Raw genomic sequence first — 55,713 nt, 5'->3', positions numbered from 1 at the left:
TCACGGTGCTGCTCCACGCGACCCACCACGCCGGCGTCGAAGCCTAGCCCCGCGTTGAAGGTGAACCAGCGGGACGGCACCGACTCGTCCTCGGTGCCCGGTGTGCCCGAGGTCAGACCCAGGCCGACGGTCCGCTCGCTGCCGTCGCGCAGGGCGTCCAGCAGGGCGCCGGTGGCTTCCACGGCGTCGTTGGGCAGCCCCAGGGCGCGGGCGAAGACGTTGGTGGAGCCGCCCGGGACCACCGCGAGGCCCGGCAGATGCCCCGGAGCGGGGCCGGCGTGCAGGAGGCCGTTGACCACTTCGTTGACCGTGCCGTCGCCGCCGAGGGCCACCACCAGGTCGATGTCGTCGCTGTCCGCCGCGTGCCGGCCGAGGTCGCGCGCGTGACCGCGGTACTCGGTCGTGACCGCCTCGAGCTTCATCTCGCTGGCGAGCGCATGGATCAGTACGTCGCGTGTGCGCGCACTTGTGGTGGTTGCCGCCGGATTGACCACGAGGAGTGCACGCATGACTGGCAGCGTACCTACTGGGGGGTACCGGGCCCATACCGAGGTAGGGATCAGGTAAGAAGGCGGAGGTGAACCTGGCCGCGAGGGGCGCGTACGACGAGGGCTACCCTTCAGGGGTGAGCAGTGAGCAGACCCCCACGACCGAGGAAACCACCGGCCCCCGCCCCCGGCGTCTGACGTACGCCGCGCTGCTGGCCGCGCTGGAGGGCCTCGCACTGGTCGTCGGCGGCGTCTGGATCCTCGTCCTCGGCCTCACGGGGCACCCCGACGACCGGCAGCAGGCCGTGACCGGGGGTATCACGCTGGTCGTGCTCGCGCTGCTGCCGCTGTTCGCGGCCCGCGGGCTGCTCGCCCTGCGCAGCTGGAGCCGCGGCCCGGCCGTGATCACCCAGCTCATGGCGCTGCCGGTGGCCTACAACCTGCTGCAGGCCGACAGCATGGCCATCCCCGGCGGGATCGCCCTCGCGGTCGTGGCCGTCGCGTCGCTCGTACTGCTGGTGAATCCCGAGGCGACCCGGGCCCTCGGGATCCGCGGGCCCGGCCATTCCGGCGACCTTCAGAAGTAGCCGTCACTCCTCGACGAGGAGCTTCTCCCGCAGCTGTGCGAGCGTGCGCGCCAGCAGCCGGGAGACGTGCATCTGGGAGATGCCGACCTCCTGGGCGATCTGCGACTGCGTCATGTTGCCGAAGAACCGAAGCAGCAGGATCCGCTTCTCGCGCGGCGGGAGATCCTCCAGCAGGGGCTTGAGGGACTCCCGGTACTCCACGCCCTCCAGCGCCTCGTCCTCGGCGCCGAGGGTGTCCGCGACCGCCGGGGACTCGTCGTCGGTGTCGGGAACGTCCAGGGACAGCGTGGAGTACGCGTTGGCGGACTCCAGGCCCTCCAGGACCTCCTCCTCCGAGATCGCCAGCTTCTCGGCGAGCTCGTGGACCGTGGGGGAGCGGCCGTGCAGCTGCGAGAGCTCGGCCGTGGCCGTGGTCAGCGCCAGGCGCAGCTCCTGCAGCCGGCGCGGGACGCGCACCGCCCAGCCCTTGTCGCGGAAGTGCCGCTTGATCTCGCCGACGACCGTGGGGGTCGCGTACGTCGAGAATTCCACACCGCGGTCCGGGTCGAAGCGGTCGACCGACTTGATCAGCCCGATCGTGGCGACCTGGGTGAGGTCGTCCAGCGGCTCGCCCCGGTTGCGGAAGCGGCGCGCGAGATGCTCCACGAGCGGCAGATGCATCCGGACCAGCTGGTTGCGCAGCTCCGCGTACTCGGGGCTGCCGCTGCTCAGTGTGCGCAGCTTGAGGAACATCTCGCGTGCCCCGCTGCGGTCCGGAGCGCCGTGCTGCGCACTCTGTGCGTGGTGTGCACGCGGCGCCTGATCCTCGGAGTCTCGCTCGTGCTCGCTCATCGTCCCGCCCGTCGCCCTTCCCCGAGCCCTCGCCTCCTCCGCCACTCTCGACTTCTCGCGAGTGGGGGGACCCCCCTGGGCCGGGGATGCTCCGATGCCCCCGCCCGGAGGCGCGCTCCGCACGGCACCGTCCCGGCCGGGCCGCCCGCCGCCCGGGAGGACGACCCCCGCGGAGTCGTCCTCGGGATGCGGGCGGGCCTGCTCGGGGATGCCGTCGATGCCGTCCGCCATGCGCCGGGCACCCTTCGGGCCACTCGTGCCCGTGTCCTCGGCCGGCAGCTCTCGTGTGCCGCGCTCTTCGTCCCGCACCGGCCCGTCCTCGCTCCTCACGCCGGCCCGGGTCCCGCGCCGCGCTGTTTGTAGAGGCTGATCGAAACGGTCTTGTCCTTGTCCACGGCGGAAGAGACCTTGCCCGCGAGAGCGGACAGGACGGTCCAGGCGAAGGTGTCCCGCGAGGGGGCATGACCGTCCGTGGTCGGCGCCGAGACGGTGACCTCGAGTGAGTCGTCGACGAGGCGGAAGACGCAACTGAGCACCGAGCCGGGCACGGCCTGCTGAAGCAGGATCGCGCAGGCCTCGTCCACTGCGATGCGCAGGTCCTCGATCTCGTCGAGGGTGAAGTCCAAACGGGCCGCGAGACCGGCCGTGGCCGTACGCAGCACCGACAGGTAGGCCCCCGCGGCCGGCAGCCGGACTTCCACGAAGTCCTGGGTCGCGGGCTCGCCTGCGATCTGGGACACCCTCACCTCCATGGTGGTACAAGCGTTTCAGGGCCGAGGGTCGTCCCCCGGGATAACGCGATACGTGGTTCAGCGGTGACGCTACCGCGCTCTCGACGGTCCTGTCCCCGGGACCCCAACCCCTTGTCGTCACTCACAGTAAACCTGTGGATACGCTCCGTGTCTAGGGGTTGGGCGGGCCCAAAAGGGAAGAGCGCGCGCCGGGTTGACGTACCCAGACGTCAGACGGTCGAACCGTCCGCCGCCGGGGTCCTGTCGCGTCACACCAGGACATGGTCGACGAAGCACCAACGCCAGGTCTCCCCGGGCTCGTGTGTCCGCATCACGGGGTGACCGGACTCCTTGTGATGCTCCGACGCGTGCCGTCCCGGCGAGGAGTCGCAGCAGCCGACGTGACCGCAGCTGAGACACAGCCGCAGCTGCACAGGATCCATGCCTTCGGCCAGACACTCCGGACACGTCTCGCTGAGCGGGCCGGGTTCGGGGTGCGGCAGCGCCTCGGCGTGCGTGCACTGTTTCATGATTGCCAGGTTACGACGGTCGGGCGGAAGACCGCGTCGAAAAATGAGGGTGGGAACGATGGACGTGATGCCACTGCTGCTGCTCGTGGCGGGCAGCGCCGCGATCGCAGCGGCCGCGCGGCGCACCCCGGTGCCGGCGCCGCTGCTGCTGGTGGCCGTGGCGCTGGGGGTCAGCTATGTCCCGGGGGTGCCCGAGTACACGCTCGACCCGCACGTCGTCCTGCCGCTGATCCTGCCGCCGCTGCTGCACACGGCAGCGACCGAAAGCTCCTATCTCGACCTGCGGGCGCAGCTGCGGCCGGTCGCGATGCTGTCCGTCGGGTACGTGCTCTTCGCGACCTTCGTCGTCGGCTGGGCCCTGTACGTGATCGTGCCGGGGATGCCGCTGACCGCGGCCCTGGTCTTCGGCGCGGTGGTGGCGCCCCCGGACGCGGTCGCGGCGACGGCGGTCGCCCGCCGGGTGGGGCTTCCGTCGCGGATCACCACGATCCTCCAGGGCGAGTCCCTGCTCAACGACGCCACCGCGATCACCGCCTACCGGGTGGCCCTGGCCGCCGCCGTCGGCGAGGGCGCGACCTGGGCCGAGGGGATCGGCGAGTTCCTCCTCGCGGCGGTCGGCGGCGTCGTGGTGGGCCTGCTGCTGATGGCACCGATCCACTGGCTGCGCACCCACGTGAAGGAAGCGCTGCTGCAGAACACGCTGTCCCTGCTGATCCCCTTCGTCGCGTACGCCGTCGCCGAGCAGCTGCACGCCTCCGGTGTCCTCGCGGTCGTGGTCGTCGCGCTCTACCTGGGGCACCGCGCGTGGGAGGTCGATTTCGCCACCCGCCTGCAGGAGGAGGCGGTCTGGAAGATGGTCGCCTTCGTCCTGGAGTCGGCGGTCTTCGCGCTGATCGGCCTGCAGCTGCCGGTGGTGCTGAGGGGGCTCGGGGAGTACGAGGGCGTCGACGCCGCCTGGTACGCGGTCGCCGTGTTCCTGGTCGTCGTCGCGGCCCGGTTCGTCTGGGTGTACCCCGCCACCTTCCTGCCGCGGCTGCTGTCGGCCCGGGTGCGGGAACGGGAGGAGAACCCCACGTGGAAGGGGCCCTTCGTCATCGCGTGGGCCGGGATGCGGGGTGTGGTCTCGCTGGCGATCGCCTTCTCCATCCCGCTCACCATGCACGACGGCGAGGAGCCCTTCCCACAGCGCAATCTCATCCTGTTCCTGACCTTCACGACGGTCATCGGGACCCTGGTCGTGCAGGGCCTGACCCTGCCGCCGCTCATCCGGGTGCTGAGGTTCCCCGGGCGGGACGCGCAGACCGAGACGCTCGCCGAGGCCAACGCCCAGGCGCAGGCCTCCCGGGCCGCCGAGCGGCGCCTGGACGAGCTCCTCACCGACGAGCGCAACGCCCTGCCCGCCCCGCTCGCCGACCGGCTGCGCATCGTGCTGGAGCGCCGCCGCAACGCCGTCTGGGAGCGGCTCGGCCAGGCCAACCCGATCACCGGGGAGTCCGTGGACGACACCTACCGGCGACTGTCGAGGGAGATGATCAGCGCCGAGCGCGAGGTGTTCGTCAGACTCCGGGACGGCCGTTACATCGACGACGAGATGCTGCGGACCCTGCTGCGCAGGCTGGACCTGGAGGAGGCGGCGGCGTTCCGCGAGGCTGCGTGACGGCGGAGCGACACCTCAGGGAAGAACCAGCGGCGCCAAGGATCAGCGGCGCCAAGGATCAGTGTCGCCAAAGAACGAGCAGGGGCTCCTCAGAGGAAAGGGCGGCCGGTGACCACGGCCGCGACCGCCGTCCCACGTGGGAAGGCCCCCTCACCCGCCAGCGTGACGAGTCCGTACAGCAGTTTGGCGACGTACAGACGCTCCACCGGCAGGCCGTGCCGTTGTTCGAAGTCCGCCGCGAAGGCGTCGAGCTCGGGGGGCACGCGCGCGTAGCCACCGAAATGGAAACGCTCGTCCAGGCTCCAGGTGCCGCGCCGGCCGCCGAACGCCGCACGCTGCAGGGCCTCCGTCTCGGCGGTCAGGAAGCCGCCCTTGAGCACCGGCACACCGAGGGCGCGCGCGCCGGGCCCGAGACCGGCGGCCATCCCCGCGAGCGTGCCACCGGTGCCGCAGGCCACGGCGGCGACGTCGGCGCGGCCGCTCAGTTCGGCGCCGAGTGCGCGGCAGCTGCGCACGGCCTCGGCGTTGCTGCCGCCCTCGGGGACGACGTATGCGTCCTCGGCGTCCGCCGCGTGCAGGATGCCGGCCAGGTCCCGCGGCGCGGCCTTGCGGCGGTAGGTCCCCCGGTCGACGAAGTGCAGCCGCATGCCGTCGGCCGCGCAACGGGCCAGCGACGGATTGAGGGGCCGCCCGGCCAGCTCGTCGCCGCGTACGACACCGACCGTGGGGATGCCGAGCAGCCGGCCGGCCGCGGCCATGGCGCGCAGGTGGTTGGACCAGGCGCCGCCGAAGGTGACGACGGGACGGCCGGCGGCGGCTGCCAGGTTCGGCGCGAGCTTGCGCCACTTGTTGCCGATCAACTCGGGGTGGATCAGATCGTCCCGCTTCAGCAGCAGCCGCACTCCCCTGCGCTCGAACCGGTCGTCCACGACTTCCTGCACCGGTGACGGCAGCCGGGGACGCAGCGCGGCGAGTCCTGGGGTGTCGGGGCTGGTCATCGGGCCATTGTCACCCGGACGTGGGGGAGAGGGGCGCCCGTGCTGACGCCGCCGCCGTGCCCCGCCACGCGGTCCGGACCCCTGCACTCGGTCCGCGTCCCGGACACGGGCGCTCTGGCATGCCGCGAGGGGCCCCCTTTGCCCAACACTGCGAAGATCCATTCCCCCTCTTTCGGGTAATAGCACCACGACGGCGCGTGCGGAAGGCTTGCCGGTGCACATCGATGCCCGAGGCATGTGGGCGTCGGTCACAACCGGGAGGGCAGTTCTCTATGTCGGTAGGCGAAGAGGTCCGCGCGGAGCAGACCAAGCCGCAGCAGAGTCTCGGTACGGCGGCCGCGCGGAACCTGGCCACCACGACCAAGTCCGTGCCGCAGATGCAAGAGATCAGCTCGCGCTGGCTGCTGCGGATGCTGCCCTGGGTCGACATCCAAGGCGGCACGTACCGGGTGAACCGACGGCTGACGTTCGCCGTGGGCGACGGCCGGGTGACGTTCGTGAAGACCGGCGACCGCGTCGAGGTCATCCCCGCCGAGCTGGGGGAGCTGCCGGCGCTGCGGTCGTACGACGACGAGGAGGTGCTCTACGAGATCTCCCGCCGCTGCGAGCAGAGGGAGATCCCGGCGGGTGAGGTGATCGCCTCCTTCGGCAGCCCGTCCGACGCTGTGTACCTCCTGGCCCACGGCAGGGTGGAGAAGGTCGGCACGGGCCCCTACGGGGAGGACGAGTCCCTCGGGGTCCTCGCCGACGGCGCCTACTTCGGCGACGAGGCGCTGCTCGACGAGGACGCCATCTGGGAGTTCACGGCCCGCGCCCTCACCGCCTGCACCGTGCTCGTGCTGCCCCGCCAGGAGTTCCAGCAGATCGCGGAGCGCTCGGACACCCTGCGCGAACACCTCCGGCAGCGCCGGTCGATCCCCTCCCAGCGCTCCAACAAGTACGGCGAGAAGGAGATCGACCTCTCCTCCGGCCACTCCGGCGAGCCGGACATCCCGCACACCTTCGTCGACTACGAGGCCCGGCCCCGTGAGTACGAACTGAGCGTCGCCCAGACCGTGTTGCGCATCCACACCCGCGTGGCCGACCTCTACAACCAGCCCATGAACCAGACCGAGCAGCAGATCCGGCTGACGGTCGAGGCGCTCAAGGAGCGCCAGGAGCACGAGCTCATCAACAACCGCGACTTCGGACTCCTGCACAACTGCGAGTACGACCAGCGGATCCAGCCGCACGACGGTGTGCCCGGCCCGGACGACATGGACGAGCTGCTCAGCAGGCGCCGCGGCACCAAGTTGCTCCTCGCCCACCCGCGTGCCATCTCCGCGTTCGGCCGCGAGCTCAACAAGCGCGGGCTGGTGCCCGAGACCATCGACATGGCCGGCAACCGCATCCCGACCTGGCGCGGTGTACCGATCTTCCCGTGCAACAAGATCCCGGTCTCGGACGCCCGCACGACGTCGATCATCGCCCTGCGTACCGGCGAGGCCGACCAGGGCGTCATCGGTCTGCGTGCCTCCGGCATCCCGGACGAGATCGAGCCCAGCCTGTCGGTGCGCTTCATGGGCATCAACGAACAGGCCATCATCAAGTACCTGGTCACGGCCTACTACTCGGCCGCGGTCCTGGTACCGGACGCGCTCGGCGTCCTGGAGAACGTCGAGATCGGCCGCTGGCGGTGACGCTTGCGGCACGTCGGCCGTGTCCCCGCCCGTCAGGGCGGGTACATCCTCGGGGTACGCGCCCAGTGACAGCGGAAGCGCCACTCTCCGCTCATTCTCCGAGGCGGTCCCATGGGTGAGTCCCTCACGGAGTCCGGGACGGAGACGACGCTGCCCGCCCCGGGCGGGCAGCGCCACGCCGAGCACCGGCGGACGGCCGGGACACCGGAGGGGCGAGGGACCATCGGGGCACAGCGCGACGGCCGGTCGGCGCCGGCCGAGGGGCACGAGGCGGTCGTGCTGCTGGAACGGGCCCGGGCGGAGGTCGATCCGGTGCTGCGGGCCGCGCTCGGCTCCCTGCCCGGGCCGATGCGCCGGATCGCGCTCTGCCACTTCGGCTGGGAACGGGCCGACGGCACGGCGGCGGAGGGGGGCTCCGGCAAGGCGATCCGGCCCGCGCTGGTCCTCGCCGCTGCGGCGGCCCGCGGCGGGCCCGAGGCGCGGGCGGGGGCGGCTCGGGCGGCTGCGGCGGTGGAACTGATCCACCACGTCACACTGCTGCGCGACGACGCGATGGACCGGGACACCACCCGTCGGAATCGCCCCACCGCGTGGACCGGGTTCGGCGACCCCGACGCCATCCTCGCCGGGGACGCTCAGCAGGCGCTGGCACTGCGGCTGCTCGCGCAGGATCCGCACCCGGCCGCACCGGCCGCCACCCTCCGGCTCGCGGACTGCGTGGTCGAACTGTGCGTGGGGCAGCACGCGGACACGGCCCTGGAGCGGTGCGCCCCCACGGAGGTCACGCTCGACGAGGTGCTCGCCATGGCGGAGGCCAAGACGGGTGCCCTGATCGGAAGCGCCTGCGCGATCGGCGGACTGTACGCGGGCGCCTCGGAGGGGGAAGTGGCCGCGCTGGACGCGTTCGGACGGGAAGCCGGGCTCGCCTTCCGGCTCATCGACGACGTCATCGGCATATGGGGCGATTCAGGCCGCATCGGCGAGCCCGTCGGGGCCGACCTGGCCACCCGCAAGAAGTCCCTGCCGGTGGCAGCTGCCTTCGCCTCCGGCCACCCGGCTGCGGCGGAACTCGCCGAACTGTACGCAGGTCACGGCGAGATGGGGGACCGGGAGCGCATCGCCCTGGCGGTGGAGCGAGCGGGTGGCCGTGACTGGGCCCAGGATCAGGCGGCCGACCGGATGGCCCGGGCGATGCAGCAACTGGCCCGGGCGGTGCCGGACCCGGAGGCGGCGGGCGGCCTGCTGGCGCTCGCCGAGTTCGCGACACGGCGGGCCGGTTGAGGGCCCACGGAGGCCGGCGACCGCAGTGGTCGGCGACCCACGGCAGCCGGTGGCCCACAGCGGTCGGAAGGTCCCTCCCGCCGCTGCGAGTGACACCACCGGCGACACCCCTTCGGGTCACCGAAGGCAGGACTCCGGAGTGCCGGGGCCGTGCGGCACCTGACCCCGCACGGCCACCGGCCTCCGGTCGGCGGGCCCCGCACTGCCCCACGGTGTGCGGGGCCCGGCCCCTTCTCGCGACACTCCCGGACCAACTCCCGGACGGGTTCCCGGATCCACTCCCGTACCGGCTCCCGCGCGGCTCGTGCACCGCTCCCGTACCGGTCGGGATTGGGCAAACGTTCGACTGAATCCCGCCAAGATCCTGCTCGCAGCGTCCTGCCGGAGCCGGCCCCCCTACGATCAACGCCCGTCGGGGCGAGCGAAGGGGCGGGGCATGGGTGTGGCCATCCGGACGGCGGGCGCGGGGGACAGGGAGCTGATCGTCCGGCTCCTGGACGAGGCGTTCCAGGACGACCCCGTGAGCGGCTGGGTCTTCCCCGGTGCGGAGGAGCGCCGCGCCAAGCACCCCGGACTCATGGCCGCCTTCACCGACATCGTGCTCGCGGCCGGCCGCATAGACGTCACGGAGGACGGCTCGGCCTGCGCCCTGTGGCTCTCCATGCCCGCGGACGAAGGCCACGACGGCGCCGAGGGCCACGACGGCGCCCCGGACGACGAAGGGCCGGCCCAGGTGCGGGAGGCCGTCGACCCCGGCAACGAGCGCATCGAGGCGATCGGCCGGCTGACGGCGGCCATCCATCCCACCGGGCGGGCCCACGAGTACCTGTGGATGATCGGCGTGTCGCCCGGCCGGCAGGGCGAGGGTCTCGGCACTGCGCTCATCGAGGCCGTCCTCGACCGCTGCGACCGTGAGGGCCTGCCCGCCTACCTGGAGGCCAGCAGCGCCCGCAGCCGCAAGCTGTACGAGCGCCTGGGCTTCGCGCCCGCCGGCCCGGTCCTCGACCTCCCCGACGGCCCCGCGATGTGGCCCATGTGGAGGGAGCCCAGGCCGCGGCGGCGGCCCGCCTAGACCCACCGGAGAGCGCGAGCGCCTCCAACGGGCTGCCGACCATCCGGAGTCCCCTCTCTCACTTTCGGCGACGCATCGCCATTCCCTTGCCACCACTACAAGTGAAGTACTACAGCTGGAGCTGTTGCAGCGACTGCCTACGGAATGAGACCGGCTTGCGAAAGCTCACGTACTACATCGCCTGTTCCCTCGACGGCTTCATCGGGGACCCGAGCGGAGACGGAACAGCGATGATGCGACTCCTCGACGAGGAGTTCCTCGACTTCCTGAGGACGGAATACCCGGACACCGTGCCCACCCAGGCGCGCCGTGCCCTCGGCTTCGACGACCTGCCGAACAAGCGGTTCGACACCATGCAGGGACGGGGCAGTTACGACCTCGCCCTGAAGGAGGGCATCACCAGCCCCTACGCCCATCTGCGGGAGTACGTCGCCTCCAGGACCCTGGAGAAGTCGCCCGACCCGAACGTCGGGATCATCGCGGGCGACCTGGTCGAAAAGGTCCGTGAACTGAAGGCCGAAGACAGCGAGTTCGGCATCTACCTGTGCGGTGGCTCCCAGGTCGCGGGGGAACTGTTCGACGAGATCGACGAACTCGTCATCAAGACCTACCCGCTCGTCTACGGGGCGGGCATGCCGATGTTCGGTTCCGGGTTCGCGATCTCGGAGTTCACCCTGGGGCCGGTGCGCACGTTCGGCAACGGCGCTCTGGTGCGCACGTACGGCAGGAAGCGCTGAACCCACGACCGGCCTACTCTGGGGACATGGGCAGCGACGAACACGTCTGTCCCAGCTGCGGACAGCCAGTGGAGACGGTCGTCCGGCGTCACAAGACGCTGGGCACCTGGGTTCCCCGATGGGTGGCGGGCCCATGCGGCAACCCGAAGTGCCGGGCCTACGACCCGGACGCCGTGGGCAGCGGCCACACCGTCGAGGGCGCTCGCCCCGGGGAGCCCCACCCGGCCACCGAGGAAACCGCCCCGCCCGCGACGACGCCCCGGCCCGAAGCCGGCTCCGGCCCGGTCGGCGGGGCTTAGGGCCTGGAACAGGCCCCGGTCAAACCGCCGCGATCCATCCCTCAGCCCGTGTCGAGATACACCGCCCGGCTCCGACGTCCCCTGTGAAGAGCCGCCCGACGGGGCGGTGCGAGCGAAGGAGCGGACCGATGAAGTACCTGGTCATGGTGCAGGGCACACAGGCGGACTACGAAGCCATGCGGGGCAGGGCGTCGGCGGACTCCCCGGCCTGGAGCGAGGAGGAGCTGCGGACCATGTTCGCCTACATGGGCGCCATCAACGACGACCTCTCCGAGAGCGGTGAGCTCGTCGGAGCCGGCACAGACCCGTCACGTCACCCTCGGTGACGACGGCAAGGCTGTGATCACGAACGGGCCGTACGGCGAGACCAAGGAGCTGCTGGCCGGCTACTGGGTCCTGGAGTGCGAAAGTCTGGAGCGGGTCACGGAGATCGCCGACCGGGTCGCACGCTGCCCCCAGCCGGCCGGTGCCCCCGATCACCCGGTCGTGATCCGTCCGATCATGGACGGTTCCGGGGACATCTGACGGACGACCGGCACCGACGGACACGCCCGTGCGGGACACACCCGAGATCGAGGACCTGCTGCGCAGCAACGCGCCGCAGGTCCTCGGTGCGCTGGTCAGACGGTACGGGCACTTCGACGCCGCCGAGGACGCCGTACAGGAGGCACTGCTCGCGGCGGCCGGGCAATGGCCCTCCGCGGGCGTGCCCGGCAATCCGCGCGGCTGGCTGATCAAGGTCGCTGCGCGGCGGCTCACCGACGCCCTGCGCAGCGACCAGGCCCGGCGGCGGCGTGAGGAGCGGGCCGCCGCGCTCACGCCCCGGGACGCCTTCACGGCACCGCCGCCCGGGGAGCGGGCGCCCCGCGAGGACGACACGCTGTCGCTGCTGTTCCTGTGCTGCCATCCGGATCTGTCGCCGTCCGCGCAGATCGCGCTGACCCTGCGGGCCGTGGGCGGTCTGACCACCGCGGAGATCGCCCGGGCGTATCTGGTCCCCGAGGCGACGATGGCGCAGCGGGTCAGCCGGGCCAAGCAGAAGGTGCGGGGCGTGCGCTTCGGCCGCCCGGACCGCTGGGAGCAGCGGCTGCCGTCCGTCCTGCAGACCCTCTACCTGATCTTCAACGAGGGCTATACGGCCACTTCGGGCGCCGCGCTGCAACGCCGCGACCTCGCGGGCGAGGCCATACGGCTGACCCGCACGGTCCACCGGCTGCTGCCCGGCGACCGCGAGGTGGCCGGTCTGCTCGCGCTGATGCTGCTCACCGACGCCCGGCGCGACGCGCGCAGCGGTCCGCACGGCGAGTTGACCCCCCTCGACGAGCAGGATCGCGGCCGCTGGGACCGGGCGGCCATCGAGGAGGGCGTCGCACTGGTCACCGGGGCCCTGTCCCGGGGCCGCCCGGGGCCGTTCCAACTGCGCGCAGCGATCGCCGCCGTGCACGACGAGGCGCCGTCGGCCGAGGCGACGGACTGGGCGCAGATCCTTGGTCTGTACGACGTGCTGGTCGGCCTGGTGCCCGGCCCGGTCGAACGTCTCAACCGCGCGGTCGCCGTCGCCATGGTCCACGGCCCGCACGCCGGCCTGGCCGAACTCGATTCCCTGGCCGGCGAGTCGAAGGGTCACCGCCTGGACGCCGTACGCGGCCACCTCCTGGAGCGCGCGGGTCGGCCCGAAGCGGCCCGGGCCGCCTACGAGTCGGCGGCGGCGCAGACCCTCAGCCTCCCCGAGCAGCACTATCTCCGGGCCCGGGCGGCGCGGTTGGCCGACTAGTGCCGCGGCAGGCGACGTTCGCCCCGTTCGCGACGCCCGGCTCGCACTCTCGCCGCACCGGCCGAAAGCCCGAGTGCGTCCAGTACGAGGGCTTCCGGCCGGCACGCCGAGAGCACGCACCGGACGCCGCTCCGACACGGGCAATCGTTGCCCGCCGCGGCACTAGCCTGTGAGGCATGGGTGCACCGGGGGAGCGGCGCCGCACGGTGTGGCGCCGGGTGGTGATCGGATGGGCGCTGCTCGTGGCCGCCGCGGGCGGCCTGACGCTGTGGATGCAGGACTCCACGGAGCCGCGGGGGCCGTACGTCTGGCAGCAGGCGGATCCCGACGAGCCACCGGACCTGCCGCCCTGCCCGACGACCGGAGACGGCGGGGCTGTCGCCTGCGCCTACGTCGACACGCCCTGACCGCGCGAACCGCCCGTCACCGGATCCCGGTTCGTCAGGCAGTACGTTCCGCCCGACGGGTCGCGCAGCACCGTCCTGCCGGAGAAGTCGGCCACGAAGGTGGCCCCGAGGTGCTCGTGCCGGGTCCGGGTCGCCGTGACGTCGGCGCAGGCGAGGTCGAGGTGGGCCGAGGTCGTGCCCTCCTCCTCGAGGCGTTGCAGGAGCAGACGGACCGGGAGGCCGGGCGGCGGCTCGACCACGTGGAACTCCGGCAGGGTGCCCGGGCGCGACTCCCAGCCGTCGAGCAGCGCGCTCCAGAAGGCGACCTCGGCGTCGTAGGCCGAGGGCGGGACGTCCACGCACACCTGGTCGAGACGGCTGCCCCGCACCACGCCCGGCCGCGCCGACTGACCGCGCCAGGGGTCCGCGCAGAACAACTGCCCACCGGGCGAGCGCAGCACGACGAGCGACCCCAGGCCGGTCACCACGCTCGCGCCGAGCCGCACCGCCGCGGCAGCGAACTCCGGTACGTCGTCCACGCAGAAGTCGAGGTGCGCACCTCCGGAACCCGGGCCGACCGCCTGCACCTTCACGCACGCGTCGGCGCCCTCGGGGAGCAACGTGACGAACTCGTCGTGCTCCCCGCGCGGTTCGGACAGGCGGGTGTCCGTGACCGCCGTCCAGAAGTCACAGGCGGCGCCGAAGGTCTCACGCGGGCGGTCGATGAAGGCGTACGTCCAGCCGATCCTCATGGGCGTGATCGTAGAGGCACGCGCCCCCGCCACCTGCGTGAACCTCGACCGGCCCGCGCCGCATCGGTGCCGATCCACCGGTCCGCGCTGTTTGCATGCAGGAATGGACCACATCACGTTCCTCGTGGCGGCCGTCATCGTCACGGCCCTGGCCTTCGACTTCACCAACGGTTTCCACGACACGGCGAACGCGATGGCCACGTCCATCGCCACCGGCGCGCTCGCGCCCCGTAGGGCGGTCCTGATCAGCGGTGTCCTCAACGTCGCCGGCGCGTTCCTGTCCACGGAGGTCGCCAGGACCGTCTCGGAGGGCATCGTGGACGACACCCTCGTCTCCCCGGGCATGATCTTCGCGGGGCTGGTCGGCGCGATCCTGTGGAACCTGCTGACCTGGCTGATCGGTCTGCCCTCGAGTTCCTCGCACGCCCTGTTCGGCGGGCTGATCGGGGCCGTGTGGGCCGGGGCGGGCAGCCACGGCGTCGACTTCGCCAAGGTCGTGGAGAAGGTGCTGGTGCCCGCGGTCGCCTCTCCTGTCGTGGCCGGTGCCGCCGCGCTGCTCGCCACCCACCTCGCCTACCGGCTCACCCGCCGGGCCGGCGGGGACCGCGTCACCAAGGGCTTCCGCGTCGGTCAGATCGCCTCCGCCTCGCTGGTCTCCCTCGCGCACGGAACGAACGACGCGCAGAAGACCATGGGGGTCATCACCCTCACGCTGATCTCGGCCGGTGCGCTCGGCCACCACGCCGGTCCGCCCCTGTGGGTCGTCGCCTCCGCGGCCCTCGCCATCGGCCTCGGTACCTACCTCGGCGGCTGGCGCATCATCCGCACCATGGGCAAGGGCCTGACCGAGATCCAGTCGCCGCAGGGCTTCGCCGCCGAGACCGCTTCCACGACCGTCATCCTGGCCTCCGCCCACCTCGGCTTCGCCCTGTCCACCACACAGGTGGCCGCGGGCGGCATCCTCGGGGCGGGCCTCGGACGCAGGCTCGCGGAGGTCCGCTGGGGTGTCGCGGGCCGGATGGCGGTCGCCTGGGCGGTCACCCTGCCTGCCGCCGGGCTGGTCGGCGCACTGGCCGCCGCGGCCGTGCACCACGGCGGTGACCTCGGCTCGGCCGCCGTCGCCCTGGTGGGCGCGGCCCTCGCGGCCGGCGCCGTCCTCGTCTCGCGCCGCGACCCGGTGCACGCGCGCAACGTCAACGGCACCCGCGAAGCCACCCTCGACAGCGAGCAGCCCACCGAGGTCGGCGCGGCAGCCTGACCGATGTCGACCGGTCATGGATCCGGGCCGGCCCGCCGACGGCGAAACGAAGAGGGCCGGCGTTCACTACCCCGAGACCCTCACGTCGGCGACCGACACCAAAGTCAGCACAAGCGTGGAGAACCTTGATCTGGCCGCGGGAGGCGGCAGCGGCTTCTGGCCCACCGGCGTGGTGATGCTCGTCGTCATCAGCGTCATCGCGGTGCTGACCGGCATCCGGCGAAGCCACAACGCCAAGAAGGGAACCGGGGGACCGGGCGAGTAGGCGTTCCGAACACCCCTGGCCGCAACGAGCTTTGCCGGCCTTCTGGTGACGGGCCGGGCGGTGACATGTGGGGATCTTTCCCGTGGGGCGCTGCCCCGGCCCTTTGCCGGTGGCCGGCGAGGGAGCATGACGGTTGAGCTCGGGCGCCCTGACGGTGGAGGGAGAACCGCTCCGCCACCGCTCTCGTCGCCGGCGGACCGCGCGAAGAAGACCGCACCCGGACCGTCATGGACGCCGTGCTCGGCGGACAACGGACCGGGTGCGGACCGGTAGACCTGGCAACCAAGGAAGATTGCAGGTCAAACGGCATGATCCAAGATCAGGCCTTCTTGGTCTCCCAGAAGATCTTGTCGATCTGGGCGATGTAGTCCAGCGCCTTCTGGCCGGTGGCCGGGTCGGTCGAACCCTTGGCGGCCGAGAGGGCCTTCAGGGCGTCGTTGACCAGCTGGTGCAGCTCCGGGTACTTCTCGAAGTGCGGGGGCTTGAAGTAGTCGCTCCAGAGCACCGACACGTGGTGCTTGGCGAGCTCGGCGCGCTGCTCCTTGATGACGGTGGCACGCGCCTGGAAGTGCGGGTCGTCGTTGCCGGCCATCTTCTCCTGGACAGCCTTGACCGACTCCGCCTCGATGCGGGCCTGGGCAGGGTCGTACACACCGCAGGGAAGGTCGCAGTGCGCACTGACCTTGACCTTGGGGGCAAACAGGCGGGAAAGCATGGAGCATTCCTTCCTCGTGATCGTCTTCTCACAGGGGACATTACTCCGTGGGGGACGGCTTTTCGCGGGTGCCCCCATGGGCTTAGGACAAAAGTCCGGGGTGAGACTGAGACTGGTGGAGGAAGAACCGGGGAGGTGCCGGGTGATGCCGGAGCTGTCGCAGGAGTCCGAGCGGGGGAGGCCGGCCCCGCCCTTCGGGGTGGCCGAGGTCACCGGGCCGTCCATGGTGCCCACGCTGTACCACGGGGACCGGCTCCTGGTGCACTACGGAGCCCGGGTCAGGCCCGGGGACGTCGTCGTGCTGCGGCACCCCTTCCAGCAGGACCTGCTGGTCGTCAAGCGGATCGTTGAGCGGCGCGAGAGCGGCTGGTGGGTGCTCGGGGACAACGCGTACGCCGGCGGCGACAGCACCGACTACGGCGTCGTGCCCGACGACCTGGTGCTGGGGCGGGTCCGGTTCCGCTACCGGCCGCGCAGGTCCGGCCGGCGGTCGCCCTGGGCGCTGCTGGGCTGGGCGCTGTCGGCGGCCAGGCCCGTCCTCTCGGGCACGTCGGGCCGGGTGGCCTCCAGGCGTTTGCGGGCGCGGTAGGCCGCCACGTTGGCGCGGGTGGCGCAGCGGTCGGAGCAGTAGCGCCGCGAGCGGTTGGTCGAGGTGTCGAGGTAGGCGTTACGGCAGGGCGCGGCCTCGCACAGGCCGAGGCGGTCCGCGCCGTGCTCGGTCAGGTGGAACGCCAGGCCCATCGCCGCGATGGCCGCGTAGCCCGCGGTCGCGTTCGACGGGTGGTCCGCCAGGTGCATGTGCCACAGGGGGCGGCCGTCGTCGTCGCGGAAGTCGTGCCCGGAGATCTGCGGGCTCACCGGGAACTCCAGCAGCAGCGAGTTCAGCAGGTCGACGGCGAGCCTCTCGTCACCGGTGTCGGCCGCCTCGAAGACCGCGCGCAGCCGGGCCCGGACCGAGCGGAAGCGGGTCACGTCCGCGTCGGTGGCGCGGCGAGCCGCCGACTGGCTGGGCCCGAACAGGTCGCGGACGGCCTCGACCGACGTCAGGGCGTCCTTGCCCCGGACCGGTTCCTCGGTGTTGACGAGGCGCACCGCGTAGTCCGAGTAATAGGCCAGTTCCACTTGTAGTCCTTACGGAGGGGCTTTATGGTCGTGATCGCGCACTTGTAACAGCTGATGGTGCTTCCAGGGTATTACGAGGGAGGGGCTCGATGACGGACGCGGACACCACCACGGCCACCACCGACTGGCAGGCCTGGCAGGAGAGCTGGGACCGGCAGCAGGAGTGGTACATGCCCGACCGCGAGGAGCGGTTCCGGATCATGCTCGACATGGTGGAGGCCCTTGTGGGCACCGCCCCCCGCGTCCTCGACCTCGCCTGCGGCACGGGCAGCATCACCGCCCGGCTGCTCGCCCGGTTCCCTGACGCCACCAGCACCGGCGTCGACCTCGACCCGGCGCTCCTCGCCATCGCCGAGGGCACCTTCGCGGGTGACGAGCGGGTCGGTCTGGTCACCGCCGACCTCAAGGACCCGGACTGGCCGTCGAAGCTGCCGTACGACTCCTACGACGCCGTTCTGACCGCGACGGCCCTGCACTGGCTGCACAAGGAACCCCTCGCGGACCTCTACGGCCGGGTCGCGGGACTCGTCCGTGCCGGCGGTGTCTTCATGAACGCGGACCACATGATCGACGAGACGACGCCCCGGATCAACGCGGCGGAGCGCGCGCAACGCCACGCCCGTATGGATCAGGCCAAGCGGGACGGCACGCCCGACTGGGCCGAGTGGTGGCAGCTCGCTGCGAAGGACCCGGTCCTCGCCGGGCCCACCGCCCGGCGCTACGAGATCTACGGCGAACACGCCGACGGCGACACGCCGTCCGCGGCCTGGCACGCGCGCGTGCTGCGCGAGAAGGGGTTCGGCGAGGCCAGGCCCGTGTGGTGCTCGCCCTCGGACACCCTGCTGCTGGCCGTGAAGTAGCGCGCGCGAAGGGGGCGGTACGGAGATCCCGTACCGCCCCCTCGCTGTGCGTACCGTCAGAGCACCTTGGACAGGAACGACTTCGTCCGCTCGTGCTGCGGGTTCGTCAGCACCTCGCGCGGGTGACCGGATTCGACCACCACACCGCCGTCCATGAAGACGAGGCTGTCGCCCACCTCGCGGGCGAAGCCCATCTCGTGGGTGACGACGATCATCGTCATGCCGGACTCGGCCAGGTCGCGCATGACGTCCAGGACGTCACCCACCAGCTCCGGGTCGAGCGCCGAGGTCGGCTCGTCGAACAGCATCAGCTTCGGGTCCATGGCCAGGGCCCGGGCGATGGCGACGCGCTGCTGCTGACCACCGGAGAGCTGGGAGGGGTAGTTGCCCGCCTTGTCGGCCAGGCCCACCCGGTCCAGCAGCTCCAGGGCACGCTCACGGGCCTTGCCCCTGTTCACGCCCTTGACCTGGACCGGCGCCTCCATGACGTTCTCCACGGCCGTCATGTGCGGGAACAGGTTGAATCGCTGGAAGACCATGCCGATGTCCCGGCGCTTGACCGCGACCTCGCTGTCCTTCAGCTCGTAGAGCTTGTCGCCCTTCTGCCGGTAGCCGACCAGCTCGCCGTCGACGTACAGACGGCCCGCGTTGATCTTCTCCAGGTGGTTGATGCACCTCAGAAAGGTCGACTTGCCGGAACCGGAGGGGCCGATGAGGCAGAACACCTCGCCGGTCTTCACCTCCAGGTCGATGCCCGTGAGGACTTCTACGGGGCCGAAGGACTTGTGGACGCCCTCGGCCTTGACCATGACGGTCATGCGGTGCCTCCCTTCGGCTTGGAGCGGCTGGACAGGGAGAGCACGTTCGCCCTGATCTTCTGGAACGGGGTGGCCGGCAGCGACCGGCTCGAACCGCGCGCGTAGTGCCGTTCCAGGTAGTACTGGCCGACGCTGAAGATCGACGTCATCAGCAGGTACCAGGCCGCCGCCAGGAACAGCATCTCTGCCGGGGCGCCGGAGGTCTGGCCGATGTCCTGAGCGGCACGGAGCAGCTCCGGATACTGGACGACCGAGACCAGCGAGGTCGTCTTCAGCATGTTGATGACCTCGTTGCCCGTCGGCGGCACGATCACGCGCATCGCCTGCGGGATGACGATCCGGCGCAGCGTCTTGGAGTGGCTCATGCCCAGGGCGTGCGACGCCTCGGTCTGGCCCTCGTCGACCGAGAGCAGACCGGCACGGCAGATCTCCGCCATGTAGGCGGCCTCGTTCAGTCCGAGGCCCAGCAGCGCCGTCAGGAACGGGGTCATGAAGTCCGACCACTCGTCCTTGTAGAACGGCCCGAGGTTGATGTACTCGAAGACCAGGCCCAGGTTGAACCAGACGATCAGCTGCACCAGGACCGGGGTGCCGCGGAAGAACCAGATGTAGAACCACGCGATCGACGAGGTCACCGGGTTCTTCGACAGGCGCATCACGGCGAGCATGACGCCGCCGACGATGCCGATCACCATGGACAGCACGGTCAGCAGGAGCGTCTTGCCGACGCCGTCCAGGATGCGGTCGTCGAAGAAGTAGTCCGGGATCGCGCCCCAGTTGATCTTGCCCTGGGAGAACGCGTAGACGACCCCGACCAGCAGGGCGATGGCGACGACGGCGGAGACGTACCGCCCGTAGTGCCGGACCGGGATGGCCTTGATGGCCTCCGGTCCGGCCGGGGGCGTGTCGGCCGGCGTCTTGTCGATGTCAACAGTCACGGGTGTTGCCTTTCAGTGCCGCTGCGCTGCGGTCACTTGCCGCCGTTGATGGTGGCCGCGTCGATGGAACCGTCCGTGACGCCCCACTTCTTCATGATCTTCTCGTACTCGCCGCTCTTGATGACGGCGTCCAGCGCGGCCTTGAGGGCATCCCGCAGCTCCGTCTGGTTCTTGGCGACCGCGATGCCGTACGGGGCGGCCTCGACCTGCTCGCCGACCAGCTGGAAGTCCTTGCCGCCGCCGGAGGTCTTCACCGCGTACGCGGCGACCGGGAAGTCGGACGAGCCGGCGTCGGCGCCGCCCGCGCGCAGACGGGTCTGGGCCTGCTGGTCGTTGTCGAAGGCCTCGATGGCGATCTTCTTGCCGGCGGGGCACTTCTTCGACTCGGCCTTGGCGAGGTCCTCGGAGACCGTGCCGCGCTGCAGCACGATCTTCTTGCCGCACAGGTCGGACCAGGTCTTGATGCCCTGGTCGTCACCCTTCTTGGTGTAGATCGACACACCGGCGGTGAAGTAGTCCACGAAGTCGACGCCCTCGCCGACCTTCTTGCCGGTGTCGGAGTCGATGCCCTCCTGGCGGTCCTTGGTGTCGGTCATCGCGGACATGGCGATGTCGTACCGCTTGGAGCGCAGACCCGTGATCAGCGTGTCGAAGGTGCCGTTCTCGAACTGGAAATCGACCCCGAGCTGCTTGCCCATGGCGGCGGCGAGGTCAGGGTCGATGCCGACCACCTTGCCGGAGCTGTCCTTGAACTCGACCGGGGCGTAGGCGATGTCGGAGCCGACCTTGATGACGCCCTTGTCGCGGACGGCCTGCGGCAGCTTGTCGGCGAGCGGGGCCGAGGCCGAGGTGTCGCTCGACCCGGTGTCCTTGGTCTGGTCACCGCATCCGGTGAGCATCAGTGCGCCTGCGACCGCGATCGCACCGACCGCTGCTAGCCGGGAGTGCGCGGCGGTCGTACGACGGGTGGAGCTTGCGGTCATGGTGGGTTCCTCCGGCGGATGGGTGGAGTTGCCGATGGGGCGGGCCGTCGCCGATGGGTTCGGCACGGCCGTGGCACGCCGAAAAGGTTCGGCAGTGCCGTGGGTCGACGAGAGCACACCTCTTCGAGTGTCGCGACCTCGTGTGATTACGGCATCTTGCCATTCGGACTGCGCGATTCTGGGGGCCAGCCATGTCAAAATCGGATAACGGGCGACCCCCGAACCGCACCACTCCGGTACATCACGGCCGGACCTTCTGCAGGAATGAACCGTTCCGGCCGGAAGATCTTCGGTAAATCCCGAGATTTCAATACGGGGGCCGAGGGCTTCACGGATGGTTGAGTGGGTGTGGCTGGTTTGTCCAGGTCTTGTCCCGATTTTGGACGAAGGGTCAGGGCCCTGTCATGTGACCTTCGCGTTATGGACTCGTCGTCGACGCCATCCGTCCGGTAAGAAGGGTCTTTACACCCCTCATCCGGGGCTCAGGGCGCGTGTGCGGCGCGCCCGTCGCGTACGCGCCCGTACGTATACACGTACAAGCACGACATGGGCCTACGTGGTGCCCGCCCACCCCTCACCAGGAGTGGCCACCCTCAAAACAATGAAGATTTAAGGGGTAAAACGAAGTGGCAGCGGAGATCGTCAATCCTCGCAGCGAGAGCAAGACCGGCGATACGGATCACGAGGGCAGTGCGGAGCCCCTCGACTCCTTCGACCCGGCATTCGCGCTGCACCGCGGCGGCAAGATGGCTGTGCAGGCCACCGTGCCGGTCCGCGACAAGGACGACCTGTCCCTGGCGTACACGCCCGGCGTCGCGAAGGTGTGCAGCGCGATCGCGGAGCAGCCGGAGCTCGTGCACGACTACACGTGGAAGTCGTCGGTCGTGGCCGTCGTGACGGACGGTACGGCCGTGCTGGGGCTCGGTGACATCGGGCCCGAGGCCTCCCTCCCGGTGATGGAGGGCAAGGCGATTCTGTTCAAGCAGTTCGGCGGCGTGGACGCGGTTCCGATCGCCCTGAACTGCACGGACGTCGACGAGATCGTCGAGACCGTGGTGCGGCTCGCGCCGTCGTTCGGCGGCGTCAACCTGGAGGACATCTCGGCGCCCCGGTGCTTCGAGGTGGAGCGGAAGCTGCAGGAGCGGCTGGACATCCCGGTCTTCCACGACGACCAGCACGGCACGGCCGTGGTGACGCTGGCCGCCCTGCGGAACGCCGCGCGGCTCAGCGGGCGGGCGCTCGGGGAGCTGCGGGCGGTCATCTCGGGCGCCGGCGCCGCCGGTGTCGCCATCGCGAAGATGCTGGTCGAGGCCGGGATCGGCGATGTCGCCGTGGCCGACCGCAAGGGTGTCGTGTCGGCGGACCGGGACGACCTCACGGCGGTCAAGCAGGAGCTGGCCGGGTTCACGAACAAGGCCGGCATCACCGGATCGCTGGAGGCGGCGCTGAACGGTGCCGACGTGTTCATCGGCGTGTCCGGCGGGACGGTTCCGGAGTCCGCGGTGGCGACCATGGCCGAGGGCGCGTTCGTCTTCGCCATGGCGAACCCGAACCCCGAGGTGCACCCCGAGGTCGCGCACAAGTACGCGGCGGTCGTCGCGACCGGGCGGTCGGACTTCCCGAACCAGATCAACAACGTGCTGGCCTTCCCGGGGATCTTCGCCGGAGCGCTGCAGGTGCGGGCCTCGCGGATCACCGAGGGGATGAAGCTGGCCGCCGCGGAGGCGCTGGCCGCCGTGGTCGGGGACGACCTCGCCGCCGACTACGTCATCCCGTCGCCGTTCGACGAGCGGGTCGCTCCGGCGGTCACGGCCGCGGTGGCGGCGGCTGCACGGGCCGAGGGTGTGGCCCGGCGCTGACGCCGACGCCGACGCTGTTGTTGAGGTGGCCCTGCCCGGGATCGGGTGGGGTCATTTCTTTGCCTTGGGGTAGGGCTGTTCGGGTGATGTGCGGGTGCTTGCGCTTTGCGCCTTGCGTCGGGTGGAGGGCCGGGGCCGTGTCGGGGGTGTCCGTCCTCGGAGCGGCGCGATGGACCTTCATGCCGACTGAACGGCGTTGACGCGCCAACCGCCGCGGGCGGACACCCGCCGACACGGCCCGTTCTCGCCGTACGCGGGCGCGGGAGCGTCGTGGCCGACGTCCCGTGGCGGGCCCCAGCAACAACGCCCCCACCTGGCAAGAGGGTGTGTCTCACAGGGGCGGATGGTTCCTTCGGGTGCTCGCGGAACCTATCGTCAAGGTCATGTTCGCTGTCTACGCCGCCCGAATCGACCGCGACCAGCCGCTGTCCGGCCTGGAGTTGGGGGAGCGTCCGGCTCCCGAGGCCCGTCCCGGCTGGAGCACCGTCACGGTCAAGGCCGCCTCCCTCAACCACCACGACCTCTGGTCCCTGCGCGGCGTGGGCCTCGCAGAGGACAAGCTGCCGATGATCCTCGGCTGTGACGCCGCCGGAGTCGACGAGGACGGCAACGAGGTCGTCCTGCACTCCGTGATCGGGCAGAGCGGGCACGGGGTCGGCCCGAAGGAACCCCGTTCCATCCTCACCGAGCGTTATCAGGGCACCTTCGCCGAGCAGGTCTCCGTGCCGACCTGGAACATCCTGCCCAAGCCCAAGGAGCTCTCCTTCGCGGAGGCCGCCTGTCTGCCGACGGCGTGGCTGACCGCGTACCGGATGCTGTTCACCAACGCGGGGGTACGACCCGGGGACTCCGTGCTGGTGCAGGGCGCCGGTGGGGGAGTCGCCACGGCGGCCATCGTGCTGGGCAAGGCCGCCGGGCTCCGGGTCTACGCCACCAGCCGGGACGAGGCCAAGCGCAAGCGGGCCGTGGAGCTCGGGGCCGTGGAGGCGCTGGAGTCGGGGGCGCGGCTGCCGCAGCGGGTCGACGCCGTCATCGAGACCGTCGGGGCCGCCACCTGGTCGCATTCGGTGAAGTCGCTGAAGCCCGGCGGCACCCTGGTCATCTCCGGTGCCACCAGCGGCGACCGGCCCTCCCACGCCGAGCTGACCCGGATCTTCTTCCTCGAGCTCAAGGTCGTCGGTTCCACGATGGGCACCAAGGACGAGCTGGAGGACCTGCTGTCGTTCTGCGCCGCCACGGGTGTGCGGCCGGTCATCGACGACATCATGCCGATGGACCGGGCGCGTGAGGGCTTCGAGCGGCTGGCCGCGGGTGAGCAGTTCGGGAAGGTCGTGCTGACGAATCCCTGAGTCCACTCGATGGTGCGTTGACGGTCGGTCCGGAGCGGACCGGCCGTTTTCGTATTCCGTGTGTCAACTACGGTTGACGCGGGCAGGCTGTCAACGTAGGTTGACTGCATGACCGAAGCAACGGATCTCGCCGAGCGTGCGGGTGACCGCGACCCACGGGTCGGCCTGCGGGCCGTCGCCGCGCTGCGTCGGCTGCTGGAGCAGTTGGAAGCCGTACAGGTGCGCAATGCGCGCAATCAGGGCTGGTCGTGGCAGGAGATCGCCACCGAACTCGGTGTGAGCAGGCAGGCCGTGCACAAGAAGTACGGGAGGCATTGATGTTCGAGCGGTTCACGAAAGACGCCAGGGACGTGGTCAAGGGCGCTTACGCGTACGTGGAGGGGAGCGGTGGGGGCGGGCGGTGTGTGGAGCCGGAGCATCTGCTGCTGGCACTGCTCGATCGGGAGGGCAGCCGCGGGTCCTTCGCGCTCGTCGCTCTCGGACTCGGTGAGCGGCGGGAGTCCGTGCGGGAGGCGCTGCGTGAGGCGCGGCGGCGGGCCGGGCTGACGCAGGCCGAGACCGACGCGCTCGCCGGGCTCGGGATCGACGTGGAGGAGATCGTCGCCCGGGTGGAGCAGACGCACGGGGTCGGCGCCTTGGCGGGCGGCTCGAAGGACAAGCGCTGGTGGTCGGGGCGTTCCTCGTTCGGGCGGGGGGCCAGGGACGTGCTGGAGCGCTCCTTGCGGGTCGCCCTCGCCCAGCGGGACCGGCACATCGGGGACGAGCACATCCTGCTGGCCCTGACCACCCGTCCCGGAGTGCCCGCCGAGGTCCTCGCCGGCCACGGGGTGACGTACACGTCCGTGGTGCGGGTGCTGTACGGGAGTGGCGGCGAGGCCAAGGCCGGCTGAGGGACTGCGTTTTGCGGCGCCTACTTCTTCTGGGTGCCCAGGAGAGCTCCTATGTGGGCCGCAGCCGTCGACAGGTGGCGGCGGGCGTCACGCAGCTGCTCGGGTGTGACGCCGTGGTCGCGGGCCGCGTCACGGATGCCGTCCCGGAAGCGGTCGAGCAAGCGGTCCAGGTCGCGGGCCGGGTCGCCGGTGGAGTCCGCGGCGTCCTCGTGGGCCCAGGCCGGTTCATAGGCGGCCGGGAAGTCCTCAGCCGGCTGTGAGCGGGTGGGCTCCGCGGTCGGCTTGCCGGTGCCGGTGCCGGTCCAATCGAAGCCGAAGTCCTTGCCGTAGTCCTTCCCGAACTCGCCGACCTCCTTGACCAGTTCGCTCAGGCCCTCGCGCAGACCCGTCGGCCAGTCGCCGCGGGCGAAGTGGTCCTGCACCTGCTCCTGGACGCGGCGGGTGATGCGCTGCACCTGCTCCTGTGCCTGGGCGCGGGCCTGCTCCTGGGCCTCTTTCGCCTGGCGACGGGCGCGCTGGGCGTCCTCGCGGGCGCGGCGGCTCTCGTCCTTGGCGCGCCGGGCCTGTTCCTTCCACTCCTGCCGGGCGCGGCGCATCTCCTCCTTGGCGATGCGCCAGGCCTCCTTGTCACCGTGCTGCGCGAAGTCGCCGAAGGGGGCGCCCGTCGGGCCGTCGGCCCGGGTGCCGTTGCCCCGGCGGGCCTCCGTCGCCGCCGCGCGCATCTCGCGGCGCAGGTCACCCGCGGCTCCGCGCACGTCGGCCTGGATCTCCGCGGCCAGTTCCGCGACCGACTCGCGGATCTCCAGCTCCAGGTCGGCCAGCTCGCCGCTGCGGTCGGCCAGTTCGGCGCGGCCCGCGTCCGTGATCGAGTAGACCTTCCGGCCGCCCTCGGTGGTGTGCGTGACCAGGCCCTCGGCCTCCAGCTTGGCCAGGCGCGGGTAGACCGTGCCCGCCGATGGCGCGTACAGCCCCTGGAAGCGCTCCTCGAGGAGGCGGATCACCTCGTAGCCGTGGCGGGGAGCCTCGTCCAGCAGCTTCAGCAGGTAGAGGCGGAGGCGGCCGTGGGCGAAGACGGGGGGCATGTCAGAGCACCTTCTTGTCGGTTGTGCCGTCGGCCGGGGTGGTGGTGGCGTCATCGCCCGGGCCGGAGACGGAATTGTCTCCCGAACCGTCCGGCCGGCCGCCCGCCGGGGCTGCCGCCGCGCCGCCGCTGCCGGGCCGGGCGTCCCACGGCGCGTCGTCGTGATCGTCCTCGCCGGACGGGCGGCGGAGCAGGGCGATCGAGCCGGAGACGGTGGTGGCCCGCAGTCTGCCGGTGCCCGCACCCAGACGGCCCGTGATCTTGTGGGCTCCCCACTGGCCGTGCACCCGCAGGCCGTCGAAAGCGTTGGAGAGGGATCCGCTCGCCGTGTTCGCCTCGACCTCCGCGTCCGCCGGGTACGGCAGCCGGATGGCGATCTCGCCCGAGACGCTGGTCAGCCGGACGTCCGTCGGGCCGTTCGGGTCGAGGTCGACGATCATCGAGCCGCTGACCGACTCCGCCCGCACAGAGGGGCCGGAGCCCTCGATCACCGTCAGATCCCCGGAGACGGAGTTGAACCGAAGGTCCCCGGTCACGTCCTGGGCCTCCAGGCTGCCGGAGACCGTGTCGGCGCGCACCGGGCCGGAGAGGCCCACCAGTGTCGTGTTGCCGGTGACGCCCTTGATCACCGATGTGCCCCGGATCCCGGAGACCACGGCGGCCGCTCCCACCACGCCCACCTCGACGCCGGTGCCGGCGGGGACGGCCAGGGAGACCACCGCGCTGCGACGCCAGCCCTTGCGGTCCAGCCACTTGAGGAAGCCCTTCCAGGGCAGGTCCTCATAGGCCACCGTGAGGACGCCGTCCTGGTGGGTGACCAGCAGAGGCGGGCCCTCGATCTCGGAGATCTCCAGGCGGGCGGAGGCTTCGTCGGTGCCCACCACGTTCACCGTGCCGTTGACGAGACGCACGCGCAGGTCGCTCACCGGCTCGTCGAAGGTGAGCTTCCTCGGTTCTGAGACGGACCACTCGGACATGGTGAAGACCTCCCCGACCGGACGCGCCATATCGCGTCCTCTCGCATTCACGATATATCGCGGCAAGGGAAAGTCAAGACACCCGTTCCGGGGACGGCCAAGCAGGCTCTTACGGTCTCGGGGGACATCGGCACAGGCGTCGGCGCTGGAATTGATCATGGCCGGCCGGGACGGTGACCGGGTGCCGCGCCGAGATCCCCGGGAAGATCGTTGATCACTGGTGAGGGGGCGGCTGCCGTCAGCCGGGTGCCGGAGGAAGACCCCTCTTGACGCTGCTCGTTCAGCGCGTTGACGCGGGCAGGTGCAGGCGACCGTCGTGGACTTCGGCGATCTGGTCGACGGCGGTGAGGTGGGTGCGGTCGTGGGTGACCAGGACGGTGGCGGTGGCCTGCTGGTGGGTGAGGCGGGTGATCAGGCCGATGACGGCGGCGCCGCGTTCGTGGTCGAGGGCGCTGGTGGGTTCGTCGACCAGCAGGACCGTGGGGTCGTTCATCAGGGCCCGGGCGATGTTGACGCGCTGGCGCTGACCGCCGGAGAGCTGGTGGGGGCGACGGCCGGCCTGGTCGGCGAGGCCGACGGCGTCGAGGAGTTCCTTCGCGCGGGTCCGGGCGGTGCGGGGTCTGCGGCCGTCGATCTGTGCCATGACCTGGAGCTGTTCGGCGGCGGTGAGGGAGGGCAGCAGGTTGGGCTGCTGGAAGACGATGCCGATCTTGTGGCGGCGCAGTTCGGTGAGCTCGCTGCGGCTCATGCCGGTGGTGTCGGTGCCGGCAATGGTGACCGTGCCGGAGTCGGGGGTGATGAGGGTGGCGGCGACGGCCAGGAGGCTGGACTTGCCGGAGCCGGATGGGCCGACGACGGCGGTGAGGCTGCCGTTGGGGACGTCGAGCGTGACCTGGTCGAGGGCCGTCAGCCGGGTGTCGCCGTCGGGGTAGGTGAGGGTGATGTCGGTCAGGCTCAGGCTCATCGGGCACTCCCCAGGGCGGTCAGCGGGTCGACGGAGGTGATGCGGCGGATGGACAGCCCGGCCCCGAGGGCGCCGAGGAGGATCATCACGGCGGCGGGGAGCAGGACGGTGGCGGGGGTGAGGAGGAACGGCACCGCGCTGCCGGCGACGAGGGCACCGAGGCCGGCGGCGACGCCGGCGCCGATCAGGGTGCCGCCGGTGAGGAGGACGACGGCCTGACCGAGGGCGTCCTTGAGCAGGTTCGGGGTGGAGGCGCCGAGGGCCTTGAGGACGGCGACGTCACCGCTGCGCTGGATGGTCCACACGGTGAAGAAGGCGCCGATGACCAGGGCGGAGATGGCGAACAGGAAGCCGCGCATCAGCTGCAGGGAGCCGTTCTCGGAGGTGTAGGAGCCGATCGCGGACAGCGAGTCGTCCTTGGAGACCGTCTTCGTGTCCGCGGCCTGGTCGGCGGCGGCCGTGTCGGCGCCGGAGGCGGTGGTCAGGGCGATCACGGTCGCGGTCGGGCCGTCACCGCCGGCGGTGGGGGGTGCGGCCTTCTGCCAGCCATCGAGGCTGGTCCAGACGACCGGGGTGTGACTGAAGAACGCGTCTCCCTCGACGGCGGCGACGGTCAGCTGCCGCCCGGCCAGGGTGAAGGTGTCACCCGCCCTGATCCCGAGGTCGTCGGCGGCGGTGGTGGACAGCACCACCGACCGCTCGTCCAGCTTGTCGCTGTGGGGGGCGAGGCGGGAACCGGGCTGGACGCCGAAGGCGGACACCCCGGTGCTCTTGTCGCCGGCGGTGGCCTTGGTGGTGGTGATCCCCAGCGGCTCGGCACTCTTCACGCCGGGGGTCCTGGCCCACTGCTGCCACTGCTCGGCGGTGACGGTGGAGCTGGAGTACGACACGTCCTGTCCGCCGCTGGGCGCCTGGAAGGCGATCTTGTCGGCGGGCAGGCCGGTGATGGCGGAGATGTTCTGCTGGCCCAGGCCGGCGGTCAGGCCGGACAGCAGACCGACCAGCAGGGTGATGAGCACGATGACGGTGCCCATCAGGGCGAAGCGCCCCTTGGCGAACTTCAGATCGCTCCAGGCGACGAACACGGCGGTGGCCTGCCCTTTCTGATGGTGGAACCGGGTAGGACCTCACCGTCGCCGCTGGCCCCTGGTGCGCGCGTCTGGCGCAGGAGGGCACTTCCCGGGCCGAAAGACGGCACACCGGTTGTAACTTTCGATGGAGGCCGCCTCACGTCCCGGTCCGTAGGGTTGCAAGCACTGTGAACACCGCCGCTCCCGCCCTGACCCCGACCACCCGGGCTCTGGCCTGGTGCCTGCACCTGCTGATCATCGCCCTGCTCGCCTTGGCTGCGGGCCGCGCCGTGACCGACAGCCGGCCGCACACCGCGATGACCGTCGCCCTGGCGGGGGCGTGCGCCGCGGTGTCCGCGGCCGGACCGCTCGTGCCGCGCATCCGCCGCTCCCGCCGGGCGGCTACCTGGTGGCTGGGCGTGGTCGGCGCCTTGTGGCTGGGGCTGCTGACCGTGTCCGCCGACGGGGTCTGGGTGGCCTTTCCGCTGTACTTCCTCCAGCTCCATCTGCTGCCGCGCCGCACCGGCCTGACCGCGGTCGCCGTGACCGCGCTCGTGGCGATTGCCGCGTTCGCCGCCCACACCGGGTCCTTCAGCCCGGCGATGGCGATCGGTCCCGCACTCGGCGCCGCCGTCGCCGTCGCCGTGGTGTGGGGATACCAGGCCCTATACCGGGAGAGCGAACAGCGCCGCAAGCTGATCGAGGAACTCACCGCCACCCGCGCCGACCTGGCCCAAGCCCAGCACACCGCCGGAGTGCTGGCCGAACGCGAACGCCTGGCCCGCGAGATCCACGACACTCTCGCCCAGGGACTGTCCAGCATCCAGCTGCTGCTGCGCGCCGCCGAACGCGCGCTGCCCGGCACCCCCGAGACCGCCGCCCGCCACGTGGACCAGGCCCGCCAGGCGGCCGTGGACAACCTCGCCGAAGCACGCCGCTTCGTCGCTGCCCTCACCCCGCCCGCCCTGGAAAGCCACACCCTGGCCGGCGCCCTGGAACGCCTGTGCGTCACCACCAGCGCCCGGCACCGGCTCATCGCACGCTTCCACCTCACCGGCCAGGCGGCACCGCTGCCAACCGCGCACGAGGTCGCCCTGCTGCGCATCGCCCAGTCCGCCCTCGCCAACACCGTCCGCCACGCCGACGCCACTATCGCCGAGGTCACCCTCAGCTACCTCGACGACCGTGTCGCCCTCGACGTCGTCGACGACGGAACCGGCTTCGACCCCGGCCTGCTTCCCGCCCCCGACTCTGAGAACGGCGGCTTCGGACTGCCCGCCATGCGTGCCCGCATGCACGCCCTCGGCGGCACCCTCGCCATCGCATCCGCCCCCGGCCACGGCACCGCGCTGGCCGCACAGCTCCCCCTGCCCCCGACCACCGACCCCGAGGACCGTCCGTGAGCGACCAGCCGATCCGACTGCTTCTGGCCGACGACCACCCCGTCGTGCGCGCCGGGCTGCGCGCCGTGCTGGAGACCGAACCCGGCCTCACCATCGTCGCCGAGGCCGCCACCGCAGAAGACGCCGTCGCCCGCGCGGCGCTGGGCGACATCGACGTCGTCCTCATGGATCTGCAGTTCGGCAGAGGAATGGGCGGCGCCGAAGCCACCGCGGCGATCACCAGCCGGCCCGGCGCCCCCCGCGTGCTGATCGTCACCACGTACGATTCCGACGCCGACACCCTGCCCGCAATCGAAGCCGGCGCCACCGGCTACCTCCTCAAGGATGCTCCGCCCGAGGATCTGGTCGCCGCGGTACGTACCGCCGCCACCGGACGCACCACACTCGCGCCCACCGTCGCCGACCGGCTGATGAACCGCCTGCGCACCCCCCATGCCGCCCTGACCCGGCGCGAAAGCGAGGTTCTCGCTCTGGTCGCCGAGGGACTGTCCAACCAGGCCATCGGCGCACGCCTCCACCTGACCGAGGGCACGGTCAAATCCCATCTCGCCCGCATCTACGCCAAACTCGGCGTCGACTCCCGCACCGCCGCCGTCGCCACCGCCACCGACCTCGGCCTCATCCGCCGCTGACCCGAGCACAGGCTGTTCTCACACATGAACGGATGCGAGAGTTCTGCGAGCTCCCCAGCACCGACCACGTTTCCCCGGGTCGCCGTTTGCGGAAGTCCTCTCAAGACCTGGGCGTTGTGGCGGGCGTCAGATGCACGCACGGCGCGCCGGGGCTGACTCACGCCCTTCACACACCCGCGCGACCGACGCTCCGCAGCCCGCCGGTGAGGCACCCCGGGAGGGAACCTCCGAGACGTGCTGATCAAGTCTCCCGGGACCGGAGCCGGTTCCTACTCGTCGTCCTCGTCGTCCAGCCGCGCCAGCCACGTGGCCAGCCGCTCCACCGGCACCTCGAAGTCGGGATTGAGATCGACGAACGTCCGCAGCTGCTCGGCGAGCCACTCGAAGGTGACTTCCTCCTCGCCGCGCCGCTTCTCCAGTTCCTCGATGCCACGGTCCGTGAAGTACATGCCCTCAAGGATAGGTGCGCGGAAACGGCCGGGCCGCACCCCCGATGCGGGGATGCGGCCCGGCCGCGAACGACGCGCGAGGGCGATTACGCCTCGAACACCTCACGCACCAGCTGCTCCTGCTCGGCCTGGTGACGCTTCGCCGAACCCACCGCGGGGGACGAGCCGTGCGGGCGGGAGATGCGCCGCAGCCGCTCGCCGTGCGGGACGTCCGCGCCGACCGCCAGGTCCAGGTGGTCGATCAGGTTGAGCGCGATGAACGGCCAGGCACCCTGGTTCGCCGGCTCCTCCTGGGCCCACAGGTACTTCTCGGCGTTCGGGTACTTCTTGATCTCCGCCTGGAGCTCGGCACCCGGCAGCGGGTACAGGCGCTCGATGCGGATGATCGCCGTGTCCGTCACACCGCGCTTCTGACGCTCGGCCTCGAGGTCGTAGTAGACCTTGCCGGCGCAGAAGACGACCTTCTTGACCGCGGCCGGGTCGACCGAGGAGTCGCCGATGACCGGCTGGAACTGCCCGGTCGTGAACTCCTCCGCCTTCGCCGCCGCCGCCTTCAGGCGCAGCATCGACTTCGGCGTGAAGACCACCAGCGGCTTGTGGTGCGGGTTGTGCACCTGCCACCGCAGGAGGTGGAAGTAGTTCGACGGCGACGTCGGCATGGCGACCGTCATGTTGTTCTGCGCGCACATCTGGAGGAAGCGCTCCGGGCGGGCCGAGGAGTGGTCCGGGCCCTGACCCTCGTAGCCGTGCGGCAGGAGCAGCACGACACCGGAGGTCTGCGCCCACTTCTGCTCGGCCGACGAGATGAACTCGTCCACGACCGTCTGCGCGCCGTTGACGAAGTCGCCGAACTGCGCCTCCCACATCACGAGCGCCTCGGGGCGGGCCAGCGAGTAGCCGTACTCGAAGCCCATCGCCGCGTACTCGGAGAGGAGGGAGTTGTAGACGTTGAGCCGCGCCTGGTCCTCGGAGAGGTACTGCAGCGGCGTGTACTCCTCGCCGGTGCTGCGGTCGATGATGACCGCGTGGCGCTGGCCGAACGTACCGCGCTGCGAGTCCTGGCCCGCCAGGCGGACCGGGACGCCCTCCAGCAGCAGGGAGCCGATCGCGAGGGTCTCGCCCATGCCCCAGTCGATGGTGCCGTCCTCGACCATCGTCGCCCGGCGCTGCAGCTGCGGCAGCAGACGCGGGTGGACGGTGATGTGGTCGGGGATGTTGACCTGGGACTCGGCGATCCGCTTGACGACCTCCGTGGTCACCGCGGTGTTCACGGCGACCGGGAACTCGGCCTGCGGGTCCGAGGGCTCGACCGTCGCCGGCTGGGACGTGGCCTCACGGACCTCCGTGAAGACCTTCTCCAGCTGGCCCTGGTAGTCCTGCAGCGCCTGCTCGGCCTCTTCCAGGGTGATGTCGCCGCGACCGATCAGGGACTCGGTGTAGAGCTTGCGCACCGAGCGCTTCTTGTCGATCAGGTCGTACATCAGCGGCTGGGTGAAGGCCGGGTTGTCCGACTCGTTGTGACCGCGGCGGCGGTAGCAGATGAGGTCAATCACCACGTCCTTGTTGAACGCCTGGCGGAACTCGAAGGCGAGCCGCGCGACGCGGACCACGGCCTCCGGGTCGTCGCCGTTCACGTGGAAGATCGGGGCCTCGATCATGCGGGCCACGTCCGTCGCGTACATGGAGGAACGCGAGGACTCGGGGGCCGCGGTGAAGCCGACCTGGTTGTTGATGACGATGTGGACCGTGCCGCCGGTGCGGTAGCCGCGCAGCTGCGACATGTTCAGGGTCTCGGCCACCACGCCCTGGCCCGCGAAGGCCGCGTCGCCGTGGATCGCCACCGGCAGGACCGTGAAGTCCGTGCCGCCCTTGTTGATGATGTCCTGCTTGGCGCGCGAGACGCCCTCCAGGACCGGGTCCACCGCCTCCAGGTGCGAGGGGTTCGCGACCAGGGAGACCTTGATCTGCTCGCCGTCGAGACCGGTGAAGGTGCCCTCGGCGCCCAGGTGGTACTTCACGTCACCGGAGCCGTGCATCGACTTCGGGTCGAGGTTGCCCTCGAACTCGCGGAAGATCTGCGCGTACGACTTGCCGACGATGTTGGCGAGGACGTTCAGCCGGCCGCGGTGGGCCATGCCGATGACGACCTCGTCCAGGCGGGACTCGGCGGCCGAGTCCAGCACGGCGTCCAGCAGCGGGATGACGGACTCGCCGCCCTCCAGGCTGAAGCGCTTCTGGCCGACGTACTTGGTCTGCAGGAACGTCTCGAAGGCCTCGGCGGCGTTCAGACGGCGCAGGATGCGCAGCTGCTCCTCGCGCTCCGGCTTGGAGTGCGGCCGCTCCACGCGGTCCTGGATCCACTTGCGCTGCTTGGGGTCCTGGATGTGCATGAACTCGATGCCGGTGGTGCGGCAGTACGAGTCGCGCAGGACACCGAGGATGTCGCGCAGCTTCATCATCGACTTGCCCGAGAAGCCGCCGACGGCGAACTCGCGCTCCAGGTCCCACAGGGTGAGCCCGTGCTCGGTGATGTCCAGGTCGGGGTGCTTGCGCTGCTGGTACTCCAGCGGGTCGGTGTCGGCCATGACGTGGCCGCGGACCCGGTAGGAGTGGATCAGCTCGAAGACGCGGGCGGCCTTCGTGACGTCGTCGTCGTGGCTGGCGTCGATGTCCTTGAGCCAGCGGACCGGCTCGTAGGGGATGCGCAGCGCCTCGAAGACGTCGTCGTAGAAGCCGTTCTCACCGAGGAGGAGGTTCGCGACGATCCGCAGGAACTCGCCGGAGGCGGCGCCCTGGATCACCCGGTGGTCGTAGGTCGACGTGAGCGTCATGACCTTGGAGATGCCGAGCTTGTTCAGGGTGTCCTGGGAGGTGCCCTGGAATTCCGCCGGGTAGTCCATGGAGCCGACGCCCATGATCACGGACTGGCCGGGCATCAGACGCGGCACGGAGTGGACGGTGCCGAGGCCGCCGGGGTTGGTCAGGGAGACCGTCACACCGGTGAAGTCGTCCATGCCCAGCTTGCCGTCACGGGCGCGGCGGACGATGTCCTCGTAGGCCTGCCAGAACTCGAAGAAGTTCAGGGTCTCGGCCTTCTTGATGCCCGCGACCACGAGCTGGCGGTCGCCGTTGGGCTTGACCAGGTCGATGGCGAGGCCGAAGTTGACGTGCTCCGGCTTGACCAGGGTCGGCTTGCCGTCCTTCTCCGCGTAGGAGTAGTTCATCGACGGCATGGCCTTGATGGCCTGCACCATCGCGTAGCCGATCAGGTGCGTGAAGGAGATCTTCCCGCCCCGGGCCCGCTTCAGGTGGTTGTTGATGACGATGCGGTTGTCGAACAGCAGCTTCACCGGGACCGCGCGCACGGACGTGGCCGTGGGCACTTCCAGGGAGGCGTTCATGTTCTTCGCGACCGCGGCGGCGGGGCCGCGCAGCACGACCTGCTCGGGGCCAGAGGGGGCCCCGGCGGCGGGCTCGGCCTTCTTCGCGGCGGCGGCCGGCTTGGCGGCGGGCTTCGCGGCCGGGGCGGCCTTCTGCGCCGGGGCCGGGGCCGGGGCGGCGGGCTTCGCCGGGGCCGGAGCCGGGGCGGGGGCCGGCGCTGCGGCGGGCTTCTCGGCGGCCGGGGCCGGGGCCTGCGCGGGAGTGGCCGGAGCGGCCGGCTGAGCGGTGGTGGTCCCCGCGGCCCCCGCGGCCGCGGTACCCGCCGGAGCCGAGGCGGCAGCCGCCCCTGGCTTGTAGTCGGCGAAGAAGTCCCACCAGGCTCGGTCTACCGAATTCGGGTCCTGGAGGTACTGCTGATAGATCTCGTCGACGAGCCACTCGTTGGCACCGAACGACGCGGCAGGGTTCTTCCCCGCTTGGTCGGTGTCGGTCGAGATGCTCGAGTTACTGGGGGACTGTGGCGACACGGCGGCAACCGCCCTCTTCCGCTTCACAAGATGATGGACAGCGGGAATCAAGGCTACGCCCCCTCGAGGGGGAAGGTCAGGTCGGGCCCGTTCAACGTCGTGCAAGTCACATCTGGAACCGTGTTTCGGGGCTTGAAATGGCGGGAAACAAGCGTGGTTCCGCTTCGTGAGGGAAGAGCGGGGCAGGGCCCGGGGCGCCGATGGCGCGGGCCCGTGCCTGATCACACGTGTCCGTCAGCGCGGACGCTCGTGGATCTTGTGGCTCCGCTTCGAACTTTACGTCAACTTGGCACAGATGGAAGTCCCGGAAGAGTGACAAGAATCCGGCAACCCCGCTCGGATTCGGCCACTCCGATCCGGCCCCCGTGCAGGTCCACCGCCCAGCGGGCGATCGCCAGGCCGAGGCCCGTGCCGCCGTCGCTGCCCGGTCCCTGCGGCCGCTTGACGCTGCCGCGGTTGAACCGCTCGAAGACGCGGTGCCATTCGGACTTCGGAATGCCGGGGCCCTCGTCCAGGACCTCCAGCTCCAGTGACTCCGGCAGGGCGCCCCGCCGCGCCTTGACCGTCACCCGGCCGTGCGGCGGGCTGTGCTTGACCGCGTTGTCGATCAGGTTGGCGACGACCTGGTGGATGCGCTCCGGGTCGGCGTGCGCCGTCAGCTCCGGCGGATGGACGTCGAGGTGCAGATGGACGTCCGTACGGGTGTGACTGCCCGAGCCGGTGGCGATGCCCGCGCGCACGGAGGCGACCATGTTGGCCTCCTTCAGCACGCCGGACAGATACGGCCAGACCTCGAACCGCCGCTGTTTCAGCGGTACGACGCCGTTGTCCAGGCGGGACAGGTCCAGCAGCGTCTCCACCAGCCGCCCGAGACGCTCGGTCTGCTTCAGGGCCGTGCGCATGGTCTCCGGGTCGGCCTGCGTGACGCCGTCGACGATGTTCTCCAGCACCGCGCGCAGACCCGCGATGGGCGTGCGCAGCTCGTGCGAGACGTTCGCCACGAGTTCCTTGCGCTGGCTGTCCTGGGCCTCCAGCTCGTCGGCCATGGCGTTGATCGTCACGGCCAGGGCGCCCAGCTCGTCACGGCGGTTCTCGCGCGTACGGCGGGTGTAGTCGCCCTGCGAGATGGAACGGGCCACCGCGGTCATCTCGTCCAGCGGTGCCGTGAGCGAATGGGCCACGAACTGCGTAATAAGAAGCGTGGCGATCATCGAGAAGACCGTGATGAAGCGCAGCTCCGTCTTGGTGTGCACCGCGATCACCGACAGACCCGTGGTGATCAGCACCGAGATGACGACCAGAGCGCCCAGCTTGGTCTTGATCGAGAACGGGCTCACCCCGCCCCAGGGATCCGGCTCCCGGGGGTTCCTCCGTGCGGCCGGCCCGCCGCTCATGGCGTCGGGGTCTCCAGGGCGTAACCCACGCCGTGCACCGTGCGGATCCGCTCGGCGCCGATCTTCCGGCGCAGCGCCTTGATGTGGCTGTCGACCGTGCGGGTGCCGGAGGCGTCCGCCCAGTCCCAGACCTCGGCGAGCAGCTGCTCACGGGAGAGCACCGCGCGCGGGGTGTTCGCCAGGCACACCAGCAGGTCGAACTCGGTGGGCGTGAGGTGGACGTCCTCGCTGCGCACCCGGACCCGGCGCTGCGCGTGGTCGATCTCCAGTTCGCCGAGGCGCAGGATGCCGGAGCGGGGGGTGGCCGCCGCGATGGCGGCCCGCTCCACCCGGCGCAGCAGGACGTGCACGCGCGCCGCCAGCTCCCGCATCGAGAACGGCTTGGTCATGTAATCGTCGGCGCCGACACCGAGCCCGACCAGCATGTCGGTCTCGTCGTCGCGCGCGGTGAGCATCATCACCGGCACGGGGCGGGCGGCCTGCACACGCCGGCAGACCTCCAGGCCGTCGAAGCCGGGCAGCATGATGTCGAGGATCAGCAGGTCGGGCTGCCAGGCCTCGGCGGTGTCGACCGCGGACGGACCGTCACCCGCCGTTTGCACGAGGAATCCCTCGGCGCGCAGGCGGGTCGCGATGGCGTCCACGATCGTCGCGTCGTCCTCGACCACCAGGACCCGGCGCTGTGCGCCCGGAGTAGCCGTCGCCGAACCGTTGTGGGAGGTCTGTGTCTGCTCCATCGCCCGCCCCTGGGGTGTGCTTTCCGGAATCAGTGGGGTGATTCCTTCTGACTGGCTATGCCTGCGCATGGTTGCGATTGACGCTTGAATGATCGGCGTCAGGTGAGCAGCGTACGGGGAGTCAGTACGCCTTTGCTATCCAGGGCGGATGGCGAGGTGTACGACGTCCGGAACGCCCCGGGCAACCGGGATCTCTTCGGTACGCACCTGTTGGAACCCGGCATTCCGCAAGGTTTCTTCGAATTCCGGTGACGGCTGGGCGGACCAGACCGCCAGAACCCCGCCGGGCCTCAACACCCTTGCGCAGCTTGCCAGTCCGGCTTCCCGGTAGAGATTTCCGTTGCCCTCCGTGACGGTCCAGCCGGGCCCGTTGTCGATGTCGAGGCACAAGGCGTCGTACGTGTCGGATGTCTCATTGACGTGCGCGACGAGATCGGCCTCCACGATGTGCGTGCGGGGATCGGCCAAGGCCTGGGCGGAGAGAGCGGAAAGCGGGCCGTCGCGGTGCCATTCGACGATCGCGTGCTCGCGTTCCACCACCGTGATCCGTCCCCAGCGCGGGTCCGCCGCGGCGTGCGCGAGGGAGAAGCCGACGCCGAGTCCGCCGATCAGGATCCCGGGGCGGTCCCGGCAGGCCAGGGCCTCCAGCGCCGCCTCGACCAGCCGCCGCTCCGAGCGGCCGTCGGAGGTGTCCATCAGGAAACAGCCGTTGGAGATGATCTCCAGCCGGTCACCGTGCCGCCGCAGCACCACCTCACCGTGGGGGCCCTCGCGACGGTCCAGGACATCGGGAATGTCGTACGAGGTAGGCATGGGGGCATCCTGACAGGGGAGGGGCGTGTGGCGCCTCGCAATTCGCCGGCCTCGCGGCGGGACGCGCGGCGGGGCTTCCGGGGTGCTGTGAATCGGCTCTCGCGTGGCGAGGGTCACAGACAGCGCGGTGCCGGGGGCGAAGGCTGGGACCCGACGGAAGGAGTGCCCGCTGTGGAACGCACCGCGCCGCCCCGCGAGACGGCCGCACCGGCGCCGGAGGCGGGCGCGCCCGACCCTCTGGTCGCGGGGTTGCTGGACGGGGTGCCGCGTCAGCGGGGCCCGCGGGACAGACCGGCGGCGGACGTGCGGCAGCCCGCCCCGGCGGCGGAGCCCACGTGGCGGCGCGTCCGCCCCTGGCGGCTGCTGCCCACAGTGACGGGCACGCCGTTCACCTTCGGATACGCACTCCTCCTCTGCCTCACCTCGCTGATCTCCGCGCACGCGGACCCGGCCCTCGTGCACGCCCTGCTCCAGGGCTCCAGCACGGATGTGACCCACCTGCTCCGCACGCCGGAGCTGGTGGTGGTCGGCAGCGCACTGTGGGTCGCGGGCGGGGTGACCTCGCCGTTCGCCATCGCGTTCGTGCTGGTGCTGACCGCGCTGGAACGGCGGATCGGGGGCGTGCGCACGGCCGGTGTCTTCCTGCTCGGCCATGTCCTCGCCACCCTCGCGACCGAGATCCCGGTGGGTCTCGCGGTCCTGGCCGGGCACCTGCCCGACAGTTCGCTGCACCGCCTCGACTACGGCGTGAGCTTCGGCGTCGCCGCAGGCATCGGTGCCTTGTCCGGCCTGCTGCCGCCATGGCTGCGTCTGCCGCTGCTGGCCGGGTTCGGCTGGATGCTGCTCCAGGATCTGCTCGCCTTCACCGACCCGATGACGAACTGGGGGCATCTCATCGCCCTGGCCATCGGGATCGCGACCTGGCCGGTGGTCCGGCGGTGGTACGCGGCACGCCTCGGCCCGGACGGCCCTTGAGATGTGAGGCTCCTCAGGTCCAGGCGGAGGCGGTGGCGCACGGGGTCGGCTCGGCCGGCGCATGAGGTGTGTGGTCCATCAGGGCCAGGCGGCGGCGGTGGTGTGCGGGGTCTCGGCTCCGCCGGCGCCTGAGGTGCGAGGCCCTTCAGGCCCGAGTGGAGGCCGGCGGGTCGTGCCTGGCGCTGGTCAGCGTGGCCACCACGGTCCAGCCGAGTGCCTCGTAGAGCCCTCGTCCCGCGGGTGTTCCGGCCAGGACCCCGGTCCGCGCCCCCTGCCGGGCTGCGGCGTTCTGCAGCGTCCTCATGACGAGACTGCCCAGGCCCTTGCGGCGGTGTTCGGGCGCCGTCTCGATCTGGTCGACGACGGCGGTCCCGCCCGTCGGGGCGATCTGGCCGCGCGCCGCCAGGGACCCGTCCGGCGCGGCCACCATCAGCCGGGTCACTCCGCCGCGCGACCACTGGCGCAGCCGGTAGCCGCCGGGCGTCTCGGGAGCGCTGTCCGCCGTCAGCGGGACGGTCATCAGGTAGCCCGGCTCGGGGTCGATCCACCAGCTGTCGTCCAGCCAGCCGGAGACCACGGCCGGGTCCCGGAAGGCCTTCAGCCACACCCCGTGCCCGGTGACGGCCTCGGCCACCTTGCGGACGGTCGCCTCGTCGAGGTCCTCGCCCGTCGCGCCGAACACATGCCGCGTCACGTGCCCGTACATGCCCACGTCGATCGTCCGGCCCCACGGCTCGGCCAGGGGCGGGGCGGCCCCTCGCGACACGACCCATCCGTCCACCCAAGCCTGTACGGTGCCGTCCACGCCATCCCCCTGTAATGAGTGCAAGGTCTGATCGTCTATTACTCAGTGGACCTTACGCGCCCTCCCGGCCCCGGCGTCAGCAGTGATCGCTGACAGCGAACAGTCCGCGGGGAACATCCGGGCGGGCTCACGCATTGAGTCGGCATAGCTCAACTTGACTGCCGAAAGGGAGATCATGGCTTCGACGTCCACACCGCTCACCCTGCCCGTGCTGCCGCTCGACGGAGAGGTCGTGCTGCCCGGGATGGTGGTCCCGCTGGACCTGAGCGATTCCGAGGTCCGAGCCGCGGTGGAGGCCGCCCAGGCCGCTGCCCGGACAACACCCGGAAAGCCCCGGGTACTCCTGGTGCCACGCATCGACGGGACCTACGCGAACACCGGTGTGCTCGGCACCGTCGAGCAGGTCGGCCGGCTGGCCGACGGCGACCCGGGTGCGCTGATCCGCGGCCGGGGGCGGGTGAGGATCGGTGCGGGGACCACGGGTCCCGGCGCGGCCCTCTGGGTCGAGGGCACCAGCGTCGACGAGACCGTTCCGGAGCCGGTGCCCGGGCAGATCGCCGAACTGGTCAAGGAGTACAAGGCCCTCGCCACCGCCTGGCTGCGCAAGCGCGGCGCCTGGCAGGTCGTCGACCGGGTCCAGGCCATCGACGACGTCTCGGCGCTCGCCGACAACTCCGGCTACTCGCCGTTCCTGACCACCGAGCAGAAGATCGAGCTGCTGGAGACCACCGACCCGGTGGCCCGGCTGAAGCTCGCCACCCAGCAGTTGCGCGACCACCTCGCCGAGCAGGACGTGGCCGAGTCGATCGCCAAGGACGTCCAGGAGGGCGTCGACAAGCAGCAGCGCGAGTTCCTGCTGCGGCGTCAGCTCGAAGCGGTCCGCAAGGAGCTGCGCGAACTCAACGGAGAGCAGGAGGGCGAGGAGTCCGACGACTACCGCGCCCGGGTGGAGGCCGCCGACCTGCCCGAGAAGGTCCGCGAGGCCGCGCTCAAGGAGGTCGACAAGCTGGAGCGGTCCTCCGACCAGTCGCCCGAGGGCTCCTGGATCCGCACCTGGCTCGACACAGTCCTGGAGATGCCGTGGAGCGAGCGCACCGAGGACGCCTACGACATCCGGGGCGCCCAGGCCGTCCTGGACGCCGAGCACGCGGGCCTGGAGGACGTCAAGGAACGCATCACCGAGTACCTGGCGGTGCGCAAGCGCCGTGACGACCGGGGCCTCGGCGTGGTCGGCGGGCGGCGCGGCGGTGCCGTGCTCGCGCTCGTCGGGCCGCCCGGCGTCGGCAAGACCTCGCTCGGCGAGTCCGTCGCCCACGCCATGGGCCGCAAGTTCGTCCGCGTCGCCCTCGGCGGCGTCCGCGACGAGGCCGAGATCCGCGGCCACCGGCGTACGTACGTAGGTGCGCTGCCGGGCCGTATCGTCCGGGCCATCAAGGAAGCCGGGTCGATGAACCCGGTCGTGCTCCTCGACGAGATCGACAAGGTGGGCTCGGACTTCCGGGGCGACCCGGCCGCCGCCCTCCTCGAGGTGCTCGACCCGGCGCAGAACCACACCTTCCGGGACCACTACCTGGAGGTCGAGCTGGATCTGTCCGACGTCGTCTTCCTCGCGACCGCCAACGTCCTGGAGGCGATCCCGGAGGCCCTGGCCGACCGGATGGAGATCGTCCGCCTGGACGGCTACACCGAGGACGAGAAGGTCGTCATCGCCCGTGACCACCTGCTCCCGCGCCAGCTGGAGCGGGCCGGGCTGGACAAGGACGAGGTGACCATCGACGAGGGCGCGCTGCGCAAGCTCGCCGGCGAGTACACGCGCGAAGCGGGAGTGCGCACCCTGGAGCGGTCCGTCGCACGGCTGCTGCGCAAGGTCGCAGCCCAGCACGAACTGGGCGAACGGGAGCTGCCCTTCACCGTCCGCGACGAGGACCTGCGCGAGCTGATCGGCCGGCCCCACCACGTGCCCGAGTCCGCCCAGGCCCCGGCCGAGCGGCGGACGTCCGTGCCGGGCGTGGCGACCGGACTCGCGGTGACCGGGGCGGGCGGTGACGTGCTCTACGTCGAGGCGTCCCTGGCCGATCCCGAGACGGGCGCGGCCGGGCTGACCCTGACCGGTCAGCTGGGCGACGTGATGAAGGAGTCCGCGCAGATCGCGCTGAGCTTCCTGCGCTCCCGCGGGGCCGAACTCGAACTGCCGGTGGCCGACCTGAAGGACCGGGGCGTGCACATCCACTTCCCGGCGGGCGCGGTCCCCAAGGACGGTCCGAGCGCGGGCATCACGATGACGACGGCTCTCGCGTCCCTGCTGTCCGGCCGGCTGGTCCGCACCGACGTGGCGATGACCGGCGAGGTCTCGCTGACCGGGCGGGTCCTGCCGATCGGCGGTGTGAAGCAGAAACTGCTCGCCGCGCACCGGGCGGGTGTCACCACGGTGATCATCCCCAAGCGCAACGAGCCCGACCTGGACGACGTCCCGGCGGAGGTGCTGGACAAGCTCGACGTCCACGCCGTCACCGACGTCCGCCAGGTCCTGGAGCTGGCGCTGGCCCCCGCGACCAGCGGGGCGGCGCCGGAGGTTCCGGTCGCGGTGTGACGGGCGCGGCCGGTAGGGAAGGCCCGGGTTCTCGTGAGGGAGGCCCGGGCCTTCACCGTGTGGCGGCGCTGTGGACACGAACGCCCTGACCTGCGGAATACTTGCCGAACTGCGGTGATGGCGGCAGGTGGCGGAAAATCCAGGTACCGGCACTCTCAGGGCCGGACGACGACCGAGGCAGGGGCTGACGTGCACGAGGGCGGCAACGACGACGGACACCGCGACGCCGGTGTGGCCGGAACCGGTGTGGACCAGCCCGCCTTCCTGGCCCTCGAACGCGAGCTGACCGTACTGCTGCGCCGCGCCCGGGCCAGCCAGGGCGAGATGGCCCGCGAGGTCCACCCCGACCTGGAGTCGTCCGCGTACGGCCTGCTCGTGCGGCTCGACGAGTGCGGAAAACAGCGGGCCACCGAGCTCGCCGCGTACATCGGTGTAGGCAAGGCGACGATGTCCCGCCAGCTGCGCGCCCTGGAGGAACTCGGGCTGGTCGCCCGCGAGCCCGACCCCGCCGACGGACGCGCCTGGCTCGTGGCCCTCACCCAGGAGGGCCACGACCGCGTCCGCCGGGTCCGTGAGGCGCGCCGCGCCCGCTACGCCGGCCGCCTGGCCGACTGGGACTCCCGCGAGGTCACAGAGCTGGCCCGGCTGCTGCACCAGCTCAACCGCGGCATGGAGAAGTAGGCCGGGGGAGCGGCCCGGACCTGGGCAGTGTCCGCAAAGTCCCGCCTGCCCCGCGACGCCCCGCACGCTCCACCGAGCTCTTCGAGCAGGGGACCCCCATTCGCCGCACCGGGCGAACACCCGAGTACAACGCGTACGCGGATGCCCGCCCGGCACACCGAGAGCACGCACCGAACGCCGCGGGGCCCGCCTTCCGGGCGAACGACGCGACTTCGCGGACATCTCCTAGAACTCGACGTACACGGCCGTCGCGTCGTCGTGCCTCTTGCTCCGGCCCAGGAACGTCTCGGCGGCGTCCGACCGCTCCAGCGCCCGGACGCGGTCCACCAGGGCCTGCGGGCCTTCCTTGCGGACGAGGCGGAGGCAGTCCGTCCAGTCGCCCTCCTCGAACCGCTCGACCCAACGTGTCGCGCCGTCCGTGAGCGCGGCCAGAGCACGGACCTCGCCGCGGGGCACCTTTCCGGTCACCGCCCGGGCGGCCACCGACGGGTCGGCGGCCGCCGTGAAGAAGCCGCCCTCCAGGTTGCGGTACGTGGAGTCCACCAGCGCGTCCGTGGCCAGCGCGGAGCGGGGGAGCAGGGTCAGCCGGTCGTCGAGGACGGGTGTCACCACGCCGTCCGGCGACTCCAGCAGCAGGGCAGAGTCGGACAGCACCAGATACTCCACCGTGGCCGGATTCCAGCGGGCCACGACCACGGTGGCCTGAGGGGTCCGAGGGTGAGAAAGGTCACAGGTTGCCGCGTGTGCCTCGGAGGTACGCGCGATGGAGTGGGACAAGGCGTCGACCAGGGGAACATCCGGGAGTGAAACGGTCAGTTCGGTCAGAGCTCCACCGAGGTGTGCGGTGAACCAGGGGACGGAATGCAGACAACCCGTCCCGGTTCTCGGTGGTGTGACCCCGTCCAGGACGACGACCGAACCACCCTGTCCCGAGGCCGGTAGCCCGACAGCGGCGAAGTCCTCGTTGGGGCGGTCGGCGTCTCCCGGTTCGGACACGAGTTCAGTGCGCATCCGGCCAGTCTGCACGAGCCCTTCACAACGTCCGCAGAAGACCGGCAATGGTTGCCGGACCGGCGCAGCAGCGCAGGTCAGACGCCGGGTTTGGGATGGAATGATTTGTTCCGGGAAGGCGTGGTGGCGAATACTGCCACCGGCCGCCGTCGGCGTCCAACCGGCGTACCGCGCAAGGCCGCTGCAAAGGCCTGCGGAACTTGCCCCTCAACTCCCGTCCGGGGTTCACTCCTTCGGGTGGCGGGTCAGGTGATGCGCGTGCGCTGCCCACCGGCGCTGGGAGGGTCGGGAAGTGCACCGGGAGTACGCACCAGTTGACGGAGCGTCACCCGGGCCCAGAGTTCACGAGTCAGGAATGCGAGCACCGGTGCAGAAGACGCGGCCTCGTCGCACAGGCAAGCAGACGGCCCCCGTTCAGGGCGCCGAGCCGACGCCCCCCACCGGCAAGGGCCGTCCCACGCATGTACGCAACCGGTTGATCGTGGCCGTTGCAGTGGTGGCCGCCGCCATCGCCGGTGCCGGAACCCCGTCCGTCCTGGCCGCCTCCGGCCAGCTCCACGACTCCCAGAAACTGGTGACGCTCGCGGAGCAGACGCAGGACGCGCTCACCCTCGCGCACTCCCTCGCCGACGAGCGGGACGAGGTCACCGCCTACATCGCGGCCGGACGCCCCAAGGACAAGGCGCCCTCCGAGCAGCGCAGCGCCCGGGTGGACCGGCAGGTCGAGGAGCTGCGCTCCGACACCGACACGCCCGCCTCGCTCCGCGAGGACCTCGACGGCATAGCGGCCGTGCGCAGGGCGGCGCTCACCGGCAAGAGCAGCGCCCTCGAAGCGCACCAGGCGTACTCCGCCGCCATCACCGAACTGCACCGGCTCGCCGAGCAACTGGCGCAGCAGACCCCGCCGCGCGCGGGCGAAGGCGGATACGCGTTGGCCGAGCTGGACTCCGCCGTCCAGCAGGCCGCCGCGGCCCGCGGGCTGCTGCTCGCCGCCCTGAGCGTGCCGCGCAGCACCGGCACGGTCGTCGACCCCGTCACCGGCCTGCCGACCGAGACCTCCACCTCCTCGGACGCCGACACCCGGCAGCGTGACGCCCTCAGCGCCGCCGCCCAGCAGGCCCGGCTGCGCTCCGACGCGGCCCTGGCCGACTTCCGCGACACGGCGCCCAAGCCGGCCCGGGCGTCCTTCGACTCCACGGTCACCGGCACCGAGGTCAACTCCGCCGACAAGTACCTCGCCACCCTGACCGACCAGCCGACGCTCTCCCGCAGTGATCTCGCGACCGGCACCAGGAAGCTGGACACGGCCCTGTCCGCCCGCGTCGATCTGATGCGCGGCGTGGAGTCGGCCCTCTACGACCGCCGCACCAAGGACCTGGAAGCCCTGCGCGACGACGACGTCACCGCGCTGGAGATCCGCATCGCCGTCCTCGGCGCCCTCATGCTGCTGGCCGTAGGCGTCGCCACGGGCATGGCCCGCAGCCTCACCCGCCCGCTCGCGGTCCTGCGGCTCGGGTCCAAGCGCCTCGCCGAGGCCGACGACCCGGCGGCCGAGGAGCCGGTGAAGTTCACCGGCCGCAACGACGAGTTCGCCCAGGCCGTCCGCTCCGTCAACGCACTGCACGCGCACGCGGTCGCCCTCACCGAGCGGATCACCACGCTGGAGTCCGACCGCAAGCACCTCGTCGGACAGCGCCAGAAGATGGCCGACGCGCGCGAGGAACTGCGCGGCGAACTCGCCGAGTCCGCGGCCCAGCTGGAGCGGCTGCGCACGGCCATCGGCGGCACATTCGTCAACCTCGCCCTGCGCACGCTCGGCCTCGTGGAGCGGCAACTGGCCGTCATCGAGAACCTGGAGGAGCGCGAGCAGGACCCGGACCGGCTCGCCACGCTGTTCAAGCTCGACCACTTCGCCACGGTCATGCGCCGGCACAGCGAGAACCTGCTGGTCCTCGCCGGTACCGAGCACGTCCAGCACGCCGCCGGACCCGTGCCGCTCGTGGACGTCGTCCGGGCCGCGGTGAGCGAGATCGAGCGCTACGAGCGGGTCCGGATCGCCGCGCTGCCGCCGCACGCGCACATCGCCGGGTTCGCCGCGGACGACCTCTCCCACCTGCTCGCCGAACTCATGGAGAACGCCACCTCGTTCTCCCCGCCCGACCTGCCCGTCGAGATCTCCGGCTGGCTGCTGGAGAACGGCGAGGTCATGCTCTCCGTCCAGGACGAGGGCATCGGCATGACCGAGGAGCGGCTGGAGCGCCTCAACGCCCGCCTCACCGACTTCGACCCCGAGGCGCCGTACGACCAGGAGGGCGAGGACGGTCTCGGCCTCGGCCTGTACGTCGTGGCCCGGCTCGCCCACCGCCACGGCGTGCGTGTCCAGCTGCGCGAGCAGAAGCAGGGCGGTGTCGCGGCCGTCGTCGTCCTGCCCCGCACGCTGCTGGCCGCCGCCCCGGCCGTGGCCGCACCGGCCTCCGGCCCCCTCACCGGCACGGCCCACTCCTTCTCCTTCCCGGGCGCCGACGCCGAGGCCAACTCCAACGTCCTGCCCGGCCGTGCCTCCGGCGACGACCCGCTGGTGGCCCTGGCGGAGAAGGCCGTCGAGCGGGGCGAGGCCACCGAGATCACCTCCGCCGCCCAGCACCCGGAACCGGCAGGGGAGCCGGAACCGGCCGAGGCGACGGCACCGGCCGGGGCCACGGAGACGACCGAGGCGACGGAGACGGCCGCCCCGGTGTCTCACAGCGAACCGGTGGATCACAGCGCACCGCCGGCCCCGGCCGAGACCGCGGCCCCCGTGGAGTCCCCCGCGGAAACCACGATGGAGCTGCTCATCCCGGCGCAGCAGGGGATGCCCTCTCCGGCCGAGCGCGAGAGCGCGTCCGCCGGGGGCACGACCGGCCCCCGCAGCCCGCTCGCATCCGAGGACGCACCCGGCACGGCCACCGCGGACGCGGATCCGGACGAGAGCCCGGAGCACGAGCGCGTGGCCGACGAGGCGGAGGACCGCGTCACCGACAAGGGCCTCCCCAAGCGCACTCCGAAGATCACCGCACAGACCACCGCCCCGCGCCAGCGCAGCGGCTCCGTCGACGCCGAAGCCCTGCGCCGCCGCCTCGGCGGCTTCCGCCAGGGCGCGCAGGCGGGGTACCGCGACGTGGAGGCGGAGATCGCCGAGAGGACGGCCTCGCACCAGCGGCCGGCCACCGGCGCAGCACGACCAGCTGGATCCGAAGAATCCACGGGGGGCACAGTCGAGGAGGCAAGCAGTTGACCGCTCCCAGTACCTTCGGACTGATCGGACTGAGCAGTGAGGCCCGCAACCTGCACTGGCTGCTGACCAACCTCGTCGAGGAGGTCCCCGGCATCCTCTCGGTCGCGGTCGTCTCGTCCGACGGACTGCTCCTGCTCTCCTCCGACGACCACCGCAACAAGGAGGCGCGGGACGCCCTGCAAACCCGCGGAACCCAGCGCACCGGCCCGCGCGGCTCCGCCGCCGACCTGGCCACCATCGTCTCCGGCATCGGCAGCCTCACCATCGGCGCCGCCAAGCTGATGGACTTCGGCGGGGTCCGGCACACGATGGTCGCGATGGATGAGGGCAGCCTGTTCGTGATGTCGATCAGTGACGGTTCCCTGCTCGGCGTCCACGGCTCCGCGGCCTGCGACATGAGCGTGGTGGCGTACCACATGGCCCTGTTCGTCGGCCGCGCCGGTCACGTCCTGACCCCGGAACTCCGCAGCGAGCTCCGGAAATCCCTGGAGGATTCCCAGACGACGGGGAGTGCCCGATGAGCAGTACGCCGAAGCATCACCTCCCGGTCCGCGGCGGGGACCGCAAACCCGCCCGGGTCCGCCCCTACTCGCTCACCGGCGGCCGAACCCGCTTCGGCCACGTCCTCCTCGTGGAGACGTTCGTGGCGAGCACGGCCGCGCTCGACGCCCCGGAGGAGCGCAAGGAACTGACGAACGGCCACCTCTCCACCCGCGTCATGCCGGAGCTGAGGGCCATCGTCGAACTGTGCCGCCGGATGCGTACGGTGGCCGAGATCGCCGCGCTGCTGAAGATGCCGCTCGGCGTGGTCCGCGTGCTCCTGAGCGACCTCGCGGACCAGGGAAAGATCCGTGTGTACGGAACGGGTACCGGCCATGGCACGGGCCGCCCCGACCGGGCTCTGCTGGAAAGGGTGCTGAGTGGACTCCGTCGTCTCTGACGCCGCTCACGGCGTCACTGGTTCATCCCCGTTCGTCGAGCCCGGCGAGAGCATGCACGCCTGGGAGACGGACCGCACCCGTGCCCCGATCGCCACGAAGATCGTGGTGGCGGGCGGCTTCGGCGTGGGCAAGACCACACTGGTCACCGCCGTCTCGGAGATCACGCCCCTGCAGACCGAGGCGCTGATGACCGAGGCGAGCGAGGCGACCGACGACCTCACCGCCACACCGGGCAAGTCCACCACCACCGTGGCCATGGACTTCGGGCGCATCACGCTCGACGACGACCTGGTGCTCTACCTGTTCGGCACGCCGGGCCAGCAGCGGTTCTGGTTCATGTGGGACGACATCGTGCGCGGTGCGATCGGAGCCGTCGTCCTGGCCGACACGCGCCGTCTGAAGGACTGCTTCCCGGTCCTGGACTACTTCGAGAGTTCCGGGCTGCCGTACGTGGTCGCGGTCAACCACTTCGACGGCAGTGAACTGTTCGAGCCGGAGGATGTACGGGAGGCCTTGACCATCCCGCAACACATACCTGTCATGATCATGGACGCGCGTCGCCGGATCTCCGTGATCGAGACCCTCCTGGCCCTCGTGGGCCACGCGCTCGACGAAACCCCCGAGTAGAGGACAGCCCGCATGCGGAAGATACTCGTCGTCGGAGCCGGTCAGTCCGGGCTCCAGATCGCCCTCGGCCTCCAGTCACAGGGGTACGAGGTCACCCTGATGTCCAACCGGACGGCGGACGAGATCCGCACCGGCCGGGTCATGTCGACGCAGTGCATGTTCCACACGGCCCTGCAGCACGAGCGCGATCTCCAGCTGAACTTCTGGGAGTCCCAGGCCCCGAAGATCGAAGGACTCGGCGTCTCGGTCGCCGCCCCCGGCTCCTGGGCCGAAGGCCCCGCCGCCCGCGCCATCGACTGGCTGGGCCGGCTCGACGGCTACGCGCAGTCCGTCGACCAGCGCGTGAAGATGGCCGGCTGGATGGAGACGTTCGCCCAGCGAGGCGGGCAGCTCGTCATCCACGGCGCGGCCGTCGGCGACCTGGACTACTTCTCCCGCACCTACGACCTGGTGCTGGTCGCGGCCGGCAAGGGCGAGCTGGTCCAGATGTTCGGCCGTGACGCCGAGCGCTCCCCGTACAGCGAGCCGCAGCGCGCGCTGGCCGTGGCGTACGTCCACGGCCTGGGCCCGCGCCCCGAGCACCCCGGCACCGAAGCGGTCCGCTGCAACCTCGTGCCGGGTGTCGGCGAACTGTTCGTCATGCCGACCCTGAGCACCTCCGGCCGCGCCGACATCCTGTTCTGGGAGGGCATACCCGGCGGCCCGCTCGACGCCTTCAACGGCGTGAAGGACCCCGCGGAGCACCTCTCCCTGACCCTGGAACTCATGGAGCGGTACGTCCCCTGGGAGTACGCGCGGGCCACCAAGGTCGAACTGACCGACGCCGGCGGCACGCTGGCCGGCCGCTACGCCCCGACCGTCCGCAACCCCATCGGGCGTCTGCCCAGCGGCGGTCTGGTGCTCGGCGTGGCCGACGTGGTCGTGGCGAACGACCCGATCACCGGGCAGGGCTCCAACTCGGCCTCCAAGTGCGCCGCCGCCTACCTCTCCTCGATCGTCGAGCACGGCGACAAGCCGTTCGACGAGGAGTGGATGCGCGCTACCTTCGACCGCTACTGGAACACCGCCCAGCACGTCACCAAGTGGACCAACGCGATGCTCGCGCCGCCGCCGGAGCACATCCTGAACCTCATCGGTGCCGCCGGTGAGCTCCAGCCGGTCGCCGACCGCTTCGCCAACGGCTTCAACAACCCGGCCGACTTCGAGAACTTCTTCTACGAGCCGGCCAAGACGCAGGCCTACCTCGCCGAGGTGTCCGGCGCGGGCGCCGCGTAACCGTCGTAGCCCTCGTCGGACCCGTCCGTGGCACCCTCGGGGAGCTCCGGCGGCCGGTAGCGCCGCAGGGGCTCCCCGCCCGGGTCCGGTCGCACGGCACCCAGGACCGGGTTGGCCGCGATCGGTGACACCTTCACCTTCGCACCCGGCCGGGGTGCCTGGACGACCAGGCCGTCCCCGAAGTAGATCGCCACGTGCGTGGCCTTCCGGAAGTACACGACCAGGTCCCCGGGGCGCAGCTCGTCCAGCGGGATCCGCTCCAGCCGCCTCCACTGCTCCTGGCTGGTCCGGGGTACGGGCGACCCGGCCGCGGCCCAGGCCCGTGAGGTCAGCCCCGAGCAGTCGAACGTCCGCGGTCCCTCGGCGCCCCACTCGTACGGCTTGCCGACCTGCCGCAGGGCCCAGCGCACGGCACGACTGCCTTCGGCGGACGGGCGGTGGACGGTGTCGCCGCTGCTCTCCGTGCCGTTCGTGTCGTTCGTGCCGTCGTCCTCGCCGTCCTCACCGTCCTCGGGTTCCTCGACTTCGCGGGGCTCGTCGCCCAGCGCGCGCGACGCCATGAATTCCTTCTGCGCCTTCGCTACGCCCTTCCGCTCGAACTCGGCCAGGTCCGCGAGCTGGTCGCGGCTGAGAGAGGCGAGCAGCTCCTCGACGTCGTGGAGGCGCGAGCGGACCCTGTCCTGCTCCTTCTTTCGCCGCTCGGCGAGGGCGAGCTGCCGGTCCAGGGCCGTGCGGGCCTTGCGCGCCAGTTCGTGGGCCTTGCGCTCGTCGCCGGTCAGCCTGCCGATGGTGTCCGCCCGCTCCCGCGCCAGCCGGCCGATCACCTGGCCCTGCTCGATCGCGTGCTGCGGGTCGCGGGCCAGCAGCAGACGTACGTACGGGGAGATGTCGGTGCTGCTCTGGTACTGCTGCCGGGCCAGCCGGCCGGCCTCGCCCCGGCTGTCGTGCAGGGAGAGCCGGGCGCGGGCGAGAGCGCGGTCCAGGCGGTCGGTCTCGGCACGCTGTTCCTTGAGCTTCTCCTCGGTGGCGTTGTAGGCCTCGGTGGCCTCCTCGGCCTTCCGGTACAGCTCCTGAAGGTCTGTCAGAAGGGTGGCGACATCCTGCTGTTCCGTGTCCGGCTCGGGCACGGCCGTGGCCGGGACGGGTGCCAGGACGGTTCCGGCCGCCGTCGCCGCGATGCAGACCAGACGCAGCAGCTTTCCTGACATGCCATCACCTCCGTTACGGGGGCGGCGTGGTGCCGCCGGACACCGTGAGGATCAGGCGTGTGCGCGCGGTGCGCGCGGCGGGTGTGCGCGGTTCGGCGCAACCGGGTCACCCGTCGGCGTCGTCCGGCCTGCCGGGCGGCGTGGCGGCTGGCTTCGACCAGGGCCAGTTGAGCCGACGGGGTGGGACGCCTTCCGGGGCGTACTCGTACTTCCAGCGGTTGGACAGGCCGACCTTGCCCGGCCCCCGGGGGACACGGCGGTAGACGAGCACGGTGTCCGGTCCGCCGTCGGGGTCCGGCACGGGGATGCGGTACGTCTTGGGCGGATGGCCGGTGATGCCGAGGAGGACGGGCAGGACCCTGCCGTCCATGGGGCCGCCCTCGAAGGGGGTGTCTTCGCTCTTCACGGGATCAGTCTCGGACATCCTCGGCGAGGGCCCGGACCAGCGCGTCCGTCTGCGGGTCGCGGCGGGCGGTCACCGTCAGCATGGCCACGAACTGCTCGACGAGCCAGTCGCGGAGCTCCTCGGCCGGGGGCTGCTTGTCCTCGTCGAGCCAGATGAGCGACGACGCCTCCACGGCGGTGATCCACATGCGGATGGTCATGCGCAGGCGCGGGCCGGGGTCGGCGACCATCAGGTGACGGACGATGTGCTCGGCGGCGGCCCGCCGTACGCCGTCGACGATGGCCGTGGTGCGCGAGGTCTCGACGACGCTGCCGCCCTGGAGGAGGGCACTGAAGCCGGTGTCGTGCTGGTCGACGAAGGCGAGGTAGCGGTCGAGGGCGCGGGACAGGCGGGGGAGGAGCGGGCCTTCCCGGGGTTCGTCGAAGCAGTGCTGGAGCTCGTCGGCGGCGGAGCGCAGGGCGGCCTCGTAGAGCTGTTGCTTGCCGCCCGGGAAGTACCGGTACACCAGCGGCCGCGAGACTCCGGCCGCCTCCGCCACGTCGTCGAGGGACACCTCCTCGGGGGCGCGGTGGGCGAAGAGGTTCAGCGCGGACTCGAGCAGCTGACTACGACGTTCCTCGACGCTGAGTCGCCGGTAGGCGGGGGTGGGGGCGGCTGGTGTCATGCCTCGCAGGGTAATCGGGGCGGCCGGGGGGTGCGTAGCTCGCCGGCCGGGTGACGCCGTCCTGCGCCTGATGCCGAGGGCGGGGTGCGGGCGCTTGCGCCTGCTCGCCGGGTGGGTGCTTGGGTGCTTGCGCCTGCTCGCCGGGTGGGTGTTCGGGTGCTTGCGCTTGCTCGCCGGGCGGGGGGTGCGTCTTCGCCTGGCGACCGGTGGGGGTGCGCGTCTTCGCCTTCCGCGGGGTGGGCGGGGCGGGGCCGCGCCGGGGGGTGTCCGTCCTCGGAACGGCGCGATCGACTTGCGTGCCGACTGGCTGTTCGTTGACGCGCCAACCGCTGCGGGCGGACACCCCCCGGCACGGCCCCTTCTCGCCGTGCGCGGGTGCGGGCGCCTCGTGGCCGCGCCCTCTACGCCAGCAGGCCCGACGACTTCCACAGGCGGCGGCCTGCTCCGCGCAGTACTCCGATGTCGTCGAGGAAGTCGGTCAGGCGCTTGGAGCCGTTCTGCATGACCTCGCGGCGGTGGCCGCTCGCGCGGACCTGGGCGAGGGCCTCCCGCTTGTCGAGGCCCACGTTCGTGTAGACGTCGGGGTTCACGAAGGCCACCGAGAAGACGCGGGCGAATTCGCCGGAGGTGATGCGGGTGAACTCCTGTGACCACTTGGGGGCCGTCACCATCTGGCGGCGGAGTTCCTCGCGGGCGTAGCGGACGTGGCGGGCCTCTTCGACCACGTGGATGCGGGTGACGCCGCGGACCAGGGTCTGGACCCGCTCGTCGGGGAACGTCAGACGCTGCATCCAGTCGAGGACCTCCTCGCCCAGCAGGGTGGCCGTGAAGGAACCGGGGGTGGTGGAGATGGTCTTGAACAGACGGCCCAGCTGCTGGTGCGCGCGGCTGACCGGATACCAGGGCGTGTCGCCGTGGGAGATCAGGCGGGCGAACATCTTGGAGTGGCGGCACTCGTCCTCGATCTCCGTGAGTGCGTAGCGGACGTGGGCGCTCGTCGCCGCCTTGTCGTAGATGTGCCGGACCAGCAGCTGCATCAGGATGATCTCGAACCAGATGCCCAGGGAGGCCAGGGCCGCCGCCTCGTGCTGGGAGAGCAGGATGCGCTGCTCCTCGCCCATGCGCTTCCACAGCGGGGTGTCGTAGAGCGAGACCAGCTCCGGCGGCCAGAACCACTTGCCCTCCTCGAAGGGCGCGTCCCAGTCCAGCTCCTTGTCCGGGTCGAAGGAGTGCTTGGCGGAGGAGTCGAGGAGCCGCTGGGCCACTTGCTCCCGGTCCTTCAGCAGGCCGAGGGCGTCGCGCAGGCCGTCGAGCGCGTCGGCTTCCGTCAGGGTCGTCATGGTTGCCCACCTCGTTGTGCACACGTCACTGATGTACTTATGAGACTGCTTGTCAGCAAGCTCGTCAATCCCCTGCGCGCTACTTGTTGACCCGGTGTCTACCTCGTGTGAGCCTGCGGGCATGCCGAGCTTCGACCTGTACGCCATGGAACCGGAAGAGCCCGTACGGCAGGTGCCGGCGAGCGGCGCGGCCCGTTTCAACTGGGAGTACGACGACGGCCGCGACCGCCTTCTGGCCCTCTACCAGAAGGGCAAGGACAAGCAGTGGGACGGCCAGAAGCGCATCGACTGGGAGCTGGAGGTGGACCCGTACGATCCGCTCGGAACCCCTGACGAGGCGATGTCCCTCCACGGGACCAGGCATTGGGCGAAGCTGAACGAGGAGGACAGGGGGGAGCTGCGGCAGCACTACGCCTCCTGGCAGTTCAGCCAGTTCCTGCACGGTGAGCAGGGCGCGATGATCTGCGCCGCGCGGATCGTGGAGTCGGTGCCCGACCTCGACGCGAAGTTCTACTCCGCGACCCAGACCATGGACGAGGCCCGGCACGCCGAGATCTACGGCCGCTTCCTGCACGAGAAGATCGGGCTGCTCTACCCGATCAACGACAACCTCCAGTCCCTGCTGGACGACACACTGCGCGACGCCCGCTGGGACATGCCCTACCTGGGCATGCAGGTGCTGATCGAGGGCCTCGCGCTCGCCGCGTTCGGCATGATCAGGGACACGACGGACAAGCCGCTGCCCCGGCAGATCCTCGCGTACGTCATGCAGGACGAGGCCCGGCACGTGGCGTTCGGGCGGATGGCCCTACGCGACTACTACCGGCAGCTCACGGACGCCGAGTTGCGGGAGCGCGAGGAGTTCGTCATCGAAGGCTGCTACCTCATGCGCGACCGGCTGCGGGGTGTCGAGGTGCTGGAGAACTTCGGCATCCCCAAGGCCGAGGCGGAGGAGTACAGCGAGCAGTCCGAGTTCCTCACCCTGTTCCGCAAGCTGTTGTTCAGCCGCATCGTCCCCTGCGTCAAGGACATCGGCCTGTGGGGCAAGCGCCTCCAGCAGGCCTACGTCGACCTGGGCGTCCTGGAGATGGGCGACTCCAACCTCGACCTGCTGATGTCCGAGGACGAGGAGATCGCCGAGAAGCTGGACGCCGAGCGCTTCGCGGCGGAGGAGAGGGAGCGGGTGGCCGAGGTGCGGGGGGCGATCGACGCGGGGCGGGCGGCCGGCGGCTGAGCAGCCGTCAGAGAGCGCAGCCCAGGCCCTCCGGCACCTCGCCGAGCAGCGGCGTCGCCCCCTGGGGCGGGAACTGCGTCCGCAGGGTGAAGGCGTACGGCGTCGGGCCGTGCGTGCGCAGGTGCAGCACGCGGGACTCCGCCTCGGCGACCGTGGGGCGGTGGCCCGCCGGGACCCACCACAGGGCGACCATCGCCTCCTCGACGCGTTCGAACCATTCCCGGCGCCGGGCGAGCATCTCCCGGTGCCGGCCCTGGTACATGTACGCCTTCAGCGCGTCGGTGTCGCGCCAGACCGACATGTTGATGATCAGCCACGAGTCGCCGAAGACGGGCACGTCCGTGGCGTCGTCGCCCGCCTCGCCCTGCAAGCGCCAGACGAAACCGTCGGCGCCG

Annotated in this window: 54 protein-coding genes and 2 pseudogenes (2 of these 56 running past the window's edge); 29 read left to right on the top strand and 27 right to left on the bottom strand. The window is 71.1% G+C overall.

From position 1 onward, the window contains the following. Positions 1-509, bottom strand: the 5' portion of a protein-coding gene (locus AB0937_RS22065; protein ID WP_366713891.1) for a diacylglycerol kinase family protein. The gene continues 460 nt to the left of window position 1, outside the view; 509 of the gene's 969 nt are visible here — the first part of the coding sequence; its start codon is at positions 507-509; the stop codon falls past the left edge of the window. A gap of 116 nt (positions 510-625) precedes the next feature. Between AB0937_RS22065 and AB0937_RS22060 the strand changes: the two genes are divergently transcribed. Continuing rightward, positions 626-1,075 (top strand): hypothetical protein, encoded by a 450-nt coding sequence (locus tag AB0937_RS22060; protein WP_366713890.1) that lies wholly within the window; start codon positions 626-628, stop codon positions 1,073-1,075. Positions 1,076-1,078: 3 nt separating this feature from the next. On the opposite strand, the gene AB0937_RS22055 is transcribed toward AB0937_RS22060, so the two are convergent. From AB0937_RS22055 to AB0937_RS22045, 3 genes are all read right to left on the bottom strand, one after another. Then, complete coding sequence (locus tag AB0937_RS22055; RefSeq protein ID WP_366713925.1) at positions 1,079-2,215, bottom strand: RNA polymerase sigma factor SigF; 1,137 nt, start codon at positions 2,213-2,215, stop codon at positions 1,079-1,081. Positions 2,216-2,232: 17 nt separating this feature from the next. Further along, complete coding sequence (locus tag AB0937_RS22050; protein WP_003992877.1) at positions 2,233-2,646, bottom strand: hypothetical protein; 414 nt, start codon at positions 2,644-2,646, stop codon at positions 2,233-2,235. A gap of 260 nt (positions 2,647-2,906) precedes the next feature. Continuing rightward, on the bottom strand, positions 2,907-3,167 hold the full coding sequence (locus AB0937_RS22045) for a UBP-type zinc finger domain-containing protein (RefSeq protein ID WP_234849473.1): 261 nt from the start codon (positions 3,165-3,167) through the stop codon (positions 2,907-2,909). Positions 3,168-3,225: 58 nt separating this feature from the next. Between AB0937_RS22045 and AB0937_RS22040 the strand changes: the two genes are divergently transcribed. Further along, entirely contained in the window at positions 3,226-4,824 is a 1,599-nt protein-coding gene (locus AB0937_RS22040) for a Na+/H+ antiporter (RefSeq protein WP_366713889.1), read from the top strand. 89 nt (positions 4,825-4,913) lie between these two features. Here the strand turns inward: AB0937_RS22040 and AB0937_RS22035 are convergent, their stop codons facing one another. Beyond that, positions 4,914-5,822, bottom strand: coding sequence for a pyridoxal-phosphate dependent enzyme (locus tag AB0937_RS22035; RefSeq protein ID WP_366713888.1), 909 nt, complete (start codon positions 5,820-5,822; stop codon positions 4,914-4,916). Between the two features lie 272 nt (positions 5,823-6,094). Between AB0937_RS22035 and AB0937_RS22030 the strand changes: the two genes are divergently transcribed. The 8 genes and pseudogenes from AB0937_RS22030 to AB0937_RS21995 all read left to right on the top strand — a co-directional run bounded on the left by AB0937_RS22030 (position 6,095) and on the right by AB0937_RS21995 (position 13,071). Then, positions 6,095-7,501: a family 2B encapsulin nanocompartment shell protein gene (locus AB0937_RS22030; RefSeq protein ID WP_366713887.1), complete on the top strand. Its 1,407-nt coding sequence runs from the start codon at positions 6,095-6,097 to the stop codon at positions 7,499-7,501. Between the two features lie 111 nt (positions 7,502-7,612). After that, positions 7,613-8,782 carry a polyprenyl synthetase family protein gene (locus AB0937_RS22025; protein WP_366713886.1) on the top strand — a complete coding sequence of 390 codons (1,170 nt, stop codon included), beginning with the start codon at positions 7,613-7,615 and terminating at the stop codon, positions 8,780-8,782. A 436-nt stretch (positions 8,783-9,218) separates the two neighbouring features. Then, positions 9,219-9,854 (top strand): GNAT family N-acetyltransferase, encoded by a 636-nt coding sequence (locus tag AB0937_RS22020; RefSeq protein ID WP_366713885.1) that lies wholly within the window; start codon positions 9,219-9,221, stop codon positions 9,852-9,854. Positions 9,855-10,009: 155 nt separating this feature from the next. Then, the gene (locus AB0937_RS22015) at positions 10,010-10,591 is read left to right on the top strand and encodes a dihydrofolate reductase family protein (RefSeq protein ID WP_366713884.1); all 582 of its coding nucleotides are present in this window, start codon (positions 10,010-10,012) and stop codon (positions 10,589-10,591) included. A gap of 26 nt (positions 10,592-10,617) precedes the next feature. Next, entirely contained in the window at positions 10,618-10,890 is a 273-nt protein-coding gene (locus AB0937_RS22010) for a hypothetical protein (protein ID WP_366713883.1), read from the top strand. Positions 10,891-11,018: 128 nt separating this feature from the next. Then, a pseudogene (locus tag AB0937_RS22005) lies at positions 11,019-11,415 on the top strand (YciI family protein). A 28-nt stretch (positions 11,416-11,443) separates the two neighbouring features. Next, a complete protein-coding gene (locus AB0937_RS22000) occupies positions 11,444-12,664 on the top strand; it encodes a sigma-70 family RNA polymerase sigma factor (RefSeq protein WP_366713882.1) in 1,221 nt (406 codons plus the stop codon). 176 nt (positions 12,665-12,840) lie between these two features. Continuing rightward, positions 12,841-13,071 carry a hypothetical protein gene (locus AB0937_RS21995; protein ID WP_366713881.1) on the top strand — a complete coding sequence of 77 codons (231 nt, stop codon included), beginning with the start codon at positions 12,841-12,843 and terminating at the stop codon, positions 13,069-13,071. Here the strand turns inward: AB0937_RS21995 and AB0937_RS21990 are convergent. Beyond that, positions 13,053-13,802, bottom strand: coding sequence for a VOC family protein (locus tag AB0937_RS21990; RefSeq protein WP_366713880.1), 750 nt, complete (start codon positions 13,800-13,802; stop codon positions 13,053-13,055). The genes AB0937_RS21995 and AB0937_RS21990 overlap by 19 nt on opposite strands. A 103-nt stretch (positions 13,803-13,905) precedes the next feature. Between AB0937_RS21990 and AB0937_RS21985 the strand changes: the two genes are divergently transcribed. Together AB0937_RS21985 and AB0937_RS21980 are read left to right on the top strand one after the other, a co-directional pair. Then, positions 13,906-15,060 (top strand): inorganic phosphate transporter, encoded by a 1,155-nt coding sequence (locus AB0937_RS21985; RefSeq protein WP_366713879.1) that lies wholly within the window; start codon positions 13,906-13,908, stop codon positions 15,058-15,060. 16 nt (positions 15,061-15,076) lie between these two features. Next, a complete protein-coding gene (locus AB0937_RS21980) occupies positions 15,077-15,325 on the top strand; it encodes a hypothetical protein (protein ID WP_366713878.1) in 249 nt (82 codons plus the stop codon). Positions 15,326-15,644: 319 nt separating this feature from the next. On the opposite strand, the gene sodN is transcribed toward AB0937_RS21980, so the two are convergent. Further along, positions 15,645-16,040: a superoxide dismutase, Ni gene (gene sodN / locus AB0937_RS21975; RefSeq protein ID WP_030928916.1), complete on the bottom strand. Its 396-nt coding sequence runs from the start codon at positions 16,038-16,040 to the stop codon at positions 15,645-15,647. A gap of 145 nt (positions 16,041-16,185) precedes the next feature. Here sodN and sodX point away from each other — a divergent pair, with 145 nt between their 5' ends. Then, complete coding sequence (gene sodX, locus AB0937_RS21970) at positions 16,186-16,629, top strand: nickel-type superoxide dismutase maturation protease (protein ID WP_366713877.1); 444 nt, start codon at positions 16,186-16,188, stop codon at positions 16,627-16,629. Between the two features lie 44 nt (positions 16,630-16,673). Here the strand turns inward: sodX and AB0937_RS21965 are convergent. Continuing rightward, positions 16,674-17,132, bottom strand: a pseudogene (locus AB0937_RS21965) (CGNR zinc finger domain-containing protein); the annotation flags it as partial. 119 nt (positions 17,133-17,251) lie between these two features. Here AB0937_RS21965 and AB0937_RS21960 point away from each other — a divergent pair. Then, a complete protein-coding gene (locus AB0937_RS21960; protein WP_366713876.1) occupies positions 17,252-18,022 on the top strand; it encodes a methyltransferase in 771 nt (256 codons plus the stop codon). A 56-nt stretch (positions 18,023-18,078) separates the two neighbouring features. Here AB0937_RS21960 and AB0937_RS21955 read toward each other — a convergent pair whose 3' ends face one another. Genes AB0937_RS21955 through AB0937_RS21945 form a run of 3 tightly spaced genes read right to left on the bottom strand, consistent with a single transcriptional unit; the run spans position 18,079 to position 20,761 of the window. Then, on the bottom strand, positions 18,079-18,840 hold the full coding sequence (locus AB0937_RS21955) for an amino acid ABC transporter ATP-binding protein (protein ID WP_366713875.1): 762 nt from the start codon (positions 18,838-18,840) through the stop codon (positions 18,079-18,081). Beyond that, positions 18,837-19,778, bottom strand: coding sequence for an amino acid ABC transporter permease (locus tag AB0937_RS21950; protein WP_366713874.1), 942 nt, complete (start codon positions 19,776-19,778; stop codon positions 18,837-18,839). The genes AB0937_RS21955 and AB0937_RS21950 overlap by 4 nt, the downstream gene beginning before the upstream one ends. A 32-nt stretch (positions 19,779-19,810) precedes the next feature. Continuing rightward, positions 19,811-20,761, bottom strand: coding sequence for an ABC transporter substrate-binding protein (locus AB0937_RS21945; protein ID WP_366713873.1), 951 nt, complete (start codon positions 20,759-20,761; stop codon positions 19,811-19,813). 626 nt (positions 20,762-21,387) lie between these two features. Here AB0937_RS21945 and AB0937_RS21940 point away from each other — a divergent pair. From AB0937_RS21940 to AB0937_RS21925, 4 genes are all read left to right on the top strand, one after another. Continuing rightward, positions 21,388-22,620, top strand: coding sequence for an NADP-dependent malic enzyme (locus AB0937_RS21940; RefSeq protein WP_366713872.1), 1,233 nt, complete (start codon positions 21,388-21,390; stop codon positions 22,618-22,620). A gap of 383 nt (positions 22,621-23,003) precedes the next feature. Then, positions 23,004-23,969, top strand: a complete 966-nt coding sequence (locus tag AB0937_RS21935; protein WP_366713870.1) for a zinc-binding dehydrogenase — start codon at positions 23,004-23,006, stop codon at positions 23,967-23,969. 108 nt (positions 23,970-24,077) lie between these two features. Continuing rightward, positions 24,078-24,287 carry an HTH domain-containing protein gene (locus tag AB0937_RS21930; RefSeq protein WP_003992902.1) on the top strand — a complete coding sequence of 70 codons (210 nt, stop codon included), beginning with the start codon at positions 24,078-24,080 and terminating at the stop codon, positions 24,285-24,287. Next, complete coding sequence (locus tag AB0937_RS21925) at positions 24,287-24,859, top strand: Clp protease N-terminal domain-containing protein (RefSeq protein WP_366713868.1); 573 nt, start codon at positions 24,287-24,289, stop codon at positions 24,857-24,859. Before AB0937_RS21930 ends, AB0937_RS21925 begins: the two co-directional genes overlap by 1 nt. A 20-nt stretch (positions 24,860-24,879) precedes the next feature. Here AB0937_RS21925 and AB0937_RS21920 read toward each other — a convergent pair whose 3' ends face one another. The 4 genes from AB0937_RS21920 to AB0937_RS21905 all read right to left on the bottom strand — a co-directional run bounded on the left by AB0937_RS21920 (position 24,880) and on the right by AB0937_RS21905 (position 28,966). Beyond that, a complete protein-coding gene (locus tag AB0937_RS21920; RefSeq protein ID WP_366713867.1) occupies positions 24,880-25,941 on the bottom strand; it encodes a helix-turn-helix transcriptional regulator in 1,062 nt (353 codons plus the stop codon). Between the two features lies 1 nt (position 25,942). After that, positions 25,943-26,917, bottom strand: coding sequence for a hypothetical protein (locus AB0937_RS21915; protein WP_366713924.1), 975 nt, complete (start codon positions 26,915-26,917; stop codon positions 25,943-25,945). Between the two features lie 280 nt (positions 26,918-27,197). Next, positions 27,198-27,881 (bottom strand): ABC transporter ATP-binding protein, encoded by a 684-nt coding sequence (locus AB0937_RS21910; protein WP_366713865.1) that lies wholly within the window; start codon positions 27,879-27,881, stop codon positions 27,198-27,200. After that, a complete protein-coding gene (locus AB0937_RS21905; protein WP_366713863.1) occupies positions 27,878-28,966 on the bottom strand; it encodes an ABC transporter permease in 1,089 nt (362 codons plus the stop codon). Before AB0937_RS21905 ends, AB0937_RS21910 begins: the two co-directional genes overlap by 4 nt. 173 nt (positions 28,967-29,139) lie before the next feature. On the opposite strand from AB0937_RS21905, the gene AB0937_RS21900 reads away from it, so the two are divergent. Next, the gene (locus AB0937_RS21900) at positions 29,140-30,354 is read left to right on the top strand and encodes a sensor histidine kinase (RefSeq protein ID WP_366713861.1); all 1,215 of its coding nucleotides are present in this window, start codon (positions 29,140-29,142) and stop codon (positions 30,352-30,354) included. Then, positions 30,351-30,986, top strand: a complete 636-nt coding sequence (locus AB0937_RS21895; protein ID WP_366713859.1) for a response regulator transcription factor — start codon at positions 30,351-30,353, stop codon at positions 30,984-30,986. Before AB0937_RS21900 ends, AB0937_RS21895 begins: the two co-directional genes overlap by 4 nt. A 269-nt stretch (positions 30,987-31,255) precedes the next feature. Here AB0937_RS21895 and AB0937_RS21890 read toward each other — a convergent pair whose 3' ends face one another. The 5 genes from AB0937_RS21890 to AB0937_RS21870 all read right to left on the bottom strand — a co-directional run bounded on the left by AB0937_RS21890 (position 31,256) and on the right by AB0937_RS21870 (position 38,287). Beyond that, positions 31,256-31,435, bottom strand: a complete 180-nt coding sequence (locus AB0937_RS21890) for a DUF6104 family protein (RefSeq protein WP_003992906.1) — start codon at positions 31,433-31,435, stop codon at positions 31,256-31,258. A gap of 86 nt (positions 31,436-31,521) precedes the next feature. Continuing rightward, complete coding sequence (locus AB0937_RS21885; protein ID WP_366713857.1) at positions 31,522-35,343, bottom strand: multifunctional oxoglutarate decarboxylase/oxoglutarate dehydrogenase thiamine pyrophosphate-binding subunit/dihydrolipoyllysine-residue succinyltransferase subunit; 3,822 nt, start codon at positions 35,341-35,343, stop codon at positions 31,522-31,524. A 281-nt stretch (positions 35,344-35,624) separates the two neighbouring features. Beyond that, entirely contained in the window at positions 35,625-36,737 is a 1,113-nt protein-coding gene (locus AB0937_RS21880) for a HAMP domain-containing sensor histidine kinase (RefSeq protein ID WP_366713855.1), read from the bottom strand. Further along, complete coding sequence (locus tag AB0937_RS21875; RefSeq protein WP_221758607.1) at positions 36,734-37,474, bottom strand: response regulator transcription factor; 741 nt, start codon at positions 37,472-37,474, stop codon at positions 36,734-36,736. The genes AB0937_RS21880 and AB0937_RS21875 overlap by 4 nt, the downstream gene beginning before the upstream one ends. A 135-nt stretch (positions 37,475-37,609) precedes the next feature. Then, entirely contained in the window at positions 37,610-38,287 is a 678-nt protein-coding gene (locus AB0937_RS21870; RefSeq protein ID WP_366713853.1) for a spermidine synthase, read from the bottom strand. 171 nt (positions 38,288-38,458) lie between these two features. On the opposite strand from AB0937_RS21870, the gene AB0937_RS21865 reads away from it, so the two are divergent. After that, a complete protein-coding gene (locus AB0937_RS21865) occupies positions 38,459-39,262 on the top strand; it encodes a rhomboid-like protein (RefSeq protein WP_366713851.1) in 804 nt (267 codons plus the stop codon). A gap of 145 nt (positions 39,263-39,407) precedes the next feature. Here AB0937_RS21865 and AB0937_RS21860 read toward each other — a convergent pair whose 3' ends face one another. Continuing rightward, positions 39,408-40,067: a GNAT family N-acetyltransferase gene (locus AB0937_RS21860; RefSeq protein ID WP_366713850.1), complete on the bottom strand. Its 660-nt coding sequence runs from the start codon at positions 40,065-40,067 to the stop codon at positions 39,408-39,410. A 175-nt stretch (positions 40,068-40,242) separates the two neighbouring features. On the opposite strand from AB0937_RS21860, the gene lon reads away from it, so the two are divergent. Further along, on the top strand, positions 40,243-42,657 hold the full coding sequence (lon, locus tag AB0937_RS21855) for an endopeptidase La (RefSeq protein ID WP_366713848.1): 2,415 nt from the start codon (positions 40,243-40,245) through the stop codon (positions 42,655-42,657). A gap of 189 nt (positions 42,658-42,846) precedes the next feature. Beyond that, positions 42,847-43,338 (top strand): MarR family transcriptional regulator, encoded by a 492-nt coding sequence (locus AB0937_RS21850; protein WP_366713846.1) that lies wholly within the window; start codon positions 42,847-42,849, stop codon positions 43,336-43,338. A 225-nt stretch (positions 43,339-43,563) separates the two neighbouring features. Here AB0937_RS21850 and AB0937_RS21845 read toward each other — a convergent pair whose 3' ends face one another. After that, positions 43,564-44,349 (bottom strand): protein phosphatase 2C domain-containing protein, encoded by a 786-nt coding sequence (locus tag AB0937_RS21845; RefSeq protein ID WP_366713844.1) that lies wholly within the window; start codon positions 44,347-44,349, stop codon positions 43,564-43,566. A gap of 355 nt (positions 44,350-44,704) precedes the next feature. On the opposite strand from AB0937_RS21845, the gene AB0937_RS21840 reads away from it, so the two are divergent. Genes AB0937_RS21840 through AB0937_RS21820 form a run of 5 tightly spaced genes read left to right on the top strand, consistent with a single transcriptional unit; the run spans position 44,705 to position 50,466 of the window. Then, complete coding sequence (locus AB0937_RS21840) at positions 44,705-47,623, top strand: nitrate- and nitrite sensing domain-containing protein (RefSeq protein WP_366713842.1); 2,919 nt, start codon at positions 44,705-44,707, stop codon at positions 47,621-47,623. Further along, positions 47,620-48,144 carry a roadblock/LC7 domain-containing protein gene (locus tag AB0937_RS21835; protein ID WP_366713840.1) on the top strand — a complete coding sequence of 175 codons (525 nt, stop codon included), beginning with the start codon at positions 47,620-47,622 and terminating at the stop codon, positions 48,142-48,144. The genes AB0937_RS21840 and AB0937_RS21835 overlap by 4 nt, the downstream gene beginning before the upstream one ends. Next, entirely contained in the window at positions 48,141-48,563 is a 423-nt protein-coding gene (locus AB0937_RS21830) for a DUF742 domain-containing protein (protein ID WP_031110388.1), read from the top strand. The genes AB0937_RS21835 and AB0937_RS21830 overlap by 4 nt, the downstream gene beginning before the upstream one ends. Further along, entirely contained in the window at positions 48,544-49,191 is a 648-nt protein-coding gene (locus AB0937_RS21825) for an ATP/GTP-binding protein (RefSeq protein ID WP_234850163.1), read from the top strand. The genes AB0937_RS21830 and AB0937_RS21825 overlap by 20 nt, the downstream gene beginning before the upstream one ends. A gap of 12 nt (positions 49,192-49,203) precedes the next feature. Then, positions 49,204-50,466 carry a styrene monooxygenase/indole monooxygenase family protein gene (locus AB0937_RS21820; RefSeq protein WP_366713838.1) on the top strand — a complete coding sequence of 421 codons (1,263 nt, stop codon included), beginning with the start codon at positions 49,204-49,206 and terminating at the stop codon, positions 50,464-50,466. Here AB0937_RS21820 and AB0937_RS21815 read toward each other — a convergent pair. The 4 genes from AB0937_RS21815 to AB0937_RS21800 all read right to left on the bottom strand — a co-directional run bounded on the left by AB0937_RS21815 (position 50,430) and on the right by AB0937_RS21800 (position 54,084). Beyond that, positions 50,430-51,674 carry an NlpC/P60 family protein gene (locus AB0937_RS21815; RefSeq protein ID WP_366713837.1) on the bottom strand — a complete coding sequence of 415 codons (1,245 nt, stop codon included), beginning with the start codon at positions 51,672-51,674 and terminating at the stop codon, positions 50,430-50,432. The two genes, AB0937_RS21820 and AB0937_RS21815, sit on opposite strands and share 37 nt — an antisense overlap. 106 nt (positions 51,675-51,780) lie before the next feature. Next, positions 51,781-52,080, bottom strand: coding sequence for a hypothetical protein (locus AB0937_RS21810; RefSeq protein ID WP_366713835.1), 300 nt, complete (start codon positions 52,078-52,080; stop codon positions 51,781-51,783). Between the two features lie 4 nt (positions 52,081-52,084). Next, positions 52,085-52,744 carry a helix-turn-helix domain-containing protein gene (locus tag AB0937_RS21805; RefSeq protein WP_366713833.1) on the bottom strand — a complete coding sequence of 220 codons (660 nt, stop codon included), beginning with the start codon at positions 52,742-52,744 and terminating at the stop codon, positions 52,085-52,087. A 401-nt stretch (positions 52,745-53,145) separates the two neighbouring features. Then, positions 53,146-54,084 (bottom strand): diiron oxygenase, encoded by a 939-nt coding sequence (locus AB0937_RS21800; RefSeq protein WP_366713831.1) that lies wholly within the window; start codon positions 54,082-54,084, stop codon positions 53,146-53,148. Between the two features lie 121 nt (positions 54,085-54,205). Between AB0937_RS21800 and AB0937_RS21795 the strand changes: the two genes are divergently transcribed. Further along, complete coding sequence (locus AB0937_RS21795) at positions 54,206-55,318, top strand: ferritin-like domain-containing protein (protein ID WP_366713830.1); 1,113 nt, start codon at positions 54,206-54,208, stop codon at positions 55,316-55,318. 7 nt (positions 55,319-55,325) lie between these two features. Here the strand turns inward: AB0937_RS21795 and AB0937_RS21790 are convergent, their stop codons facing one another. Then, positions 55,326-55,713: the 3' portion of a DUF3291 domain-containing protein gene (locus AB0937_RS21790; RefSeq protein ID WP_366713829.1), read on the bottom strand. The gene runs 122 nt beyond the window's last position; the window shows 388 of its 510 coding nt (coding positions 123-510); its start codon lies off the right edge, out of view; the stop codon is at positions 55,326-55,328.

This window comes from Streptomyces sp. NPDC047880, from assembly GCF_040706515.1.
Taxonomy (GTDB): domain Bacteria; phylum Actinomycetota; class Actinomycetes; order Streptomycetales; family Streptomycetaceae; genus Streptomyces.
Note: the sequence above shows the minus strand (reverse complement) of the source record. Positions and strands in the feature narration are given on the sequence as shown.

What these genes read in the sequence shown, in the direction of transcription:
- AB0937_RS22045 (WP_234849473.1), bottom strand. Translation starts at nt 3,167, where the DNA reads ATGAAACAGTGCACGCACGCCGAGGCGCTGCCGCACCCCGAACCCGGC.
- AB0937_RS21890 (WP_003992906.1), bottom strand. Translation starts at nt 31,435, where the DNA reads ATGTACTTCACGGACCGTGGCATCGAGGAACTGGAGAAGCGGCGCGGC.
- AB0937_RS21995 (WP_366713881.1), top strand. Translation starts at nt 12,841, where the DNA reads ATGGGTGCACCGGGGGAGCGGCGCCGCACGGTGTGGCGCCGGGTGGTG.
- sodN (WP_030928916.1), bottom strand. Translation starts at nt 16,040, where the DNA reads ATGCTTTCCCGCCTGTTTGCCCCCAAGGTCAAGGTCAGTGCGCACTGC.
- AB0937_RS21990 (WP_366713880.1), bottom strand. Translation starts at nt 13,802, where the DNA reads ATGAGGATCGGCTGGACGTACGCCTTCATCGACCGCCCGCGTGAGACC.
- AB0937_RS22040 (WP_366713889.1), top strand. Translation starts at nt 3,226, where the DNA reads ATGGACGTGATGCCACTGCTGCTGCTCGTGGCGGGCAGCGCCGCGATC.
- sodX (WP_366713877.1), top strand. Translation starts at nt 16,186, where the DNA reads ATGCCGGAGCTGTCGCAGGAGTCCGAGCGGGGGAGGCCGGCCCCGCCC.
- AB0937_RS21815 (WP_366713837.1), bottom strand. Translation starts at nt 51,674, where the DNA reads ATGTCAGGAAAGCTGCTGCGTCTGGTCTGCATCGCGGCGACGGCGGCC.
- AB0937_RS21805 (WP_366713833.1), bottom strand. Translation starts at nt 52,744, where the DNA reads ATGACACCAGCCGCCCCCACCCCCGCCTACCGGCGACTCAGCGTCGAG.
- AB0937_RS22025 (WP_366713886.1), top strand. Translation starts at nt 7,613, where the DNA reads ATGGGTGAGTCCCTCACGGAGTCCGGGACGGAGACGACGCTGCCCGCC.
- AB0937_RS21935 (WP_366713870.1), top strand. Translation starts at nt 23,004, where the DNA reads ATGTTCGCTGTCTACGCCGCCCGAATCGACCGCGACCAGCCGCTGTCC.
- AB0937_RS21845 (WP_366713844.1), bottom strand. Translation starts at nt 44,349, where the DNA reads ATGCGCACTGAACTCGTGTCCGAACCGGGAGACGCCGACCGCCCCAAC.
- AB0937_RS21880 (WP_366713855.1), bottom strand. Translation starts at nt 36,737, where the DNA reads ATGAGCGGCGGGCCGGCCGCACGGAGGAACCCCCGGGAGCCGGATCCC.
- AB0937_RS21955 (WP_366713875.1), bottom strand. Translation starts at nt 18,840, where the DNA reads ATGACCGTCATGGTCAAGGCCGAGGGCGTCCACAAGTCCTTCGGCCCC.
- AB0937_RS22020 (WP_366713885.1), top strand. Translation starts at nt 9,219, where the DNA reads ATGGGTGTGGCCATCCGGACGGCGGGCGCGGGGGACAGGGAGCTGATC.
- AB0937_RS21980 (WP_366713878.1), top strand. Translation starts at nt 15,077, where the DNA reads ATGGATCCGGGCCGGCCCGCCGACGGCGAAACGAAGAGGGCCGGCGTT.
- AB0937_RS21840 (WP_366713842.1), top strand. Translation starts at nt 44,705, where the DNA reads ATGCGAGCACCGGTGCAGAAGACGCGGCCTCGTCGCACAGGCAAGCAG.
- AB0937_RS21920 (WP_366713867.1), bottom strand. Translation starts at nt 25,941, where the DNA reads ATGCCCCCCGTCTTCGCCCACGGCCGCCTCCGCCTCTACCTGCTGAAG.
- AB0937_RS21925 (WP_366713868.1), top strand. Translation starts at nt 24,287, where the DNA reads ATGTTCGAGCGGTTCACGAAAGACGCCAGGGACGTGGTCAAGGGCGCT.
- AB0937_RS21820 (WP_366713838.1), top strand. Translation starts at nt 49,204, where the DNA reads ATGCGGAAGATACTCGTCGTCGGAGCCGGTCAGTCCGGGCTCCAGATC.
- AB0937_RS21945 (WP_366713873.1), bottom strand. Translation starts at nt 20,761, where the DNA reads ATGACCGCAAGCTCCACCCGTCGTACGACCGCCGCGCACTCCCGGCTA.
- AB0937_RS21915 (WP_366713924.1), bottom strand. Translation starts at nt 26,917, where the DNA reads ATGTCCGAGTGGTCCGTCTCAGAACCGAGGAAGCTCACCTTCGACGAG.
- AB0937_RS21985 (WP_366713879.1), top strand. Translation starts at nt 13,906, where the DNA reads ATGGACCACATCACGTTCCTCGTGGCGGCCGTCATCGTCACGGCCCTG.
- AB0937_RS21960 (WP_366713876.1), top strand. Translation starts at nt 17,252, where the DNA reads ATGACGGACGCGGACACCACCACGGCCACCACCGACTGGCAGGCCTGG.
- AB0937_RS21795 (WP_366713830.1), top strand. Translation starts at nt 54,206, where the DNA reads ATGCCGAGCTTCGACCTGTACGCCATGGAACCGGAAGAGCCCGTACGG.
- AB0937_RS21910 (WP_366713865.1), bottom strand. Translation starts at nt 27,881, where the DNA reads ATGAGCCTGAGCCTGACCGACATCACCCTCACCTACCCCGACGGCGAC.
- lon (WP_366713848.1), top strand. Translation starts at nt 40,243, where the DNA reads ATGGCTTCGACGTCCACACCGCTCACCCTGCCCGTGCTGCCGCTCGAC.
- AB0937_RS21930 (WP_003992902.1), top strand. Translation starts at nt 24,078, where the DNA reads ATGACCGAAGCAACGGATCTCGCCGAGCGTGCGGGTGACCGCGACCCA.
- AB0937_RS22010 (WP_366713883.1), top strand. Translation starts at nt 10,618, where the DNA reads ATGGGCAGCGACGAACACGTCTGTCCCAGCTGCGGACAGCCAGTGGAG.
- AB0937_RS21800 (WP_366713831.1), bottom strand. Translation starts at nt 54,084, where the DNA reads ATGACGACCCTGACGGAAGCCGACGCGCTCGACGGCCTGCGCGACGCC.
- AB0937_RS22035 (WP_366713888.1), bottom strand. Translation starts at nt 5,822, where the DNA reads ATGACCAGCCCCGACACCCCAGGACTCGCCGCGCTGCGTCCCCGGCTG.
- AB0937_RS21830 (WP_031110388.1), top strand. Translation starts at nt 48,141, where the DNA reads ATGAGCAGTACGCCGAAGCATCACCTCCCGGTCCGCGGCGGGGACCGC.
- AB0937_RS22030 (WP_366713887.1), top strand. Translation starts at nt 6,095, where the DNA reads ATGTCGGTAGGCGAAGAGGTCCGCGCGGAGCAGACCAAGCCGCAGCAG.
- AB0937_RS21875 (WP_221758607.1), bottom strand. Translation starts at nt 37,474, where the DNA reads ATGGAGCAGACACAGACCTCCCACAACGGTTCGGCGACGGCTACTCCG.
- AB0937_RS21870 (WP_366713853.1), bottom strand. Translation starts at nt 38,287, where the DNA reads ATGCCTACCTCGTACGACATTCCCGATGTCCTGGACCGTCGCGAGGGC.